The organism is Rickettsia koreansis (assembly GCF_046532895.1).
In the GTDB taxonomy this organism is placed as follows: Bacteria; Pseudomonadota; Alphaproteobacteria; order Rickettsiales; family Rickettsiaceae; genus Rickettsia; species Rickettsia rickettsii.
Genome location: NZ_WHLZ01000002.1, coordinates 1 through 57,671 on the forward strand (window position 1 = coordinate 1; position 57,671 = coordinate 57,671).

The window sequence follows — 57,671 nt, forward strand, 5'->3', positions numbered from 1 at the left end:
TTAAAAATCTTATAAACATAATATATTAAAGTTAATATTGAGATATTAATATGCTAGAAACACTTTTAAAAATCTTATAAACATAATATATTAAAGTTAATATTGAGATATTAATATGCTAGAAACATTTTTAAAAACCTTATAAACGTAATATATTAAAGTTAATATTGAGATATTAATATGCTAGAAACACTTTTAAAAATCTTATAAACATAATATATTAAAGTTAATATTGAGATATTAATATGCTAGAAACACTTTTAAAAATCTTATAAACATAATATATTAAAGTTAATATTGAGATATTAATATGCTAGAAACATTTTTAAAAACCTTATAAACGTAATATATTAAAGTTAATATTGAGATATTAATATGCTAGAAACACCTAAATTACCTATGGGATATAAACCTTCTCAAGATGAAGAATATATGTGTCCTAATCACCTAGAATATTTTAGACAAAAACTTTTAAGATGGAAAGAGGATTTATTAAAGGAATCTCAAGAGACTTTAAATAATTTAAAGGAAGAAAATTTAAAAGAATCCGATCTTAACGATTGTGCTACTCATGAAACAGAAAGAGCTTTTGAGCTTCGTAGTAGAAATAGATATTGTAAATTAATGAGTAAAATAGAAGAAGCATTATCACGTATTAAAAATGGGGAATATGGTTACTGTGAAGAAACAGGCGACCCAATAGGTATAAAAAGATTAGAAGCACGACCTATTGCTGCATTATGTATTGAAGCTCAAGAGCGTCATGAAAATTATGAGAGAAGTCATTTGGATGAGCCTGGGAATTAAGTAGTTAGGTAATTTATGTGTGTGGATCGCAGGAATCCAAAAACATTTAATGCCACCCCGTGGCTTGACCACGGGGTCTAGAAAAACAAATTATTATATTAATAATTTTAGTATTTTTAACTAGATTCCGCGATCAAGTCGCGGAATGACAATAATTCATTTTTGCAGGCATGACACTTGAACATCTAAAACCTAAAGAAGTTAGAGCATTTACTGTTTCAAATAAAGGTAATCCCATAACATTTGAATATGAGCCGGAAATAAATGAGATAAAAGCTTCTGCATAACCGGAAATTTTACATCCGCCTGCTTTATCTATTCCCTCATCCAAAGAACAATAAAAATTAATCTCTTCCTCACTTAATTTTTTGAACTTAACAATAGTCTGAACTATTTTTTTTCTAACTGTAAGCTGATCATTCTCTTTTTTGATAATACATAAACCGGTATAGACACGATGACGACGTCCGGATAACATCTTAATACAATTCTTGACTTCTTCATAAGTAGTAGCTTTCGGCAATATTCTTCTACCTACTGCCGCTACGGTATCGGCAGCTATAATTATAGCTGATTCCTCTATTTGAGATGCAATTTTTATAGCTTTTTCGTAAGCAAGTCTCATGGCTAAGGGAGCGGGTAATTCACGCAAATTAGGTGTTTCGTCTATATCTGTCGGAATAATTTGTGAAGGGATAATTTTGATTCTGTTTAGTAACTCAATTCTTGCAGGAGAGCTTGATGCTAATATAATCGGTAGGTTTTTTCTGTTCTGCTTCATACTTATAAAGACTAGTGACGATGAATCACACGACCCTTAGTTAAATCATAAGGAGTCATTTCTACTATCACTTTATCTCCTAGTAATATTCTGATACGATTTTTACGCATCCTACCGGAAGTATGAGCAATAATTACATGATCATTCTCAAGCTTTACTCTGAAAGTAGCATTAGGTAAAAGTTCAAGTACTGTACCTGTAAACTGAATGAGGTCGTCTTTTGACATTATAATTTATGTTTTTATGGTCGGGGCGGAGAGATTCGAACTCCCGACCCTCTGGTCCCAAACCAGATGCGCTACCAGGCTGCGCTACGCCCCGATAATTAATTATGTCTATACTATATACTCTATTATTCGTAGCAAATCAATTTGTTTATGTAAAAATTTATAGATTTTACCTAGAAAAAGTGGTTTTGTTAGGTTCTAAGCGTCATTGTGTCAGTCCTGTGGCTTTGTATGGCCCTTATGTTCATGCCCGTGGAAGCGGGAATCCAGTCTTTTTTGCTGTCATACTGTGACTTGACCCCGATCTTGTATAACAGACTGTGTCCTGAGGTCCCGCAATCAAGTTGCGGGATGACATTAAAGATTACTGGATTTCTGCTTTCGCAGGAATGATATAAGAGGTACAAAAATTAATAAAGTTTTGCAGTTTTCACTAAGAAGCTAAAATAGATAGGTTTTACCCTTGTATTTCTTAAGTTTTATATACGATTTACCGAATTTCTATAAAAAGTACATAAAGTTTAATTTATTTCAAGCAAGAAAAAGTAATCATAAGTTAGAAAAATTAAGCCCAAATTTAGGAGATATTATGTCAACGATAAAAAATTTAATACAAAAAGGCATGTTTGCATCAATTGCGGCATTGATGCTTGCTAGCACTAGTGCCCTTGGTACTGCTATAACCGAATCGTAACAGTAGGGGGTAGCTCAGTAGCTGATGGTAGTGCTTTTGGCGGAGGAGCATATGTACCAGGTTCATTTATAATCCTTGGCGAAGTAAATAATTTTACTGCAGATGTGCCAGCAATTCCTGCTATATATTTAGATACCTTTAATAATGCAACAATGACTGTGCCAAATAACATAACTCTTGGACCGGTTATACCTGTTGATCTTACTAAAGAAAATGTCGGGCGTGTTGTAGATGTCCCTAACGCTATAAACATCACTTTAACAGGTACGCCAGTTACAAATGCACAAGCACTTGCAACGGTTCCTCCTTTTGCTCCAGGACCAGGAGAAGCACCAGGGAATACTTACTATTTTAACAGCTTTAATTTTAACGATTTAGCTAGTACTTTGATTTTTCAGGCTACACATCACTTTTTCCTCCTACTGGTGATAATAGAATCGCCTTTATCTCAGGTCCAGGTAGTATAGTAACTTCTGTTCAAGGCCAGGCAGATCTTACATTACAGATTGACACTGACTTTCAATTTAAACAGCCAAGTTGGATTAAGGCAAAAATTTTTAATAGTGCAAATAATCAGCTACTTAATTTTGCTACTGATACTTCACCAGCCTCAGGTCTTTACGTTAATGAAGTTATGGATATACAACCTATAGAAAATAGTATCAAGTTTGGCGGCCAAAATGCTACTTATGACGTAAGTAATGAATCGCCAAATGCTGAAGAATTTGTGGCTAGCTTCAGCCTAGTTCCAGCAAATGATGTAGATGGTCAATTAAGAGTACACGTGGCTTCCGGTAGCCGAGAAATTGCACTTAATGCAGATAGCAGTAATGGAACAGGAGGGACAATTTAACACAACAGTTATTACAGGACAGACTGATTTTAAAGGGTCTGCAGGTACGGTTAACGTTAATGATACCGGTACTTTAGCAGCAGTGACAAGTAGTGCAGCAACTAACAGTAATTTAGTATTTTTAGGAGGCGGTAACGTTACCGGAGTCATAAATAATATTGGAGCAATTATTGTTAATGGTTATCTTGCAAAAAAGTATATCCGCTACTTCTTTAACACTTGGTAACAATGCTGTAGCGAATTTACAAGACTCGCTTACAACAAGCGGTAACGTGGATTTTACCAATGGCGGTGTTTTAGAGTTTTCGGGAGCAAATCCTGCAGGTTATTTACTTAACAGCCAAATCAAAAACGGGAACACAGGAACATTAAACGTTTATACTACCGGTACTACTTTAATGGCTACTGATTCAAGTATAGGTATGGTAAACACAATTAATATCGGGCAGGGAAATGCAGTTGCAGCATTTACGATAGATGTATCTAACAAGGCTTTAACGCTAGGAAGTGCTATTAATTTGAATAATACTAAATCCGTATTTGGTTTAACTACTAGCAAAAATCAACAAGTTACCTTTATGATATAGTGTCGATGGTTTTGCCGGTGGAGGCGGTAGCGTCAATTTAAGTAGTACTTCTAGTACTATACCTAATAACAATTTGTTAACTTTGCAGGGTAATTTGGGTAATGAAACTCTTGGCACAAAGGCAAATCCCCTTGCTGTTATAAATGTTAGTGGTAATGTCGGCGTTGTTGGTACTAATGCTACGTTAGGTACAAATGGACTTGATGTGAGTAATACAGCAGTGCTTAATATTGCTGCTGGTGGGGTTTTTGCCGATGCATCACTTACCTCGGCTAAGATTGCCAAAATTAATATCGGTGAGGTTAATGCTGGACCAGCCGTTTATGCCCTTGATGCATTAAACGGTGATTTTCCATTAGATGCACCAGGTGTTACATTCGTGAATCCCGCATCTGTTTTAAAGTTAATGACTACCGTAGCTAGTGGCAAGAACAGTACTATAGAGTTAACAGGTAATATAGAGCAAGTTATTCCAAATACCGGTGTAGTTGAGATAAATGCAAGAAATATTAATACCAAGTTAACAATAGATGGTATGGCTAATAAGTATGCTATCGGAACAAAAGCAAATCCGGTGAGTAAAGTACAACTTACAGGGTATGGAACACTGGTAATAACTGCTCTTAATACCCCAAATATCGACGTATCCGTTGCAAAAGTTGCTATAGGATCAAGTTTGGATCAAATGTTTTTTTCTCGACTCCTTCCGGTCCTATTAATAGCGAGCTTGGGGCTGTAAAGATTGACGGTAATATGAATTGCCAAAATAATGCTGGTACCGCAATATTTGCTAGTGATATAGAAAATAATATAACATCAGCTATTACCGGTAATATAACAAGTACCGGAGGTACTAACGGTACTATAGGTACAGTTGACGGTAACGGAAACTCAACGAATACAATTACGAACCTTGCAATGTTAAAAGCGGGTGTTGACAACAGCACCGTTACGATTAACGCCGGCGGTAATATGTCAATTGCTGAAATCCAAGGAACCGGCACGGGTAATATAGTGTTTACTCAAGTAACTAATTTAACCGGTGGTATTAACATCACATGTGGTAAAGCTGTGGATTTAATGTTTACCGGTCCAAGCAGCGTTAGTGGAGCTATAGGTAGCAGTACTTCAAAAGTGGGTGATATAACTATTAGCGGTGATGTATTAAATTGTACCGAAGGTATTAATGCAGGATATGTAATATTAATAAATGGTGGCGACATAAAATTTAAGGGAACAACGAATAGTTTAGATATTTCTGAATGATCAAGCTTTTCTCTTTTTGCTTTTAAATCCTGAGTATAGAGCATGGTAATTTTTGATGAATTTACCGCTATTACTTATTCCGGTAGTATAGGTACTAAAGGAATGGTCGATATAGTTCAAATAGACGGGGGTGATGTTACAATTCAAGGTACCGTGAAAACAGGCTCGATTTCATTTACTACTGCTCAGTCTGCAACTTTAAGCCTTAATAATACAAGTATAATAAATGAATCAATTACGACCACAGGTAATAAAATCCATACTCTTGCAATATCAAATGATTTAACAACTGGAGCTAGCGGTAGTGGTTCAGTAGGTTCAGACTCAACTCACCTTAAAACCTTTCAGTTCAACGGTGTAGACAGTAAAATCACAATCGATAGCGAAGATTTTTACTCGAGTATAACAACCAAGACTAATAATCAAGGTACGGCAATATTTAACGCTAATAATGGTTTGACCGATGATTTAGGCGGTGAGAATTTAAACCTTAAACTAGTTCAGTAGTAATAAAGGCACAGTAAAAGGGGATAGCTATGCTAAAGATATTACTATTGATGCCGGTAAATCAGCAGTATTTACCGGTTATAACAGTATAAGTTTAGACATTTCGTCAGCCACGGTCGGCGGTGTTAAAGTGCCAAGAGCAACAACAAAATTTCATTACAAAACAGAAATTGTTTCAGAGAACTTCAAAGGGAGCAGCAGCAACTCTTCAGCGGAATACACTAATGCTGCACTTGTACAAGCACCGATTAACTGCGGTAGTCATAAATTCGATGATGATGTATGGTTACAAAAAGCGGTAATAGGCACTAATGCTATTACTTTTGCACCGAAGAAAACCGCTTTTATTGAATCGGATTTAGGAGCAAATACTATAAGTTGCCGATCAAGCAACAATGATGTTTACCTGTGATAATACTAGTGTAAATGTCGGGGGCAATATCTCAGGAAGTAATATAACTTTCGATCTTGAATAATAAAGTTACTTATACAGGCTCTGCTACTCCTACCGGTGAGCTTATTATAAATGTCTTCTATGATACTATAAATGCAGGGTAAACAGGCAATGCTAATAGCAATCAAGTAGTTGGGGGTTATAAATGATCTATGGAAAGAAACTTCATTTGCACCGATGGCAGGAATCAGGCTTACTAAGATTAAAGATTCCGGTTATCAGGAATACGGTACTTCTTTCCAAAAACTAACTATTCAGAAACGTCAATATAACAAGGTTGAAGGTATACTCGGCGGTGAAATTAAGACAACCTACTATAAGGATGAATTCATAATTAGACCGCAAATTCATGCCTTTATTAATTACGATTTCAAAGGTAAAACACCGGCAATCGTTGCAGATCTTAACAGTCTTAATGAGCCTCTACCGGTACCGCCACCTAAACCTACTAAAATGCTATATGATTTAGGGGCAGGTGCAGTAATTAAGAAGGGTAGAATGGAGTACGGAGTGCATTACAGTCGGAACTTAGCTAAAAAATACCATGCCCAGTTCGGTACGCTAAGACTTAAAGTAAACTTCTAAAAACCCGCATCAATTAAGAATAAGGATTTTAAAATCCTTATTCTTAATTACACACCGAATAGCGGATTACTATATAATCAGCTGTTTGCATAAAATTAAATAATAAGTTGAATTTATATAAGGATTATTACATTAATATTTGTAATTATTTTTCAGGAACTGCGATAGTTTTTATGGTAATTGCATGTAGTTTTTTATTTAATATTTCAGACAGGGCGTTTTTTACTAATTTATGTTGATTAATTAAAGAAAGTCCATTAAATTGAACGTCTGATATTTCTAAGGCATAATGGTCTTGATCTCCTACTAAATCAGTAATTTTCATTGTACTGTTCGGAAATGATTCTTTAAGTATTTTTTCTAACTCTTCTACAGATATTGCCATTATTTTATCAATATTAATTTAAGTATTAATTAAGGTTTTTTTTCTTAAAGTAAAGCTTTATGTGAATTTTTATTATAGAATTTTAAACATTCATTGATAAAATCGACTCTTATGCATATAATAATTAATATTATTATGTCATTTATTAATTATTATGAAAAAAGAAACTGAAGAATTAAAATTATTTATCTTAGAATGTTTAAGTGAGAAAAAAGCAGAAGATATTGAGATAATTGATTTAACAGGAAAACATAAATTAGCCGATTATATTATATTTGCTAGCGGTCGTTCGACTAAAAATGTTGGAGCAATTGCTGAATATGTAGCTTTAGAATTAAAAAATAATGCTGGTATAAATAGTAATATTGAGGGGCTTGGTAAATCAGAATGGGTACTAATAGATGCAGGTACTATTTTAATTAATATTTTTTATCCTGAAGTACGGGAGCATTTTAAGTTAGAAGAAATTTGGAAAAGATGAACGATCATATTCTTATTAACGTTATAATTTTACTCGGTACTGCGGTTTTTATCGTGGCTATACTTAAGCGTCTTAGATTAAGTCCGGTACTTGGTTACTTAATTGCCGGAGCTGCAATAGGTGATCACGGTTTAAAAATCGTAACATATGACCAAACTAAGTTACTAGGTGAACTTGGTGTAGTATTTCTATTATTTGCGATAGGACTTGAGTTATCCTTCGAGCGATTAAAAGCTATGAGACGATATGTATTTGGTCTCGGTAGTTTGCAAGTTTTAACAACCGCTATAGTAATTGCCGGTGCAATGGTGCTTATAGACGGCAATAGTAGTGCGGCTATTATTACCGGCGGTGGTCTGGCCCTTTCATCTACGGCACTTGTTATGCAGGTTATTGAGGAAAATCGTAGTCAATCAACGCAAATAGGAAGAGTTTCTTTAGCTATTCTGTTACTACAAGATTTGGCCGTAGTGCCATTGCTTGTGATAGTTCCGTTACTTGTCGGTAACAATAAAGCCTCGCTTGCAGCGGCTCTTGGTATTGCACTCTTAAAAGCCGTAATGGCCTTACTTACAATATTTATTGTCGGTCGTGTTTTTCTTCGTCCTGTATTTTCATTCATTTCATCAGAAAGTAATAATGCAAGCGAGTTACCTATTTCGATGACTTTGTTAATAGTACTTTCTGCTGCTTGGGCTACCGAAACATTTGGTTTATCTTTAGCTCTAGGAGCATTTGTTGCCGGAGTATTAGTTGCGGAAACTGAATTTAGATTGCAGGCAGAGGAAAGTATTTATCCTTTCAAAAGTTTATTTTTAGGATTGTTTTTCATGACCGTGGGTATGAATATCGATGCCCTAGAAATGTATGAAAAAATATCTCATATTCTTACTTTATCTATTGCTTTAATAGGTATAAAAACCTTAATCATAACGGCTTTTTGTATTTTATTCGGTTTTAATAAAGGAGTTGCTTTTTATTCAGGCTTATTATTATCGCAAGGCGGAGAGTTTGGTTTTATATTATTCAGTTTAGGTAAAGATAGTGGAGTATTAGAAGAAAGTACTGCCGATATATTATTACTCGTAGTTACTTTTACTATGGCACTTACTCCATTACTCGCAGCTTTAGGACAAAAGATTGCCGAGAAAGTTGATAAAGGACTTGGTAAAACTCCGACTCAAATGATTGAGCTTGGGGCAAGAGATTTAACAAACCATATTATTATTGCCGGACTCGGTAATACCGGTAAAATGGTAGCAAGAGTTTTGGAAGCGGAAGGTATAAGTTACGTAATACTTGATTTAGATGATGATAGAGTAAAAGAAGAGCTATCAAACGGTTTGCCGGTTTTTAAAGGTGATGTATCGCAAGCCGATACTTTAAAGGCATTAGGTACGGAAAGAGCATTCGCTATAATACTTACTATGAATAATCAAGTAACTATCAAGAAATCGCTTAAAACAATTAGCGGTAATTATCAGGATATACCGGTTGTCGTTAAGTTAAAAAATTTAAAAAATGCTAGAGAGTTTTATGATTTAGGTGCCACAACTATTATTCCAGAAAGTTATGAGACTGGATTACAAATAGGTGGAACAGTCCTAAAAAATATAGGTATTAGCGAGCAGGAAATTAATAGAATAAAAGTACAATTTAGGCTTGGTAATTATATAATAGAAAAAAAAGAGGATGCTTTATCTGAAGCGGAAGATAATGATTAAAATTCTTATTACTTTAATTATTGTAATATTATCAACAACAATTAATGCCGATAATAAAAAATTGCCTATTCCGAGATTTGTTTCAATAAAATCTAATGAAGTAAATGCAAGGAGCGGACCAACTACTAAATCTACCGTAGAATGGGTTTTTGTTAAAAAAGGCGAACCGGTAGAAATAACTGCAGAGTACAAGCAATGGCGACAAGTACGTGACATTAACGGTGAAGGCGGTTGGATACATTCAAGCGTTTTATCAGGTAAAAGATCAGTAGTTATTACTTCTGATAAGGAAATAGAACTTACCAAATCCGCAGACCCTAAAAGCCGAGTTATAGCAAAATTAATGCCAAAAGTTCGTTGTAGTTTAAAAAAATGTAAAGAACAATTCTGCCAAATTACATGTAAGGATTACACAGGTTGGATTTTCAAGAAAGTAATTTGGGGAGTGTATGATGATAATGATAGGTATTAATAGGCTTCTTGCATAACCTCCTTCTAAAGGTAATTTGTACGTCAATCCGGTACTCGCATCCTCACGCACTTTTATGTACGCTACAGTGCTGTGTTCCGTGTTTTCTTCAAGTTCCTCTTTATTAAGATAGGTGATGCAAGAAGCCTAGTACCGATAATAAATTGTAAAAGTAATTTACTATTTGAAGTTAATTTGCTATGTATAAAAATTCACCAAAGATATTTAGACGGTACAAATGATGTCGCATTTAAAAAATTATTTAGCGCTAAAGTAAAATTAATAAATTTATTGAACTCTCTTCTTAGGTTATCGCAAGGAGATAGAATCATAGATTTAAGCTATATAACTACTGAACAGTTAACTTTATTTCTTGAAGGGCAAAGAAGTTTGTTCGATCTACAAGTTAAAGATGAAACCGGTAGATAGTATATAATCGAGATGCAGCGTAAAATGGAGAAAGATTATCTTAATAGAACGCAGCTTTACAGTTGTTATACCTACGTTAGTCAAATTAAGAAGGGTATGAAACATAAGGATTTATTGCCGGTAGTAATAATTTCTATCATAGGAGCAAAAGCTTTGCCTGATGAATTGCCGTATATTAGCTATCATCATATAAAAATATAAAAGAAAGTAATACCCATAAACAATATTTGTTTTCATTAACTTATGTATTTATTGAACTAGGGAAGTTTAAAAAAAATGATCTTAAAGATGATACCGATGAATGGTTGCATTTATTAAAATATGCTTCGCAAGAATAAGAACCGCCAAAAGAGATTAAAAATGAAATTGTGTTATCGGCATATGCAAGTTTAGAGCAATATAAATGGACAGAACAGGAGCATGATGATTATTTTAGAGCTGAAATGGCTATATAAAAAGAAATAGACAAGTTTGAAGAAAAGTTTAATGCCGGGATGGAGAAGGGCATAGAGAAAGAGAAAATTGAAACTGCAAAAGAAATGCTAATAGAGAATGAACCTATAGAAAAAATAGCACGATATACTAAGCTTACAATAGAAGAAATAAAAAAGCTAAAAGCAGAAAAATATAAAGTATAGATATTTAAATGAAAACCACCTTACCCGAACGTTCTCTTAAAATTAGAGCAAGGCTTAATTTTATAGTGCAGCAGATTTTAGATATTGCACAGGAAAAATCGCTATGATTTCTTGTACGGCTCTTTTGCTGGAGGAGATTGGGTACGTGATCTACCTTACGGCTATCATAGCGATACTGATATAATTCTGAAAAAAGGTAAATATAAAGGATACACTGCTTTAAGATTAAAAGATAATATATATATAAGATTAGAAAACACAGGAATAATAAACCCTAAGCAAATTATTCCGTATGATTCAAGAATATCGATAATTCTAGAGTCAATAGAGGAAATAAGTAGGCAGTTAGAAAAAGGACGTTATTTTTATACCGATATAAAAAAAGAAGGTATTCTTTTATATGATAGTGGTGAATTTATACTTAGCGAGGCTAAAGATTTACCTTGGAGCGAGATGAAAGACATCGCTAAAGATTATTATGAATATTGTGGTTTGGTAGAGGTAAAGGTTTTTTAAAAGGGGCAACTACTTATTTAAACGATTTGGAGTATGCTTTTTATCAGCCTTTGCCCTTCATCAAGCTACGGAAAGTCTTTACAGTACTATTTTATTAGTTTTCTCAAACTACAAACCTAAATTACATAATTTACAAGAACTAGGTAGCATGGCAGGAAATTATGACAATGAATTATGGAGTGTATTTCTTCAATTAACCGAAGAACAAAAAAAGTGTTTTGAGCTTCTTGAAAAAGCTTATGTTGATGCAAGATATGATAAAAACTATAAAATTACTAAAGAACAGCTGCTTTGTCTTATTGAAAGAATGACGGGGGCTTTTAAAGATATCTATAGTTATTGAGCAAGGCCCATCAAGGTTTTAGTTTAAAGATTGATATAAATATAGTATAATATAAAACTTTTTATAGTATATTCGATGAACTGCAAAAATTGGCTGAGTCGTTCTACAAGAGCTTCGGTTCTCGTGTATTACGTTACAGCTCATCTTGCCTTGTGAACTCTTCGCTCTTTTTGCAGTTGATCTTCGTATACTAGGCTTTTAGTTTAAAGATATATATAGAAAATTATGAGTAAGAAACTTTATATTAAGACCTACGGATGTCAGATGAATGTTTATGACTCCGTTAAGATGCAGGATTTGCTTTATCCCTTTGGCTATGAACCTACTGAAAATATTGAAGAAGCAGATGTTATTATTCTAAATACTTGTCATATCAGAGAGAAAGCAGCCGAGAAAACTTATTCTGAACTCGGTCGTATTAAGAAACTACAAGATACCAGAACAAAACAAGGTTTAAGTTCTGCAATAATAGTTGTATCCGGTTGTGTTGCACAGGCGGAAGGGGAGGAGATTTTTACAAGAACTCCTTATGTTGATATTGTTGTCGGTCCGCAATCTTATTATAACCTACCGGAATTAATCTCAAAAGTCGTTAGACACGAAAAGCACTTAATCGATCTTGATTTTGTTGAAGAAGCAAAATTTGATCAGCTACCTGAGCAATTATATTCGCAAGGAACAAGTGCCTTTATATCGGTACAGGAAGGGTGCGATAAATTTTGTACTTTCTGTGTAGTACCTTATACTAGAGGTGCTGAATTTTCAAGAAATGTAGAGCAGGTTTACAGAGAAGCACTAAAAGTAGTTAGTAGCGGTGCTAAAGAAATTATGTTACTTGGACAAAATGTCAATGCATATCATGGTAAAGGTCCTGCAGATAAAATATTTAGTCTAGCCGATTTACTCAAACATCTAGCACAAATTCCCAATTTAGAGAGATTACGTTATACCACCTCACACCCGATAGATATGAATGATGATCTAATAAAGCTGCACGGCACCGAACCTAAATTAATGCCGTTTCTACATCTACCGGTGCAGTCAGGTTCAAATAAAATATTAAAAGCCATGAACCGCAAACATGATTGGGAATATTATTTTGATATAATTAATCGCTTAAGAGAAGCAAGGCCCGATATAGTTTTATCATCTGATTTTATTGTCGGGTTTCCCGGTGAAACAGATGAAGATTTTGAGGATACGTTAGATTTGGTCCGCAGAGTAAAATACGGTCAGTGTTATTCGTTTAAATATAGCCCACGTCCCGGTACACCTGGTGCAACTAGAATCGACCAAATACCTGAACATATAAAATCAGAGAGATTAACTATATTACAACAAGAACTCATGGCTCAGCAACTAGCTTTTAATGCAAGTTGTGTTGGTAGTACTATGAAAGTTCTATTTGATCGCAATGGTAAATTCGACGACCAGATAATAGGTAAAACTCCATACATGCAGTCCGTATATATCCAAAACCCTAATAAATCTTTACTTGGTAAAATCATTGATGTAAAAATTACTAAGGCTTCACTTAATAGTTTAACTGGCGAAATATTATAAGTCATGTATAAATCTCTTCTTTTTTGTTTAAAAATTTTTGTCTTCCTTATTTTAGTAGGTTGCGGGATTACTGCTTATATAATATACCACTATTCACGTGATTTGCCTGATTACTCACAGCTTGCACGTTATTATCCACCGTCGGTAACGCGTATTTATTCCCGTGACGGCAAATTAATGGAGGAGTACGCTTTTGAACGTCGTGTATTTGTACCGATTAATAGCGTACCGAGTTCGCTAATAGAAAGTTTTATTGCAGCTGAGGATAAGAATTTCTATAACCATCCCGGCGTTGATTTGCTTGGAATAGTTAGAGCGGCATTTTTAAACATATCTAATTATTTACATCATAGGCGTATGGAAGGAGCGTCTACCATTACTCAGCAAGTGGTTAAAAATTTTCTGCTAACTAACGAAGTTTCTCTTGAACGTAAGATTAAAGAAGCGATTCTTTCTTATATGATTTCAAAAGTATTTACTAAGGATCAAATTTTAGAATTATATCTTAATCAAACATTTTTTGGTCGTGGTGTATACGGTGTTGCGGCAGCTGCACAAAATTATTTTAATAAATCCGTAGAGGAACTTACTATTGCAGAATCAGCTTTTATTGCGGCACTGCCTAAAGCCCCTTCCGAACTTAATCCTGAGAGAAACTATGCTAAAGTAAAAGCTCGTCGTGATTACGTAATAGCACGTATGTTTGAAGATGGTTATATAACAAGAGACGCTGCGAAAGAAGCTATGGATAGCCCGATAGTTTTACGTAAACGAGCTAAGGAAGACACTGTTACGGCAGATTATTATGCTGCACAGGTCAGAGAAGAAGTAATTAGGATGTTAAATAGTAAGGAAGAATTTTATACCGGAGGTCTTACTATCATTACTTCTTTAGATGCAAAGATGCAGCAATTAGCTGAAAACTCTCTAAGAAAAGGTCTAAGGGAGTTTGATAGAAGGCGTGGTTTTAGAAAGCCTATAGCTAATATTTCTCTTGATCATTGGCAAGGAGAGCTAAAAAAACTACCGACTCCTCCATCGCTTTTAGAGTATAAATTAGCTGTAGTTCTAGATGTAGCCGATAATCATGTAGAGATTGGACTTATAGACGGCAGCAAATCTAAGATGCCTATTGCTGAAATGAAATGGGCAAGAAGTAATCTTAAATCAGTTAAGACCTTGCTTAAAAAAGGTGATGTGATAGTGGTTGAGGCTATAAAAGAGGGGTATGCTCTTCGTCAGATTCCTGAAGTAAACGGTGCTATTATGGTTATGAACCCAAATACCGGACAGGTACTTGCAAGCGTCGGCGGTTATGATTTTTCCACAAGTAAATTTGATAGAGTAACTCAAGCACTGCGTCAACCCGGTTCTTTGAGTAAAACCTTTGTGTATTTAGCAGCTCTTGAAAATGGTGTTAAGCCGAATCAGATTTTTAATGATGGACCTATTGAGATTTCGCAAGGTCCAGGGATGCCTAGTTGGCGTCCTAAAAATTATGAGGGTAAGTTTTTAGGTGAAATCACTATGCGTACTGGTCTTGAAAAATCTCGTAATCTTATAACCGTAAGAGTTGCAACTGCCGTAGGACTTACAAAAATCGTTGATATAATTAAGCGTTTCGGTATTAATAATGAACCAAAAAAAGTTTACTCTATGGTACTTGGTTCAATTGAAACCACACTTAGCAGAATGACTAATGCTTATGCAATTATTGCTAACGGCGGTAAAAAAGTGGAGCCTCATTTTGTAGAATTAATTAAAGATCGTAACGGTAAAATTATTTATAGGCGAGATGATAGAGAATGTCTTGCTTGTAATGTTTCGGATAGTAATTTAGATACCGCAATATTAGAAATACCGAAAGAATATATCTATAGAGTTACGGATGAAGCTAGTGATTATCAAATTACTTCGTTTTTAACCGGAGCAATAGATAGAGGTACCGGTTATGCTGCGAAGAAGTTAGGGAAAATTATCGGCGGAAAAACCGGTACTAGTAACGATAGTAAAGATACATGGTTTATAGGTTTTACACCCAAAATAGTAGTTGGCAGTTATGTGGGTTATGATATACCGAAAGAGCTTGGAAAAAGAGCAACAGGTTCAAACGTAGTATTACCGATTTTTATTGATTTTATGAGTAATGCTTATAAGAATAAGCCATCGCTGCCTTTCAAAGTTCCAGATTCAATTAAGCTAATCGCCGTAGATAGAGCAACTGGTAAAATTACACCAAGCGGTACTGTTATAGAAGCATTTAAAGTAAATAATGTTCAGATGCTTGAGAATGAAGATATGATTGATAATCAAGATAATAATGATATTTTTGATTATGTACCGAGTAAGGAAGATCAATCTCAGGAAATTTACTAAACTGTATAATTAGTTTAAGCCAATGTCATCCCCTGTGCTCGATGTCATGCAACAAAACCACCTATTTTTATTTTAACCTATGAAAAAAATTATTTTATATCTCACTGCCCTAATATCACTTACTATACCTTTTATAACTCAAGCGGATTGTTTTTTAGTTAATGAAAATTATAAAACAAGAAGGTAATTGCAAGTCTCGTTATGCTCCATGCTCAACATTTAAAATTGCTATAAGTTTAATGGGTTATGATGATGGGTTTTTAATTGATGAAACTCATCCAAAATTACCTTTTAAAGAAGGATATGCTGACTATCTTGAAGTTTGGAAACAATCCCAAACACCTAAAGATTGGATGAAGAATAGCTGTGTTTGGTATTCTAAGATTATGACTAAAGAATTAGGTATTGAAAAATTTCGTGATTATGTAACATAATTTGATTATGGTAATCGTGATATTTCAGGAGGAGATAAAGGAAAGAATAACGGTTTAACTAATGCATGGCTTTCTAGTGCTTTAAAAATTTCACCGTAAGAACAATTAGCTTTTCTTCAGAAACTAGCAGAGAATAAATTGCCTGTAAGTGTTCAAGCCCAAGAAATGACTAAAAATATTTTGTTTATTGAAGATTTTGTAGATTGTTGGAAGCGTTACGGTAAAACCGGCAGCGGTAATAAACTTAGCCAAGATAGAACTGTAAAGTTAAAGGATCGTAAAATCGGATGGTTTATAGGTTGGCTACAAAAAAATGACAGAACAGTTTTCTTTGTACATTTCATTGAAGATAATAAAAATTATGATTCTTATGCAGGGCAACGTTCTAAAGAAGCAGCGAAAGAAAAGCTAAAAGAATTGATAAATAAAGAATTGAAATAAATCTCAATTTTTATTTTCGAGGAACAACCAACAGTGAATTTGCTATTGGTTGTTGATTAAAAAGCAATACTATAGGTTGTCTATACTAAAGTACCTTCTTCTTCATAGGAGACTCCGGTCATCCACAGCATGATCATTATCAAGTAGAGTGTTATTTTCAGTAGTAACATCTTCATTAATTTCAGCAGCAAGTTTTTCAGCTTCAATTTCATCAATATATTGTTTTAGTTTAGCTTTTGTTGCGTTTTTATTTCTAACATACCAAGTTACCCCTACACCTATTATAACAGCTATGGAGGCAACTACAGCTGTACCAATGCTTATATATTGAGCAACCAGGGAATTATCGTTATCACTCTCATCAAACATATTTTCTTGAGAGTTGTAAGTTGTATTGAAAACAGTATTAGTAAGGTTTGCTACGGTGTTATTAATTAAATTTATTCCCGTTTCAGTCCAACTTTCAGTGTTATTGGAAAAGATTGATTCAGCAATTTTGGCAGTAGAGCTTGTTATTGTGTTATTAATCGGATTAGCTGCTATTTCAGATAAGTCTTTTGTTATGAGTTCTAATAAGTTTTCTATTGTGCTAGTACCTTGAGTAGTTCTAGATATCAGGTTAGATATTAAATCCTTTATTTCTGAAGAAATTCCATTCAAATTATTTCCTTTCAGTACCTCAAATATTTTGTATCCTTTACTATAACCTATAGTAATAGGGTTATTAGTTGCTGTAGTATTAAGTATATACTCAATAGTAGGGTTTTAAATTTTAGTATAATTTTGTGGATCAAAATAATAATAATAACGAAAATTTTCTTGACATATTTTCATCAATGCTTCCTCATAAATAAAAGTATTATCACCTTGTTTTTTTTAATATCGTCTCCATTATTATTAATTGCAGTAATAATAGCCTCGTCTATAGTTAGTTAACGCTTTCTTTATTTTGAAAAACCCTCTAAATATTAGGTTTATGATATCGCTATTTAATAATTCAATTCCTTTGCTACACTCCATCGTTGTCATATTGTTTTTAGGACAATTCGATACAATTAAATTTTTTGTAGTAGGATCTATATAATAATTTTCTCCGTTATATCCTATTTGAAGCATATTATATTCTTGATCTCCAATTGTTGCTCTTGCTGTAGTAATTCTTGCCACAGTGGTTAAAAATGAAGTTAATTGATGTATCATTTTGCTATTCCTTTGGATTTTTAAAATTGAAGGGCATAATCAGCAGTACTTATTTGATAGTCAAGAAATTATTAACAAAAATTAATAATTAATATATAATCATTGCAATTAGGTGAAATTATATAAATTTCAATATCGCTTGAAGTATCTAAAGAAATGTTATAAAGTCAAAAAGTTCATAGAAATTTAAGGGTATTATGCAAGTAGTAAAAGCTTTAGAACAAATTTTAGCAGATAGCTATGCTTTTTTTAAAACACAAAATTATCATTGGAATGTAGAAGGAGCAGAGTCATTTATTATTTGAGGGGCAGTATGAAGATTTAGCTGAAAGCTTAGATGAGCTTGCTGAAAGAATAAGAAGTTTAAATGCTAAAGTTCCCGCATTATCAGATTTAATAAAACTTGCATCTATAGATGAGGCAAATCTAAACGCAACAGCAAATGAAATGCTTAAAAGTCTAACGAAAGATCAAGATATTATTAGAGATACATGATATAAGGGACTCAAAGTAGCACAAGCAAAGGGTGATGAGGGTACAGCCGATATGATTATTGGACGAATTAAGGTGCATGAAAAGAATAGATGGATGCTTAAGAGTAGTATACTCTAGTGTCATTTCCATTTTCGTCATTGCGAGCGACTGCAAGGAGCGTGGCAATCTCAGGAGATAGTGTATGATTCCTGAGATTGCTGCGTCGATGCTTGTGCATCTCCTAGCAATGACGTTAATGCTCATAACAAACAAACTAACAAAATAAAAATAAAATGGAACAATATGATGTAGCCGTTATAGGCGGTGGTCCAGGTGGGTATGTTGCAGCAATTAGGGCAGCACAATTAAAGAAAAAAGTTGTATTAATAGAAAAAGAGCATTTGGGTGGGGTATGTCTTAATTGGGGGTGTATACCGACTAAATCCCTGCTTAAATCTGCTGAGGTTTTTGAATATATAAAACATGCTAAAGATTATGGAATTGATGCTAAAGGTGCTGAAATCAACATTAAGAAAATAGTCGAACGCTCAAGAGAGATTTCAAATAAGCTTGCAGGCGGTGTTAAGCTACTACTGAAGAAAAACAAAGTGACTGTGATATACGGAGTAGCAAGTCTTGCAGGAAATAAGGTAATAAATATAAATGATAAACCTACAGTAAAAGCAGGAAATATTATTATAGCTACCGGCGCAAGATCTAGGGTTTTACAAGGCTTTAAGCCCGACGGTAAACAAATTTGGACTTCTAAAGAAGCTATGATACCGCAGCATGTGCCGAAATCTATGATTATTGTCGGCTCAGGTGCAATCGGTATAGAATTCGCTTCGTTTTATAATAGTATTGGTGTGGATGTTACCGTAATTGAGGCACATAATAGAATATTGCCTGCTGAAGATATGGAAATTAGCGGAATCGCTCATAAGAACTTTGAGAAGAAAGGTATAAAAATTATTACAAATTCTAAGTTAATTAAGCAAACAAAATCAAAAGATAAGATAGAAGTTGAGTTAGAGTTAGCAGATAAAACACAAAAATTACAAGCTGAAATTTTACTTATGGCAGTAGGTATTACAGCTAATACGGAAAATTTAGGTCTTGAGAAAACAAAAATTAAAGTAGAAAACGGCTATATAACTACTAACGGGTTAATGCAAACTGCGGTATCAGGAATTTATGCTATAGGCGATGTAGCAGGAGTGCCTTGTTTAGCTCATAAAGCAAGCCATGAAGGTATTATTGCAGTGGAAAGCATAGCGGGCTTAAAACCGCATGCTATTAATAAACATAATATTCCTGGTTGCACTTATTCTTCGCCGCAAATAGCAAGCGTCGGTTTGACTGAAGAAGCAGCAAAAACCTTAGGTTATGAGCTTAAAATAGGCAGATTTCCTTTTATAGCTAACGGTAAGGCTTTAGTAAGTGGTGATAGCGATGGCTTAATTAAAACTATATTTGATGCTAAGACGGGTGAGTTGCTTGGAGCTCATATGATAGGCTCGGAAGTTACGGAATTAATACAAGGATATGTGGTTTCAAAAAATTTAGAAGGAACGGAGTTGGATTTAATTAACACTATCTTCCCGCATCCGACTTTATCGGAAATGATGCATGAATCAGTATTCTCTGCTTATGATAGGGCAATACATATATAATACTCGATGAACTTCAAAAATTGGCTACGTCGTCTTATAAGAGCTGTGGTGCTCACGTATTAAGTATATGCTCCGCTCCTCGCCTTATAGACTCCTTGCTCTTGTTGAAGTTGATCTTCGTATATACGTTTCATTTTACTTCGGAGATATAAATTAAGAAAATGAACAAAGGTAATTTAATCGAGAATTATGCAGTAGCGTTATTTAATAACGCTATGGTTGATAATATACAAGATAAGATCTTTGAAGAAATTACTTCTATAAACCGTATAATTACCGATAATTTTGATATTAGAGAGTTCCTATTTTCTCCTATAGTAAATAAGAACGACAAAATTAATGCAGTCAATTCATTAGCAAAAAATATCAAAATTAGCACAATAGTACAAAATTTTTTATTGTTATTGGTAAAAAATTCTCGTACTGCTATTTTATCTAATATAGTAGATGCTTATAATACTTTACTATATGAAAGTAAAAATATAAAGATAGTTCAGGTTATTTCTGCAAATAAGTTACAACCTAAAGAGCAGGAGTGGATTAAATCTCGTATAGAAAAAGAATTAAATCAAAAAACAGAAATATTATTTGATATAGATAATACTATTATTGGTGGTATTGTAATTAAATATGATAGTATGTTGCAAGATTACTCAATAAAAGGTAGTTTAGAGAAAATAACGAAAGCTTTAAAGACAGTTAATATTGCTGCATAGATATTTATATAGTCATTGCAAGGAAATTACGAAGTAATTGACAAAGCAATCTCAGGATATTTTATGAGATTGCCACGAGGCCTACGGCTGCTTGCAATGACGACTCGGTATCCACACGGGCAATGCTCGTTCGCAATGACAAGAAAATTAGGAGACATAAACCACATGAAACTGAAGCCTATTGAAGTAGCTGAAATATTACAAAAGGAAATAGCTAATATTAATTGCTTAAGTGAGCTTGAGGAAGTAGGGCAGGTAATAACCGTCGGTGACGGTATAGCCCAAATTTACGGTCTTGCTAATGTAAAATCCGGTGAAGTAGTAGAATTTAAATCCGGTGTTAAGGGCCTTGTTTTAAACTTGGAAAACGATAGTGTCGGTGCTGTAATTATGGGGGATGATAACCAAGTACAGCAAGGTGATAATGTCAAAAGAACTAAAGAAGTTTTAGAAGTACCGGTAGGAAAAGCTTTGCTTGGTCGTGTTGTTGATGCTCTAGGTAATCCTATTGACGGCAAAGGCGATATTGCAAGTAAAGAGTACAGACATGTCGAGATGAAGGCTCCGGGGATAATAGAAAGAACGAGCGTGAGTGAACCCGTACAAACCGGAATAAAGGCTATAGATTTGTTAATCCCAATAGGTAGAGGACAAAGAGAGTTAATAATCGGTGATAGGCAAACCGGAAAAACGGCTATAGCCGTTGATACTATTATTAATCAAAAACAAGTTCATTCACTTACTAATGAAAGTGATAAAATTTATTGTATTTATGTAGCTATTGGGCAGAAAAGATCAAGTGTTGCACAAATAGTAAAAAAACTAGAAGATGCCGGAGCCATGGACTATACACTCATTGTTTCGGCTACTGCTTCAGAAGCTGCAGCTCTTCAATTCATTGCCCCTTATTCTGCCTGTAGTATGGGCGAATATTTTCGTGATAACGGTATGCACGCACTTATTATTTATGATGATTTAAGTAAGCATGCCGTTGCATATAGACAAATCTCATTATTACTTAGAAGACCTCCCGGGCGAGAAGCCTATCCCGGCGACGTGTTCTATCTGCATTCAAGGTTGCTTGAGCGTTCTGCTAAAATGTCAGAGGAAAAAGGCAGCGGTTCACTTACTGCTCTTCCTATAATTGAAACGCAGGCAGGTGACGTATCCGCATATATCCCAACAAATGTTATTTCGATTACCGACGGTCAAATTTTCTTAGAAAGTGAGCTATTTTATAAAGGCGTAAGACCTGCCGTTAATGTCGGTATTTCGGTAAGCCGTGTTGGTTCTGCAGCACAAATAAAGGCTATGAAGCAGGTAGCAGGTTCGGTAAAGCTAGAGCTTGCTCAATTTAGAGAGCTTGAGTCTTTCGCGCAATTTGGATCAGATTTAGACCCTGCCACTAAAGCACAAATCGATCACGGTAAAAGATTAGTTGAGATATTAAAACAAGCTCAATATAATCCTTTTCCGGTAGAAGAACAAATAGTAAGTATTTATGTCGGAACTAAGAAATATTTAAATGATGTCCCGCTTCAGAAAGTAAAAGAATTTGAAGATAAAATGCTTACGGAGATAAGGTTAAATAAAAAAGATATTTTGGAATCAATAAAAAACGAGCAACGTATAACCGAAGAAACCGAGCAGAAACTAAAAGCATTTTTAGAAAACTTCGTTAAGGAATTTGTTAAATAAGATGATGTTGTTTTTGTGTGGATACTAAATCGTCATTGCGAGTGACTGACAGGAGCATGGCAATCTCAGGATATTTGACGAGATTGCAACAAAGCTTCGTTCCTCGCAATGACATAAAAATACTAAATAAATATGTCAAATTTAAAGCAGTTAAGAACTAGAATTAAAAGCGTTAAATCTACACAAAAGATTACTAAAGCAATGCAACTAGTATCAGCTTCTAAAATGGCAAAAATAAAGAGTCAAATAACCAATTCAAATTTTTATATTGAGGCTATTAGTAACATGATGTCTGCTATATTATCAATTGATATGTATGAGTTATCTATAGAAGAGCAGAAATTTTTTAATACCGTGCCGAATAAAGCAAATTTATTAATAGTTATGACATCACAGCGTGGTTTATGCGGAACGTTTAATTACAGTATAATTAAGCAAGTTAAGAATGATATTAAAGAGTTAGAAAATAAAGGCGAACAAATAAAACTTATCATTATTGGAAAAAAAGGTTACGAAGCACTAAAAAGGCAATATGTAAATTATATTGATAGTTATTTTGAATTACCCAAAATTCATGATGAAAATCTGATGCTACAAGTAAAACAAAAAATTATGTCGGCAGTAGAAAATCTAGAAGTTAGTAATTGTGTTATATATTTTAATAAATTTAAGAACGCAATGACTCAAATTATGACTAGACAACAGATTTTACCGGTAGCAAAATATCAGGATGATTCTATGATAGATAATCCTATAGTTAATTTAGTCGGATTCGGATACAAGGAACGAGGAGCGAAGCCTATAAATAATAGGAGAGCGACGAGTGACATGGTAGGCGAGTCCAAATCAATTGACTATAATTATGAATATGAGGGAGAGAATCTCATTTCTAATCTAATTAATTTATATGTGAATTCCCAAATAAATTATGCTTTACTACAAAGTAGAGCAAGTGAGGAGGGAGCTAGAATGACCGCTATGGAAAATGCAACAAATAATGCTAATGATTTAATAAGCAAGTTAGTTTTAAAGCTAAATAGATCAAGACAGGCTATTATTACTACGGAATTAATAGAGATTATAGCCGGTTCAGAAGCGGTTTAGATATACTCGTTTAATTTGAAAATTGGCGTCGTTGTTTCATATTTTTTGATCCTCACGTACTAGTATGTACGCTGTCAAAAAATATGAAACGCCTTGCTCTTTTCCACATTAAACTGCGTCTATCTGTTCTTCATTTTATTCGTAGTATATTTTTTAACAAAAGAAAAAATCATGACAAAAAATATTGGAAAAATTACTCAGATTATTTCAGCGGTAGTGGATGTAAAATTTACGAATAACGGTGCGTTACCGGAAATTTTAAATGCTCTAGAGTGCTATAACGATAAACAAAGGATAGTACTGGAAGTAGCACAACATATAGGTGATGATACGGTGCGTTGTATTGCTATGGATTCTACGGAAGGGTTAGTGCGGGGCGTAGAAGTAATAGATACAGGCAGTCCTATTCGTATTCCTGTAGGTACTGAGACGCTTGGGCGTATTATGAATGTTGTAGGTGAGCCGATTGACGGTAAAGGAGACATTAAAAGCTCAAATATTTCTTCTATATATAAGCCTGCTCCTGATTTTACCAATCAGTCAACCGAGCGTAATATATTAGTAACCGGTATTAAAGTTATTGATTTACTTGCTCCTTATACTAAAGGCGGTAAAATAGGACTATTCGGTGGTGCAGGAGTCGGTAAAACCGTGCTTATAATGGAGCTTATTAATAACGTAGCTAAAGCACATGGCGGTTATACGGTATTTGCAGGAGTCGGTGAGAGAACTAGAGAAGGTAATGATCTTTACCATGAAATGATTGACTCGGGTGTTATTAACCTTACAGAGCCTGAAAAGTCAAAAGTAGCTTTAGTTTATGGACAAATGAACGAGCCGCCGGGAGCAAGGGCAAGAGTTGCGTTAAGCGGTCTGACCATTGCGGAGAGTTTTAGAGATATGAATAAAGGGCAGGATGTTTTGTTTTTTGTAGATAATATTTTCCGTTTTACTCAAGCAGGTTCTGAAGTATCGGCGTTACTCGGTAGGATTCCGTCAGCGGTAGGGTATCAGCCTACTCTTGCAACCGATATGGGCGAACTACAAGAGCGTATCACCTCTACTAAACACGGCTCAATAACTTCCGTGCAGGCTATATATGTACCGGCAGATGATTTAACTGATCCTGCTCCTGCTACTTCTTTTGCACATTTAGATGCTACAACAGTACTTAGCCGTCAGATAGCCGAGTTTGGGATTTATCCGGCAGTTGATCCGTTAGATAGTAATTCGCAGGTACTTGATCCGATGATTGTCGGTGAAGAACATTATAGTGTAGCAAGACAAGTGCAGCAGGTTTTACAAGCTTATAAATCGTTGCAGGATATTATCGCTATTTTAGGTATGGATGAGCTATCCGAAGAAGATAAACTAACCGTGGCACGTGCTAGAAAAATACAGCGTTTCTTATCGCAGCCTTTCCATGTCGCTGAAGTATTTACCGGAGCTGCAGGCAAATTTGTTAATCTAGCCGATACTATCGCAGGTTTTAAAGGACTTGTAGAGGGTCAATACGATGATTTACCGGAAGCTGCTTTTTATATGGTTGGAACTATAGACGAGGCTATAGAGAAGGCGCAGACGTTGAAGTGACGTTGATGTCATTCCCGCGTAGGCGGGAATGACATAGTAAGTTTACTATATTATTCTATGAACGCAACAATTCTAGTCAAAATAATTACTCCTTTAAGTATTGCATTTGAAAAGCAAGCTAAAATGGTAACAATGCCGGGTGAGGAGGGTATGTTTGGAGTGCTGCCGAGTCACGTTCCGATGATTGTTAGTTTAAAAGCCGGTTTAATGCAGGTTTATATAGATGATATGCATAAATCCGAAAACACTTATCTTATTTCTGGCGGTGTGACCGAAGTAACGGCAAATTATATTAATATAGCTACGGAAACGGCTATTAACGTTACGAATTTAAGTGAAGCGGAAATAGCAACTAAGCTTCTCGATCTTCAAAAAACTTTATCAGATCAACATTAAGTTGTTTGAAAAATCTACGTTTTGGGATAAGGTTATTTTAATGTCATGTCAAGGCTTTTTTCCGTCATTGCGAGGAGCGAGAAGCGACGTGGCAATCTTGTCAAACTTCCTGAGATTGCCACGCAGTGCTAAGGCTGCTCGCAATGACGATGTTCATTCCACATAATCAAGTGAGACACAAATGTCAAAAGTACATAATTCAGAATATATACAAGAGTTATCAGTCGATAATACTTCATACAAAATTTACGATATAAATAAAGCGGTAAGCGATATCGATCTTCCCTTAAAAAAGCTTCCATATAGTTTAAGAGTATTATTTGAGAATGTATTACGTTCTAATGGTTCAAAGCAAAGCTTACTTGTATTTAAAGAATGGCTAAAAACTAAAAAATCTGATGCGGAAATAGATTTTATGCCGGCAAGAGTTTTGATGCAGGACTTTACCGGTGTGCCTGCTATTGTAGATTTGGCGGCTATGCGTGATGCGATGAAGAAAATAGGAGGCGATCCGTTAAAAATTAACCCGCTTATTCCTGTTGATTTGGTAATAGACCATTCCGTAAGCGTTGATTCTTATGCAGCTAAGGATTCATTCAATCAAAATGTTCAAATGGAAATGAAACGTAATATAGAGCGTTATGCATTTCTTAAATGGGGGCAGCAAGCATTTAATAATTTTAAAGTAGTGCCGCCGGGTACGGGTATTTGTCATCAGGTAAATTTAGAATATTTAGCAAAAGTCGTGTGGCATAAAGACGGCACTCTTTATCCTGATAGTTTAGTTGGAACGGATAGCCATACAACTATGGTAAACGGTTTATCAGTGCTTGGTTGGGGAGTCGGCGGAATAGAGGCAGAAGCTGCCATGCTAGGTCAACCTCTTACTATGATCCTGCCGGAGGTAATTGGGGTAAAACTAACAGGAAAATTAAAAGGTATAGCTACCGCAACCGATTTAGTTTTAACCGTTACCGAGATGTTGCGGAAAAAGAAAGTAGTAGGTAAATTTGTCGAGTTTTTCGGTGAGGGTCTTAAAAACCTAACGATTGCCGATCGTGCTACTATTTCTAATATGTCGCCTGAATATGGTGCTACTTGCGGCTTTTTCCCGATTGATCAAGAAACTATAAAATATCTAGAGCTAACAGGTAGAGAAAGAACGCAAATCAGATTAGTAGAGCAATACGCAATCGAGCAGAATCTTTGGTATGATTTTGAACATGCGGCAGAATATACCGAGGTTTTAGAGCTAGATTTATCTATGGTACATAGTTCACTTGCCGGTCCAAAACGTCCGCAAGATCGAGTAAACTTAAACGATGTAGCAAGTAATTTTAAATATGAATTACCGAATTTTGCTTTAGAAAATAAAGACATTGATAAAAAATATGCCGTAGCAAATCAGAATTACGAGATCGGTAACGGCGATGTGGTAATTGCAGCAATTACTAGCTGTACTAATACTTCTAATCCTTCGGTTATGATTGGTGCAGCACTTCTTGCTAAAAAAGCCCTAGAACACGGGTTAAAGGTAAAACCTTGGGTTAAAACTTCTCTTGCTCCTGGTTCAAAAGTCGTAACGGAATATTTGAAGCTTAGTGGTCTTGATAAATATTTAGATGAATTAGGGTTTAATCTAGTAGGTTACGGTTGCACTACTTGCATCGGTAATTCCGGACCTCTAAATCCAGAAATAGAGGAAACTATTAACAAAAACGGGCTAGTTGTTGCTTCTGTTTTATCTGGTAATAGGAATTTTGAAGGGCGAATTAATCCGCTTACTAAAGCAAGCTATCTCGGCTCGCCTATTTTAGTCGTAGCATATGCACTTAGCGGCACTCTTAATATAGATCTAACAAATATGCCTATAGGAGAAAATATTTATTTAAAAGATATTTGGCCAAGCAAAGAAGAGATAGATGAAGTTATTGCAAATTCAATTAATTCCTCTATGTTTATAGAAAAATATTCTGATATATTTAGCGGAACGAAAGAGTGGAAAGATTTACAGGTTACTAATAGTTCTACTTATAACTGGAATAAGAATAGTACCTATATTAATAATCCGCCTTATTTTAAGGATATAGGCAGCAAGAATAATATACAAGATATAAAATCTGCAAAAATTCTAGCAATTCTCGGTGATTCTATTACTACCGATCATATTTCGCCGGCAGGTAATATTAGTAAAACCAGCCCTGCTGCTAAATATTTAACGGACCATCATATAGAGCCTCTAGATTTTAACTCTTACGGATCACGTAGAGGAAATCATGAAGTAATGATGCGTGGCACATTTGCTAACATTCGTATAAAAAATGAGATGTGTAAAGGTGTAGAAGGCGGGTTTACCATAAACCAGTTAAGCGGCACGCAGCAAACTATCTACGATGCAGCTATGGACTACAAAGCTCATGATGTATCGGTAGTGATTTTTGCAGGTAAAGAATATGGCAGCGGCTCATCTAGAGACTGGGCAGCAAAAGGACCTGGGTTGCTTGGTGTAAAGGCAGTGATTGCCGAGAGCTTTGAACGAATACATCGCTCAAATTTAGTAGGTATGGGTATTTTACCGTTAACTTTTACCGGCAATAATACAAGATTAGATTTAAAGTTAGACGGTTCAGAAACTATTGACATTACAGGCTTAAGCGAGAATATAAGCTCTTATAATCCTGTTAAATGCGTGATAAAAAAACAAACCGGTGCAATAAGAACAATCGATTTAATATTGCAAATATTTACGGATAATGAAATAAATTATATAAAGCACGGCAGTATTATGCATTTTATGGTAGAGAGTTTGAAGGGGTAGTTTGCTGGTATCGTCATTGCGAGGAATTTGCGTAGCAATTGTACGTATGTAATCTTGGGATTTTGTTATTATTTCATGAGATTGCCACGCAGCCTACGGCTGTTCGCAATGACAACTCAGATAGCCATGCAACAACGCCACACGGGAATGACATAAAGAGGTAAAAATATGGACAAGCATCTTAAAGAATATACCGAGAGCGGTAAGAAAAATTTAATTGTGGTATATATATTATATTTATGCGGGATCGTAGCTCCGATATTGCCGTTAATAGGGGTATTTTTTGCATATCTTAACAAAGATAAAGGCGATCACTTTGCAATTAGTCATTACGTGTTTTTATTTCGTACTTTTTGCCTTGGGGTTCTTGGGTGGATTGTATGTTTTATATTTACGTTTATCATGATTGGAGTAGTACTATACTTTATACTCGCTGTTTGGTATATACTTCGTGTTGCCATCGGTTTTAAATATATGATAGAAGACAAAGCATCCCCAGACCCTATGACTTATTGGATAAAATAAAAATGATAAAGCTGAACGTAGACGGCTCTGAAATAGAAGTATCAGAAGGTAGCACCGTTTATCAAGCCTGTACACAAGCAGGAAAAGAAATCCCTCATTTTTGTTATCATGAGCGTCTAAAAATCGCTGGTAATTGCCGTATGTGCTTGGTTGAAATGGAAAAATCACCAAAGCCTATAGCTTCTTGTGCTATGCCGGTAAGTAACGGTATGGTTATTCATACCGATACGCCTATGGTAAAAAAAGCACGTGAAGGGGTGATGGAGTTTTTACTGATTAACCATCCTTTAGATTGTCCTATTTGTGATCAGGGCGGAGAGTGTAATTTACAGGATCAGGCTTTCAGATACGGCAAAGGTACTAATAGATTTCACGAAAATAAGAGATCTATTAAAGATAAATATATAGGACCGCTGATTAAAACAGCTATGACTAGATGTATACAATGCACAAGATGTATTAGATTTGCGAGCGATATAGCGGGAATAGAGGAAATGGGAGCTATTCACCGTGGAGAACACATGGAAGTAACTTCATATTTAGAGCAAACTTTAGATTCCGAAATTTCCGGTAATATGATCGATATTTGTCCCGTCGGTGCTTTGAACTCTAAGCCTTATGCTTTTAAAGCTCGTAAATGGGAGCTAAAACATACCGCTAGCATTGGCGTGCATGACGCCGAAGGCTCTAATATTCGTATTGATAGTAGAGGCGATGAGGTAATGAGGATATTACCTCGTGTTAATGAAGAAATAAATGAAGAGTGGCTTTCGGATAAAAATCGTTTTAGTTATGACGGTTTAAAATATCAGCGCTTGGATCGTCCTTATATCAGAAAAAACGGTAAGTTAGTAGAAGCTAGCTGGAGTGAAGCTTTAAAGACAGTAGCGGATAAAATAAAATCCGTAAAACCAGAAAAGATTGCTGCTATTGCTGGTTCTCTTTCTTCTGTCGAAGCAATGTTTATGTTAAAAACATTATTGCAAAAGCTTGGCTCTAATAATTACAGCGTTAATCAGTTTGACTATAAACTAGATACCATGCAGCGAGGCAATTATTTATTTAATACTACAATTGCAGAGATAGAAAAGGCTGATTTATGTTTGCTAATCGGAGCAAATCCAAGGCAAATAACTCCAGTATTAAATAGTAGAATAGGTATGCGAGTACGTGCCGACTCACTAAAAGTAGCAAGAATAGGTGGGGGGCATAACCAAACCTATAAAATTCAGGATTTAGGAAGTGATATTAAGATTATTGAGGAGCTAGCCATTGGTACTCATGAGTTTACGAAAGCCTTAAAAGCAGCAAAATATCTGATGATTATAGTAGGTGACGGTGTATATGCAAGAGATGACGGATATGCTATATTGTCGCTTATTCATAAGATAGTGACTGAATATAATATTATGCGTGATGATTGGAAAGGTTTTAATATATTGCATAATCACGCTTCTATAGTTGGCGGTCTTGATATTGGTTTTAATACTCCTATTAAGCTCGAAGAGTTGGAACTCGCTTATTTACTTGGAGCGGACGCCATCCCATTTGATAAGCTGAAATCGACTTTTATAATATATCAAGGACATCACGGGGACGCAGGTGCCAGCAGTGCTGATGTAATTTTACCTGCGGCTGCTTATACCGAGCAGAGCGGAGTTTACGTAAATTTAGAAGGTAGACCGCAAATCGCAGAAAAAGCAGTATCGCCTGTAGGGGTAGCTAAAGAAGATATAGAAATTATTAAAGAGCTTGCCGGTTATTTAAAAATAGATATCGGAATGGATAATTTGCAAGAAGTAAGAGTAAGGCTTGCTAAAGAATATAAGGTATTTGCTAGTATTGATAGAATTATAGAAAATAAATTTAGTAAGTTTAGCTCTAAAGATAAGTTATCAAAAGAGCCTATCACTGCAGAACCTATTAATTATTATATGACTGATGTGATTAGTAAAAATTCGGTCACTATGGCTAAGTGCGTTGAGGCTAAGGAAGCAAGAGACGAGGAGGCGGCATGATGAAAAATATGCTATTCTCACCCCGTATGTTATTCCCGCAAAAGCGGGAATCCAGCTCTTTTTTTGTAAATTATTTTCTGGATTCCCACTTTTGCGGGAATGATATAATAAGAGTACAATCATGCTAGAACTCTTTTTTGAATATATTTTTCCGTTAATTATCATCGCTCTAAAGGTAGTTGCAATTACTATCCCTTTAATATTGTGCGTTGCGTATTTAACATATGCAGAGCGTCGTGTTATTGGATTAATGCAACTTCGACAAGGACCTAACGTTGTCGGTCCGTTTGGATTACTTCAGCCTATTGCCGATGCGGTTAAGCTCTTATTCAAAGAGCCGATCATTCCAACCAATTCCGATAAAATATTATTTATTTTAGCACCGATGATAACTTTTATATTAAGTTTAATCGGCTGGGCAGTTATACCCTTTGCAAAGGGCGTAGTTCTGGCAGATATTAATGTAGGTGTTTTATATATTCTTGCTATTTCTTCTTTAAGTGTTTACGGCATTATTATTGCTGGCTGGGCTAGTAACTCAAAATATGCTTTTTTAGGAGCTATACGTTCCTCTGCCCAAATGATTTCTTATGAAGTGTCAATGGGGCTGGTTATTATTACCGTGCTACTTACTACCGGTACTCTCAATTTAAGTGAGATCATTGAAGCACAAAGAACAATGCCGTGGTGGATTGATTTAATGCTACTACCTATGGGTGTCGTGTTTTTTATCTCGGTGCTTGCCGAAACAAATAGATTACCTTTTGATTTACCTGAAGCAGAATCGGAGTTAGTTGCTGGCTATAATGTTGAATATTCCTCTATGGGATTTGCTTTATTTTTTCTAGGTGAATATGCTAATATGATATTAGTTAGTGCAATGACTACGATTTTCTTTTTAGGAGGTTACTTGCCGCCCTTTAATATATCGTGGTTAGATTGTATTCCGGGGTTCTTTTGGTTTGTATTTAAGGTCGGATTCTTATTGTTTTGTTTTTTATGGATTAGAGCGACCTTACCAAGATATCGCTATGATCAATTAATGCAACTTGGCTGGAAAGTATTTTTACCTCTAACTTTATTTTGGGTAGTGTTAGTATCAAACGTGCTTGTTTATACAGATAATTTACCGAGTATTTAGGTGTTATTGTCATTGTTGCTTGATCGGTTTACCCGTCATTGCGCGGAAATTACGTAGTAATTGACGAAGCAATCTAAGGATATTTGACGAGATTGCTACGCAGTCTACGGCTGCTCGCAATGACGACTCGGTATCCATGCGGGTGATGCCCTGCAGAAATACATCGATCTTTAATATATAATTTTTATGATAAACTATTTAAAATCGTTTTTTCTATATGAGATAGTAAGGGGGATGGCTTTGACTTTAAAGTATTTCTTTAAGCCCAAAGTTACCATAAATTATCCTTATGAAAAAAGCCCTGTTAGTCCAAGATTTAAGGGTGAACATGCCCTACGTCGCTATGAAAACGGTGAAGAACGCTGCATTGCGTGCAAACTCTGTGAGGCGATTTGTCCGGCACAAGCGATAGTAATTGAAGCGGACGAACGAGAAGACGGCAGCAGGCGTACTACTCGTTATGATATAGATATGACAAAATGCATTTATTGCGGATTATGTCAGGAAGCTTGCCCTGTAGATGCAATAGTTGAAGGTCCTAATTTTGAGTTTGCAAGTCTAACTCATACCGCACTTATTTACGATAAGGAAAGATTACTGCAAAATGGCGATAGATGGGAACAGGCACTCGCTAGTAAACTACACAAAGATTACGAGTATAGGTAATATACTCGTTTAATTACTCTTCATTTATTCGGAATATATACGTATATTATGCTATTGTGATTCTGTTAATAGGTTCATTTCAAAAAAGTTAAATTAAAAAATATATCATGAAAATTCGAACCTTGCATTCGAGATTTCATAAACCTTTGTAATTTAATTATTGCTTTTTTTTTGACTTTTACTCTCTTAATTGTAAATAATTATAAAAACTAAAAAATTATGTTTATAAAACAGTATTCCTACCGGAATAAGAGGAACTCATAAAATATATAGTACTAATGAGCAATATTTAAAGCTAAAATCATATTATAAGGATTTATATGAACAATTAAAAGGGTTGCCTCTAAAAGAGCTAAAAGACAAGAGAATTAGTTATAAGAATAATATATAGAAGTTACTAAAACACATGCTGTAAGTACAATAATTAATTGTTCAATTTGGATTATAGTTAGCCTTATATTTTTTATTGTACATTGGGAGATTTATAAAAATACGCAAAACAATAATAATTAATCAAGCTGTAATATCTGTGCAGATTTTATAGAGCTTTCTAGATGAGAGGATAGAAGAACAATACCGCCGCTATTTGCTTTCATGACAATTAGATTATTGAGTAAATCCCTATTTTCTTTGCTTAAGTTAGTTTCAACTTCATCAAGTAGCCATAAGTCAGATTGGCAAGCAATAAGCCTTGCTATGGCTACGATTTTCTGCATTCCGCTAGACAAACTATAGCATTTTTTATCTAATAAGTCGTGTAATTTGAAGTAATGAATAGCAGCATATAGGGTTTCAGCGGAATTATAAATTTCTGACCAAAATTTTAGATTCTCAAAAACAGTCATTTCTGATTTTAGACCTAAATTATGACCGATATAAGTGCAGTAAAGTTTAGCGATATTGTTAATATTACAGTTTCTATAGTAGATATTACCGCTACTCGGTTGCATAATTCCTGCTATCATTCGTAGCAACGAGCTTTTCCCACAACCGTTAGCTCCTTTTATATATGTGATAGAAGAAGGAAGAAAAGTAATATTTAGATCAAATAAGTTTTTAAATTGTAATTGATGAAGTGATAGCATGTCCTTGTCATACCATGGTTTGACCACGGTATCCATAAAAGCAATTCAAAATACTAATAATTTTACTAGATATCGTGGTCAAGCCATGGTATGACATCTGTTGCATTTAATTTTCATGATGCTCTTCTGGTGTGGTCCCAGTTAATTCTGTATTATCTTGTTGATTATTATGACCAATTCCAAGTTTCTCACGAGCATCTCTTCAAGCTTCTTTATGATCTGATGCATCAGGATTTACCACATGACTTATATCTATGCCTGTTACCTTATTAGCTTCTTGACCTAGTTTTTTAGTTTCTTTTGCTATTGTTCATATAAATCTCACTTTTAAGTTCTATAATTAGAGTAGCATTTATATTTTTTGTAAGCAATTAAAATTTTACCAACAAATTTTCCACCGATAAGCTAAATACATTTAAAATAGAACTCGGCATTAGACCAAAGTAAATAATTAATAATATTAAAGGAGCTATTGAGATTATTTCGTATTTATATAAATCTCTGAAATGCATAATTTCTTTATTGGTAATTTCACCGAGCATTACTTCTTTGTATAATTTCAGCATGTAAACCGCCCCGAAGATTATGCCGAGAGCTGCTATAAAGGTTGCTACTACATTCACCTTATAAATCCCAAGCAGGCTTAAAAATTCTCCAATAAATCCACTAGTTCCGGGTAACCCGACAGAGCCGAGCATTGCAATCATAAAAAATGCGGCAAGCACCGGCATTTTACTTGCCACACCACCATATTTAGCTATTTCTTTTGTATGTAATCTTTCGTACAAAGTACCGACTATTAAGAATAGACATGAAGAAATCACGCCGTGGCTAAGCATCTGAAATATTGCTCCGCTAACTCCGGCTTTAGTAAAGCTAAAAATACCTATCGTAACATATCCCATATGTGCAATAGATGAATATGCTATCATCTTCTTCATATCTTTTTGAGCAAGCGCAACGAGTGATGCATATATTATAGCAATAACGCTAAGGTAAATTACGTAAATTGCAAATTCTTGTGATACACTCGGACATAGAGGTAGTAATACTCTTAAAAAACCGTAACCGCCGAGTTTTAGCAAAATACCGGCAAGAATAACCGAGCCGCTGGTTGGAGCTTGTACGTGTGCATCGGGTAGCCAAGTATGAAAAGGAATAATAGGGATTTTAACGGCAAAAGCAATAAAGATAGCCCACCATAAAATTTGCTGAGCAAATAATGGAATATTATCGGTAAGCTGAAAGATATAGGTTAAATCAAAGCTATGCATTTTGCTATAAATATAAATTAATGAAAGCAGGAAAAATACAGAACCAAAGAACGTATATAAGAAGAATTTAAGAGCCGCATATATTCTATTCTTGCCACCCCATACGCCGATCATAATATACATCGGCACTAATATTGCTTCAAAAAACAGATAAAACAATAGTAAATTTACCGAGGTAAATGCCCCTATACAAAAAGATTCAATTAATAAAAAACATACCAAATATTCTTTAATATATTTTTTAACGGTAAATAAGCTTCCAATTATACAAATAAGAGTAAGAAAAGAAGTTAGAACCACAAAAAATATTGATATACCGTCAACGCCTACATGGAATTCAAGCCCGATCTTATCAAGCCAAGCGTAGCGTTCAACAAATTGATAAGCGGGTTTTGAGGAGTCAAACTCTATTAAAATATAGATAGTTGAGATGAATGTTAAAACAGAACTCAGCACTGCAACATACATTACATATATCGGTTTATCTGCTTTTTTACTTTGACTAATAAACAGCAAAATATATAGCACGCTTATTAGCGGCAGAAAAATACTAATAGATATAATAGGTAATTCTAACATTCTTTAAGATTTTATGAGTTTTTTTCCGTCATGGCGAAGCAAATTACGAAGTAATTGACGAAGCAATCTCAGGAATTTGTTATTATTTCATGAGATTGCCACGCTCTTTACATTCGCTCGCAATGACGGTTTTAGTTTTTAACGCAAATAACATCAGTACATTATGTTTTTCCAAACAAAATAACTAATTGTTACAACAATAAATGATACTATATACAAAGCATAATTAAAAACATATCCTGTTTGTATTTTGCCGGTAAGAACGCTAAAGTAATTAACGACTCGTGAAAAACCGTTCGGTCCAAAACGATCAATTATTTGCTGATCGCCAAGATAAAATAAAGAAGCTAAACAGTTAATAGGTTTCACAATTAAGCAATTATATATTTCATCGAAGTAATATTTATTTCGTAATATGTTGGAAATTAATACAAGGGGTGTCATCCCGCGGCTTGACCGCAGGATCCAGGCGTTTTTAATATTTTTACTGGATTTCCGCTTTTGCGGGAATGACATAACAGGACTTGACTTATATAAGTAAATCCCAGTAACAATACCCACTATACCGACTGCCATAGGTAGTAGCTTAATATATAAAGGCGGGTGGCTAATTAGTAATTTATAAATATGTAAATTAAATAGGCTTGCATGGAAATAACCGTTTGGTTTGTCCATAGCAAGTAAATAATAGCCGATCATACCGCTAAAAAAGCTCCCGGCGACAAGTAATATAAGTGGATTATTCATTACTTTAGCCGGTTCGTGAGCATGCTCAAAAACATCTTTTTCTAGCTTAGTTTTGCCATGAAATACCAACATAATAATCTTCATTGAATAAATAGCGGTAAGTATTGCTGCTGCTATTCCAAAAATAAACATAAACGAGCCGCTACTATAAGCCGCTTCTAAAATCGAGTCTTTAGAGTAAAATCCTGCCAAAGGATAAATCCCTATTAGTGCAAGTGAGCCGATTAAGAAGTTGCCATAAGTTACCGGCATTTTATTTCTTAAATCACCCATTTTAAAAATATCCTGCTCGTGAACGGCATGTATTACGCTGCCGGCTGATAAGAATAATAAGGCCTTAAAAAAGGCATGAGTTACTAAGTGAAATATTCCGCTATTATAGGCAGATACTCCGCACGCCATGAACATATAACCAAGCTGACTGCAAGTTGAGTAAGCAATAATCTTCTTTATATCGCTGTGCATAATAGCAATGCTTGCAGCAAAGAGACAAGTAACACCGCCGATAATCGTAATAAATTGTAGAATTAAAGGGCTATATTCAAATAAATACGAGCAGCGTGCTACTAAGAATACTCCTGCCGTTACCATGGTTGCTGCATGAATAAGTGCAGATACCGGAGTCGGTCCTTCCATCGCATCAGGAAGCCATACATGTAAACCGATCTGTGCAGATTTACCCATACAACCGATGAATAATAATAAACAAATAATGTCTAGAATGGAAAAATGTAAAAATATTTTTATATTAGATAATAATTCTGCAGATGACAATACATCTTTGTAATTTGCCGAGCCACAATAAACAATAATCGTCATTACGCCTAAGATAAAAGCAAAATCGCTGGCTCTATTTATTATAAAAGCTTTAATCGCTGCTTTATTGGCTGATTCTTTTGAATACCAAAAACCTATTAGTAAATATGAGCAAGCGCCGACGCCCTCCCAACCGAAAAATAACTGTAAGAAATTATCGCTAGATACTAGCATTAACATAAAAAAAGTGAATAAAGAAAGAAAAGACAAGAAGCGTATAATCCCCTTATCTTCGGCCATATATCCAAGCGAGTAGATATGCACGATGCTTGACACCCATGTTACGGCTATAAACATTATGCTAGTTAGCTGATCGATATAAATCGACCAATTTACTTTAAAATTTTCAATCTCAATCCATGGTAATAATTTAATATGGATTATATTCCCGTCTAAGCCTGCATCGCAAAATATTATTAATGAGAATAAGGCAGATAAAGATAAAAAGCCGGTTGCAATTACTTGCGCTAATTTTTTGTCTATTACCCTTACGAATAACCCGTTTATTATGCTAGATGCAAGCGGTAACATGATGATCATTATAGAAATATTCTGATACATCATTATCCCCACATCTGATTAATGTCGGTAATTTCAATGGAGCCTTTATTACGGAAATATATTAGTAATATTGCAAGCCCGATTGAGGTTTCGGCAGCTGCTACGGTTAAGATTATAATACTAAAAATTTGTCCCGATAATTCTTGCATATATACGGAAAATGCAACAAAATTTATGTTAACTGCAAGCAGCATTAACTCAATAGACATTAATATATTGATAATATTTTTGCGATGCATAAATAATCCAAACATTCCGATAGTAAAAACTAAGCTGCTTAAGATTAAATAATGATTAAGCGAAATATATTCATTCATATTTAATATTCTCAATACCTTTATTTAGAATAGGCTTTGTCATTAATATGGTATTTTCTTTATTGTGACGTGGTTGTTTTGATATATCTTGACGTTTTACTCCCTCACGCTTCTTTAGTGTTAACGTAATACATGCAATCATAGCGACAAATAATATAAGGCCTGCCATTTGAAACGGTAGCATAAAGTCTGTGTAGAGTACGCCTCCTATTGCTTTAGTATTTGAGATATTATTTGTTATGGCAAACGATACATTGGAGTTGAAATTAATATTTTTAGTACCAAGTAAAATAATTATTACTAAATCGGCAAACATAATCAAAGCTATAAAAATACTTAAAGCTAGATTTGCTTTTAGCTGCGTTATTGTCTTATTAAAATGCATATCTAGCATCATTATCACAAATAAGAATAATACTGCTACAGCTCCAACATAAATCACTATCAGCACCATAGCTAAAAATTCTGCTCCAAGCAAAATCATAAGTCCTGCACCGTTGATAAATGCAAAAATTAACCATAATACCGAATATACGGAATTTTTGCTTAAGACAACGCATAAGCTACTGATAGTTATTAATGTTGCAAATAAATAAAAAAATATAGGCATGGTGTTTATATAGGTTGTGTCTTATCTCTATTTTATCCTCGTAAAACTCGTTTTACAACATTAGGTTCTTTCTCAATAATCTTAAGAAGTAATTTTGCAGCTCCGGTAGGTAATCTTCTGCCTTGTTCCCAGTTTCTTAAAGTTGCAACACTCACTCCAAATGTTGTAGCAAATTGTTGTTGTGTTAATTTTAACTTATCTCTTGCTTCATGTACGTCTATATTAGATAATTTTATATCATGTTTATTTGCTTTTAATTTTCCTTTAGTGTATAAAACAGCCTCTTGCATTCCAATTAATATACTTTTGTTGGTTTGATTAGTATTTTTATTATTCATTTTTATAAAACCGGTTATTAAAAATACCAGCATATTTTCATTGTAGTAAAAATAAATTATTCTTATACTGCCACTTTTACCTTTATTAACTACTTAAAGTAAATCGTAACTTTCTTATACCTACAGTGCCTTTTATTATATCACCTTGGTCAGGATTAGCAGCAATGTAATGTATTATTTCAAAGCATTCTTTTTCATTTAAATTATTCTTAGCGAATTTTTGAAACTCTGGAAGCTCAACAACTGAAATCAGTTTTTTACTCATAATAATTATACGCCATTGGCGTAGGAGAATCAATAAATAATTTTTGTTTAGTATCATGGATACCATGGTAAGACCACGGTATGACAGAGTGCAAATTGGCTACACCAACAAAGCATTAGAAGAAAATTTCTTGATCATCGGAATAAATAAGCTTTCTAGTTCTTTGCGTATTTCTTCCTTGTTTTCTACTTTTTGACCTTCTTTACTTAAAGTTAGCTCGCCTTTTTCTACATGACCAAGTACAGCCTCAATGATTGCTTTTTTATCATGTTTACCATCCATATATCTAAGTGTAAACTTCTCAAAGAAATTAACGCCGATCGGTTCATGTTTTAAATTTGTAACCCACATAGAAGGTGTATTGGTTGCTTGATGTATCACCATTTTTGTTGTTTTAGGCTTATCAAGCTCAGGTTTATTTCGATGCTTCTGATTTGTAATACTAATATAACCTTGTAGTACTAGCTTCATTGCATTATTTAAAAGCTCAGCTTTGATTTCGTTTAATTTAGTATTATGTAGCTTTTTATTAGCTTCAGTGGTTATTTTCTCAAAGCTTAACGGATTATTTAGATTTTCGCTGAAAGTGTATAAAATAGCTTTCATATAAGGCGAACTAGTTGTTAAGTTAGAGTCTTGATTGCCGTTTAAGAAGAATTTTAAATTTTCGGAAGCATTATTAAGATCTACTTCTTTGAGTGGTTTTTCAGGCACTATATTAAAGATTATATTAAATTTCGTTATATCATCATTGTTAATATTTCTATTAATTTTCACATCACTATGACATAGTAAAGTGGTTCTAAAACGACGATTCGTAATGAAATCCATATATTGTTCGGTTCTAACTATGTCGTTTACCGCTTTTAACTGCTCTACTACTTTCGGCGGCATATTACCGAGATACATAGTCGAAAGATTACAATCGGCTAAATATTGTAAATTGTGCTTTCTTGCTTCATTCATAAATTCATAGAAGTAGAATTGAGCATTTTCTTCTTCTAGATGATCATGACGTAAATAATGATCGGTTTGTTTAGCAAGTAGCCCTGCTTCGGTTTTTAATGCTTCTGCATAAGGAGTTTTAGAGTTTTCTAAGCTATCCTTAACAAATTCTAGTAACAATCTAGATTGAGCTATTCTATCCCGTACATTTGCAAATGAGCTAGAATGATACATCATCATATCTCTAATAGTACGGACCATATTCCAGCCAGGGAGGGTATTATAGCTAATATATGCTATTCCGTTTGGACTAAGATTTTTATTACAAACTTCAAAAATTTTATCTCTAACGGTTTTTGGTACCCAAGAAATTACGCCATGGCAAATTATATAATCAAACTTACCGAAAGAATCGTTAATGTCGGTTATCGAACAATGATGGAATTCTATATTTTTTAATCCTAGTGCTTTAACATTTTTATTTGCTTCGTCAATTTGTACCTTAGACAAATCAACCCCAACAAAATAAGCTTTTGGATAAAGCACTGCATGTGGTATTAAATTACCGCCTGCTGCACAACCAAGCTCTAATATTTTTGCATTCTCGACTTCAGGAGCATTTACACCGAAAAGAGTTGCAAGTGTACTTAAGTGATAAGGATTTGTAAGAGCATATGGGTAGCTTTCATACGGTACTTCATCATAAGTGTTATGATCTGAAACCGCACCGTTAACAACGGATTGTGCGGAATGTGTTTTTTTTGCCATCTTATCATGACCGTTAGGGGTAGAAGAAGAGTTAGTAGCTTTTGGAGACATATTTTTTCCTTATATAGTTGAATTATTCGTGTCATCCCGCGGGATGACATTGTAGCTTTCATATAAATCACAGAATTATTAAAATGGCAATCTATAAGTAAATCCTATGCCAAATTCTCCAACGGCTATAGTTTTTTTGATAGGATTTGCTGGCACGAATTGCCCCGTTTTCATATCAAGTGTATCATAATTAATTCTTACTCTATATGCCGTTTGTAATTTTGCAGTTGCATCAATACTTAAATTTGAAGTTACATCTTGTGAAATTCCAAGACCTGCTTGCCAAGCAACACAATTTTTATGAGTTTTTCTTACTTTAAAATAATCGCTATTTATAATACTCCACCTAGAAGAGGTAGGCTTAACTTTTACTTGTGCTATTCCACCTCCAAGTATTACAAAAGGTGTGCAAGTTTTTATTTTTTCTAAATCATAAATAAGATTTAGCATATATATATTTGATAATACGGTAATATTACCTGGGGTTTTAGGAATAGTGAGACCATTACTTAAATTTTGCTGAGGTAATACGTAATGCAGACGATATTTAGGTTGATAAGTTGCTGAACATTCAATAGCTATCTGTGGATATATTATATAGCCTATTTTCCCACTATACATACTTGATTTTTTTAAAATTATTTCGGTATTTGAGTGTTTATGTTGGAATTTACTAACGACCGGTTCAACTATTCCACCTTCTGCTCCTATATAGAACCCTGTTTCTTTTGCGCAAGCAATGTTATTAAAAATGATGATAGTAATAAAAAATGATTTTAGTAATTTAGTCATTATAATTGCAAAATAAAAAAATATTATATACCCCTTTTATTAATGGTCAATCATATTTTTCCTAATTATGGAAGCAATTATACCAAATAGTAATAAAGTAATAGTTACAGTTAACGCAACATATGCCGGAATCGCTATATAATGATGAATAAATATTTTAAAGCTGATAAATATTAAAATTAAAGCCAAAGAATATTTTATATAACTGAAACGTTCTACAATTTCTGCTAAACAAAAGAATAACGCTCTAAGCCCTAAAATAGCAAAAATATTTGAAGTATAAATTATATAAACATCATTAGTAATTGCGAATATTGCCGGTATACTATCTATAGCAAAGACTAAATCTATTGCTTCTATCAGTACTAGAGATATAAAAAGGGGGGTGCAATATAGTTTGTTATTACGTTTAACAACAAATTTATCCCCTTCAAGGTTAGGGGTAATATTTAGATTTTTTATTATTGACTTGTAAATATAAGAATTCTGTATATCAAAAGTTTTATGTGATACATAGAAAGTTTTTATACCTGTAGCAATAAGTATTACGGCAAAAATATATAATAACCAGGCAAATTTATTTATAAGAATAATACCGCCGTAAATCATTACGGCTCTGAATATTATTACGCCTATTATACCGCAAAATAAAACACGATGTTGATATTGCCCGGGAATTTTAAAAAATTGGAACATAATAGAGATAACAAAAATATTATCAAGTGACATAGCTTTCTCAATGAGAAAGCAAGTATAATATTCACGAGCATGATCTGCCCCCGTATTATAGTAAACATAGATACCGAATAAACCAGCTATTACAAGATAGAAAAGACTAAAAAGCACGCTTTCTTTAAAACTCATTATGGTATTTTTTTTGTGTATTATTCCCAAATCGAGAATCAGTAAAGCAGCGATTACCGTATAAAAAATAATCCAACTCATTTATTTATCTCTTCATTTTATATTGCATGTGAAAATATAGTCCTCCATCAAACATAACTCTTAGCTGGAATCTTATAGTATTTTCTCCTTGTTTTAAATAACGCTTTATATCAATCGGTAAATTTTTAGCTTGTAATGCTTGACCTTGGTCATTTCCATTGTTACAGTACCTTTTCTCATCTAGAGAATCAACGTTAGTAGGGAGGCTAAGTAACTTTGTGCCGTTGACATATATTAATGTGCAATCATCATACCATAAATCTTTTACTTCAAAATACTCAATATCGTCCATTATTGCATCTAAAGTTACTTTGAATTCTACAGTATGCAATATTGTATTGTCCGGTTTATTTGCTGCAGCTATACTTGCTCCATCCTTTGGAAATGCCATAATGCTCCCATGTGGTACCGGTTTTTTGTTGAAGATATAGTCACCTATTTTAGTTACCGGATTATAAGGGGTCTCAAGTAATTGGTCTGATGGAAAGTCATTATAACCAACTTTTATAGGTAATCCTTTAAATTCTCTACAGCCGACATTGTGGCCCAAAGGTTCAAACTCGACAACCTTTCTATCAAAATATGATAAACAATGGCGTTCTAAAGGTTTATTAGGATCAATAGGTATCCAATTCGTCGGGCATTTTCCTTTTGCAAGTTCTCCTATATCGCTTTCAGGCCATTCTGCATTACCGTGATTGTTACCGGAAGGAGCTTTCTCTGTGCTAGGAATTTTAGCACAAGTAGGTACTAATATAGGAGCACAAAGATTTAGCTCTTGCCAAGTTTTATCTCTTACATCCTCAGTCTCAGCTTTATACGTCGGCTCAGGAGGAGTATTGTTATCTCCTTTTGTATATGTCACTGTATAATATTTTGAAGGATCTACCGGTACTAATATTGGTCCTATGTTAGGTTTCGGCTCGATTCTATCTGTATAATCCCTACTTAAAACACATATTGGAGTATTAGCCTTATCGTTATTGGTATAGCATTTACTCGGAATCTTATTTATATTGCAAGTATAAATTGTAATACCTCTTCCTGGACCTGACACTGTTTCTTCTAGAGTACAGCGCGTTAGATCTGTATCTTTTTTACATAAGCCAAGATTTGGATATTTAACGTTATATTTATTTTTAAAATCTTTACAATTTATAGTATCGTTGTTGTTGAGTTTAGCAAGTACACAATTTGTTGAGTCATTATTGTAACCGGGCATAGGTGATCCATCAGGTAAAGTAGGACGCAGCATAGGGTTACAATGTTGGAAATTTTTCGGCATCAAGCAGGCATGCGTTCCACCTTGGATATATTTACCGTTTATATATTCTAAATATTTTAAATATACCGCACTTGAGTCAGGATTTCCATTACTATCATAAGGTGCTTTATCGTCTTTATATTTACCGTGAATAGTCAACTGATTTAGAGCATTCTCTCCTGAAAATGGCATAGCAATATATTTATCTGCCTTTGGATCTTTAGGTATAAACGCAACGGAAGAACTATACTTATAACCGGCAAGCATTACTATGCTTTCGGTGTCAGTGGGGTTGGGAGGTGGAGGTCCGGCGTATGCTAACGGCGTTACAAGAGTGCTTGTTTCATCTATGATATTGTCGCCTTCTCTTACTTGTACTGACGCAATGAATTGCGGTTTATAATAAGCATCGTTGGGATTGCTATTATTAGTACAGGTAATTCCGGCATATTGCTTTGCACATTCATAAGCAGCTAAGCTGTAAGAATGATTTACTCTCGGTACGCAATCTATTAAATTACCGGACTCAAATAAGCAAATATTATTAGGATTTTGCTTATCATCTTCGGTATTACTAATAGAGACATAAAGCTTTCTATCTTTACCGTTATTGTCTTTTAAGATGACATCTGTCTTTATAGGCATTAAGCTAGTTGTATCTTGCTTTTGTACCTCAGGAAATTTTACGCTTACATCCTTAAATTCGCCGATATTAACTCCCCACACTTTTTGACAGGTAGTTGAATTAGAACTTGGACAGTCCGGTATATCGCTTATGTAGTAATCGCTGGGTGTTTCTACATTTCCAATTTTCTGCGAATATACTATTCTAAATCCCTCATTACAACCGTTAGCCGTAACACTACATGGTGTAGAAATTTCTGTATTAATACATGGAGTGTCGCCTGAAGTATTCTTACACGATTTAATTAAATCTTTAAAAGCCGTATTAGTATGAGTAATTTTTGCTGAAGAAAAATCTATATTACGTGGTTCTACACAAGTTTTGAGGTCAGAGCGAGAACTCGTGCAAAGCGGAACAAGATTGCTAAAGCTAACACGTATGGTATTATTAACAATATTGTTTTTAACATTAATATTAGATGGCACTACACAAGCTGGACTAGTAGAAGATTGGTCAAACTGGCCGCTTGCATCTTTTATGCTACATACATTATGAGCACTCGCATTAATGCTAATATAATCTAAATTTGGACAATATGGTGGTGGAAAAGGCCCTAAAGGTAATTGTACACAACCAAAAGAATAGCTATCTACAGAACCGTTTAATGATCCAAGTGCTTCAATAATTTTTATTATTAAAGTAGGAAAAAAATTAAAAATCTTTCCTATTGCATTAAGTATTGATTGAAGTACTTTTATAAATTCTGAATTTTGATCTATCATACCAAGAAGCTGCCCTAATAAACTTGGTAAACTTACTCCTTTTATCGTTTCAACTAAAAATTTTAATACTTTTGCAATAGGGCTAAGTTCGTTAGTGTGATGAAGAGGTTGACGATTAGGATTCCAGTCCACCGGATCAAGATGTACACCGGAATCTGACACAAGGTTAACAAGTCCAGGATCGCTATAAGCACAAAGTTTAGGAGGTTTTAAAGTAACTATTTTTCCGTCTACGCCGATTATCTTATTATCAGTTTCTGTATAACCGACTTTATTGAGATGTACTCCATCGGTATAACCTGGATCTGCAGGGGAAGGTGGAGCATTTATCCCGGGAGGTGGAGGCATATCTGGTACGGCAACTCTAGCACAGACTCTAGTTAGAGGTATACCGTAACCTGTAGGCCATAATACACATTCTCCATCCCAATTTAAAGTAGAGTTTTGGTGCCAACAAGCTATGGCATTACAGCTTTGAACTCTAATACGAATTTTTGGAGTAAAGTAACTACTATCAGGGGCTTCTTCTGCACATCTATTGAGTAAAAAACCGATAAATGTACCTGGGTAATCAAATTTTAATAAACAAGTATCATTATCACGGCCGTCGCTTTTATTCCAAGGAGGACATAATGTGCCTGGTTTAAAAGGTCCTCTTGGCTTTGCATTGATGCCTCCATCCTTATTCCAAATTTCCGTTCTCTCACTTTGACCGCAATTACATGGATCGCTAAGACAAGTGACTATATCATCCCAAATAGATGCATATACATTAAATGAGAAAAATGAAAATAAGAAAAATAATAAATATTTTTTTAACACTTTGAGTATTCTTTATGCGCGTTGTTTTTATAGTTCATAATAAATTATTGTCATCCCACGAGCTTGTAGCGGGATCCAGTCCTTTTTAATTTTTTTGGATCCCATAATAAATCACGGGATGACAGAGTGAAATATTAGTCCGTATTTAACTCATTATATAGGTAATTAACCCAATTATCCGGAGGACCTTGGTGTTGTTCAAGTATTTTTTTATAAATATCCATTTCCTCCTGTCTGCTTGATAAAATACGGACAACTCCTATTAAAGCGGCAATACTTAATTCAGAAGCTATCGCTTCATTATCCTTACTAATTAAGAACATTCTTGCAGAAAGTATTAGCTGTGATAATTTTTTTATTTCCGGCTCGCTTAAACCTAAAATTTTATCTAAATCTTCTATTTTAACGTCAGACGGTAGAATAATTTTAGTATTAATTAAATCAAGCCAAGGTTTTATAGTATATTTTGGATATGACTTAAGATAAATAAAATTGAAATTACTGACGAAAATACCGTTATTTTGAGACAAATTATTATAGATTAAATTTATATTATCATAATAAATCTCAGGTCTGTAAAGTGTATCAAAATTATCGGCAGCAAATATTTTAGGTTTTGTGCCAACTAGACTTAAATGATAAGTAAGAGCATAAATTGCTGCTGCACTAATACTTTGGTGTTTCTTTAAATTATTATTAAATTGTTCTAAAAATTTTCTCTCCGTCGGGTAAAATTGTTTAGAAAACGGCTCATCAGAAAGTTTATATAAATTAAACCCTATAACTTGCCCTTCTTCAATGTTAAGAGACGATCCGTCAAATAATCCGGAATATAATTGTTCTTCGGTAAAAACTTTAAGTTTATCAAGTATTTGTATTCCTCCTTCCTCCTTAAAATCTTCTAATTTTAAAATATCGGAAAAAATACGTTTTTCTTTTTCAATTGATAAAATTTTATTTTTTAATTTCTCTAGAAAGGATATCTCTATTTCGCTAAGAGGTGAAATGTAATGACCACTGATTAATTTTAAAAATTCTAAAATGAATGCTTGTGATTTTGCTGTATCATCTACTAAAAATGGATTGATAATTTGTTTGTCCGGTTCTAACCATTTGCCTTCTATTGCTTCGATAAAAATTTTAGAATCATTATTATTAGAGATATAAATTATTGTTGGATCGTATTTAGTCGATTCTGATATTAAAAAGTTCAATAATACAGTTTTGCCGGTTTTCCCCGTACCAAAGATGCAAGTATTACCTTTATTCGTTTTATCATGAAAATTCATGAAATATGGAGTACCTTTCTCGGTTCGCAGTAAAGTTATAGCCTTACCCCAAGGATTATATTGATTACCGAGTGTAGTATTATGAAGAGCGGTAAGAGAAGCAATATGCTCTACGGATAATGGTGACATTTTACGTATAAAGGCAAAGTTAGCAGGTAATTGCGACCAAAATATTTGCTCAATATTAATATCTTCTTTTACATGAATAATACCAAGTTTAAAAAGTTCAGTTGATGCTTTAGCTACGGCTGCATCTAGTTTATTTTCATCTTCTTCTATAACGGCAATTGAAATTTGCTGATTACAAAATTGAAAATCTAAATTAGCTGCATCAAGCTTATTAATCCCTTTGTGATTAAGTAAAGTTGAGTCGTTAGTAATTTTTAGAATATAATCTTGACCACGCAATTTGGATATTACTTGTTTTTTGCTAACAAAGTAAAATATTTCAGTTATTATTAATTCAATCGGTAACTGTAAAAATTTATCCAGTGTATTAGAAGGAGTTTCATGATATTCTTTTATAGATAGTAAAGAAGCGAATTTATTATTTTTCTCATGATCCGTAACTACCACTTTATCGCTTCTAATTGTATAAATACTTCTACCTAGTGCATCGGATAAATCTATTATAGGTACCAAACAATCATTATTATTAAGGTTAGCTATTCGATTATATAAAAATAAAGGATTAGAAAAAACATTATCATTTTCAAATATTATACCGAGTTTTTCAGCACTGAATTCGTTTAAATCATTTAAAATATTATTAGTGATATTGTCTAATTTTTGAAACGCTGTATCTAAGTAGTTATTTTCAAAATCAGTAATTAATTTATTAGATAAAGAATTTATTAAAGAGTTAAAATTTGTGATGTTAACTTTAGCAGAATCATGTACTATAGATATATATAAAGTATTAACGAATTTATCATTCCAATGGTTTTTTCTTTGCCATAGGGTATGAATATTTGCCGGTAATAATTTTTTGTAAGGAGTTAAATCGTCTAAGTTTTGTTTTTCTCGTATTGTATGTAGCCAAAAAGCAAAATCATAATCGGTTATATTCTTTTTTATAGAAACTCTAACCATTTCACGTAAATTTTGTATGTTATCACTTATTTTTTCTGAGGTAATGCCGTGTATTTTGATAATTTGTAGTAATTTACCGTCTTTGGTAAGTAAAGTATTTTCATTATAATGACATGCTATAGGTATAAAATTAGGAGCATTATAATTATATATATCTTTGTCAAATTTTCGTAAACCACTAAACACAAATAACCTGAATTTAAATTATCGTTTTGTATACTCGTTCAACTTGGAAAAGAGCAAGGAGTCTGTAAGCCGAGGGGCGGAGCGTATACTTAATAAGTGAGCATCCGAGGACTTACAAAGACGACGTAGCCAATTTTTCAAGTTGAACGAGTATAACAACTCTTCATTTCACAGGAGTATATACTAATGAACTTTGCCTGCGTGGATGCTAGAGTCGTCATTGCGAGCAGCCGTAGACCTCTACTCGATGTCATTCCCGCGAAAGCGGGAATGACATAAGAGCCATGCAACAAAGCCAATTTAACAACAACTAGAAACTTTACCTTATTATTTATCTTTAATAAACAATTATTCACTATAGGCAGTGATTTTTTGTAATCCTCCCATGTAATTTATCAAGACATCCGGTATAGTTATTGATCCATCTTCATTCTGATAATTTTCAAGTATTGCAACCATAGTTCTTCCGATAGGTAATCCTGAAGCATTTAAAGTATGAACTAAGGTAGTTTCGTTACTGCCGAATTCTTTATATCTTGCTTTCATTCTACGTGCTTGGAAATCTCCACAATTAGAACAGCTAGCAATTTCGCGATATTGCTTTTGTCCCGGAAGCCATACTTCTATATCATAGGTTTTTTTTGCCGCAAATCCCATATCTCCGGTGCAAAGTAACATAACACGATAAGGAAGATTCAGTTTTTGTAAAATAGTCTCTGATGCATTAGTTATATATTCATGCTCATTTTTTGATTCTTCAGGGGTAGTAATAGATACTAGCTCAACTTTACCGAACTGATGTAATCTAATCATACCTCTTGTATCTCTACCGCTACTACCTGCTTCTGATCTAAAGCACGGGGTGTAAGCAACATAACGCATCGGTAATTTTTCTCTTGGTATAATAGTATCGGCAACTATATTTACTAAAGATACTTCTGCGGTTGGAATTAGTCTGTAACCATTGGTTGTTACAAAAGACTCTTCGGCAAATTTAGGTAGTTGTCCTGCATTATACATAGCATTATCTCGCACTAATACCGGAGGTGATATCTCAAAGAAATCCCACTCTTTAGTATGAACATCAACCATAAAATTAATTAAAGCACGTTCTAGCTTTGCTAAATCACCTTTTAACGTTACAAATCTAGTTCCAGAAATTTTAGCAGTTTGTTCAAAATCCATTAAATTTAATTTTATACCTAGTTCAAAATGCTGTTTATTCAAAGCATTTGGATTTGTCTCTCCGTAAGTACGAACTAATTTATTCATACTTTCATCCATTCCGTAAGGTACTTCTTCGTCCGGAATATTAGGAAACATGTTTAATAGTTCATTTAATTCGTTATTATTATTTAGATCCTGTTCAAGTGCTTCCAACTTCTCATTTATATGTTTGACATCTCTTTGTAACCCTTCAAACTCTTCGCCGCTTTTAGAGGTCATATTACCTAAAATCTTTGATTTGACCTTACGTGCATGCTGAAATTCTTGAATTAAACTCGTAATTTTTCTTTTCTCTCCGTCGAGCATAGCAATTTTACTAGACATAGGTTCAATAAATCTTTGGCTAAGCTTTTCATCGAACAATTCTTTATTTTCTCTAATCCATTTGATATTTAACATTTAGTGTCCTCAGTTTTTCTATAAAATTACATATCATTATTGAAGTTTCATATAATAAAAGTAGCGGTATTGCAAGAGCAAACTGGCTTAAAATGTCAGGAGGCGTTAATATTCCTGCAATAATAAAGTTAATTACCACGGCAATGCATCTTTTTTGCTTAAGTGTTTGTACCTTAACTATTTTTAGTATATTTAATATCATTATCACAACTGGCAGTTGAAAGGCAACTCCAAAAGCAATAATTAAATGAATAACTAAATTTAGATACTCGCTAATTCTTGCTTCCAAAACTATCGGTACTATCATATCACGTTTTTCAAAACTAAGAAAAAAATTCCAAGCTTTCGGCATTACAAAGTAAAAAACAAAAATACTACCGCACCAAAATAAAATAGGCGACATAAAAAGAATAAAAGCGATAATTTTTTTTTCATGGTGGTGTAACCCGGGACTGATAAATAAATAACACTCCAAAGCAATTATAGGTATAATAATAGTAAAAGCAGTAAAAGCTGCAAGTTTAATATAGGTAAAAAATGCTTCTGTAAGCCCTGTATAAATTATATTTCGTACCGTATCACCGCTTAGCTTAGCAAGCGGTTTTAATAAAACACTATAAATATTGTCGCTAAAATAATAGCAAATAGCAAATATAATTATAAAAGCAATAAATATTCTAAGAAGCCTTATTTTTAATTCTAATAAATGTTCTTGAAAACTATATAGTTTCATAAAAATTCTGACTCTTCATTTCGCAGAAATATATATATATATCAATATTATAAAATTATAAACTTTTTTTAATAATTGTCATATCTTTTTAGAAATATTCACAAAGCCTAGTTTCTTTCTATATATTTTATAAAATATCGGGATAAATAACATGCTAAACAGAGTATTACCTAAAAAGAATACAGGCCAAGTAAGATATTTTGCACAAATACCGCCAAGGCTAGCTAGAATAATACGGCTAAGCGAGCTAAAAGATGCAATAATAGAATATTGTGTGGCAACAAATTCACTATTGCAAAGGCTAGCAAAATAGATAGAGATAATAGTTCCTGCAAAGCCTGCACAAAAATTTTGTACTGTAACAGTTATTATAAATGTCTTTATATCATAGCCGATAGTAGCAAGAATCATAAACATAAGAGGTGACAATAATTGAGTAACTCCACCAATTAAGACACTATGAAATATACCCATTTTTGCAGCTAAAACGCCGCTTAAAGCTCCTCCGACGATCATGATTAGTAACCCGTAAGCTTTGTAAATAACAGCAATTTCATGAGTAGTAAAACTTAAATCGAGCAATAAAGGCGAACTCATCGCCATAGGTATAGAATCCGCAGCCTTATATAAAAAGATAAACAATATAATTAGCAGTAAATATTGCTGTTCATTTTTTAAGGAGATAATACTTTTTTTAATAACTTCAAAATATTGTTGTAATCCTATTAAATTAGTAGTTGTATGGTATATTTCTTTTGATGGTGGTTCTTTGATACATAAAATTACTATAGGTCCAATTAGAGTAATGAATAGAGCAAATTTATATACTGTATTCCAGCCGAAAATAATTGATGAATATAAAGTACCGACGCTGCCAAGTAACATACCTAAACGAAACCCTATGCTACTAAAGGTAAAAGCCATTGAAAGTTCTTCTTTAGATGTAGGTCTCTCAATTCTATATGCATCAAGTACAATATCTTGTGTAGAACTGCAGAATGAAATAATAAATAAGATAATTGCAGTAATATATAAGTTATTACAAGGGCTTATGTTTAAGAACCCCGTCATCGCTAGGATTAAAAATATTTGTGATACCAATGCCCAGCCACGCCTGTGACCGAATTTAGAACATAAAAAAGGTATAGAGTATTTATCTATAAAAGGTGACCATATGACCTTTAAGCAATACGGAAAGGCAGCTAGTGATATCGAACCTATTATATCAGTGGTGTATTTTGCTTCGGATAATTGATATGGAACTGTAAAAAAAATTAAATTGAACGTAAGACCGGAAATTAAGCCTAAAAGTAAAATACCGATTAAATATGTATGGTTATTTATGTCATTCTTGCATGAATTGATCTTCAACGTCATTGTGAGAAAAAACTGTAAGTTTCGACGAAGCAATCCAGTAAAAAATTCTGATTTACAGAATATTCTATTATTATTTCTGAATTGCCACCACGCTCCTTGCAGTTGTGGCTTTGTTGCATGTCTTATTTCCACCTCTGTCATCCCGCAAGTTTGTAGCAGGACCCAGTTAAAAATACTAATATCGTTAGCATTTTTAGTTGTTTTTTGGATACCGTGGTCAAGCCACGGTATGACACCGAATACGTTTTTTGAGCAATGCAACAACGCTTTCAGTCGCTCGTAATGACGATTAGGTACACACGCAATAATGCCTCGCAGGAATGACATAAAGGAATGATTAAAAATTTTGTACACGAAATCTAATAGCTTTAAATAGTTACTTAATATTTCATTTTTAGGGAGTAAGGAGCGACTTTGGAAAATATTTTACCGACTACCGGTATTTTAGTTACAATAGTGCTGATTAAGAAAAAGGAAGGAATAACATTTCCTTTAACCATAATTAATTGCTGCTTGGTATCAATATTACCTGTCATAGTAAAATCAAAGAACGGTCCATGTGCTTCCGTATCAAAAATTGTAATTATATTTCCTCTATAATTAAATTTACCTCTCATATCTTCAAATAAAATATTTTTATTATTAGTTATTGAACTAAGAAAACCCGGCAACGAAACAAAGGAAACAAGCCGTGTTAAAAAAGGAGTATCGACTACCGTAAAATGTTTTATAGAAAATTTGCCGTCTAATATTGGCACTATTTCACCTTTTTTTACTTCATATCTTTTTGTATTTAAGTTGATGTTAATTTGACCGTTTTGCATAGTGTTATACATTCCGAGTCCCTTAAGCAATGCTCCGGCATTATCGGATTCAATGAACCATTGTTCAAAAGTTTCCTTAGCGGTAAGCGACATCTTAACTTTTTTATTATCAATATTAGCATTTAGAAAGCCGGAGAAACACCGCACTTTATCACATTTAATTGCTAAATCAAGATTACCTAGAATTATATTATTCTTTAAAAGTATTTTTGATATATTAGTTTTTAAATTAATATTACGTGTAGAATCTCCCGCTTTTTCTAAAAACTGCATCATATTAGCATTTGATAAATCTAATCTGCTTCCATAAAGTGCCGTATTAAGATTATGGTTATCTATGATTATTTTTCCTTTTAAATCCGTATGATTATGTTTAACAGAGGCTAGATTAATATTATAAATATTTTTCTTAATTAAGGCATTACCGTTAATTTTTAGATTGTCCTGCCCTGAAAGGTTAAATTCAATATTTCTATCGAAATTTTTATCATTTAATTTAGTATATAAATATAAATTGGCTTTTTTATATAATTTTTTATGAATAGATACTTTATCTATATAAAATTCTAAATTATTAAGATTAGAATTAACGGTAATAAAACTCTCATTATTATGCTGTTTTTTATACTCAAAATTTAAAACGGTGCTACCTGAAATTAATTTAAATACTCCAAATCTTTGATTATTTGCCGCAATATTGCTTTTTATTTTAAGTAAACACTCATTATTTTTATCCGATATATCATGATCATAAGTAAAGCTGCTTGCATAATTATTAATGTTAACTTTACCGCTAATATTTAGTTTATTATCTTTAAAACTACCTTTGGCTTCACCGTTTTGTAATAGGATATTATTGTCTAATGTGTTAAAAGAGATATTTGTTAATGTCGACAAAACATTATAGCTATTAGGGATATTGGGGCTAATAGGAATTATTAGCTCTATTATTGAATTTGCCGTTCCTTTGATTGTTTTAAGATCAATATTTTGAGCTTTAATATTTTGATATGCATCATTTGGAACAAAGGCAATTAAGTCATTAAGTTCACCTTTAGCAGTAGCATTAAAAACAAATTGTGATTTATCCAGTCCTTCCCATTTGAAAGTCATAATACCGTCTGAAATGACACTTTTACCGCTATATGCTTCATTAATTAGAAATTTTATTTCCGGTCCCGAAATGATTATATTAGTATCAACTTTAGTCAAAGGCGGTAAATCTGTATGATATTTATATTCAAAATTCGAGATATGTAAATTTGCTTTTAAATTATCTTCTACTAAAATATTTTTTTTTAAAAATTTTTTATCTAATTTAATATTTAATTCTCCGTTTTGGATGTAACCTTGTTTTATATGTTCTCGTAAATATGAGATTATAGGATTATCCGGAATAATTTTTTCGACTGTTTGATAAATTATTAAAGGCATATTTGCGGCAGCTGCACTTGCATCGATATTTTTATCGGTTATTATACCGCTTAGTGATAAAAAAGCTTTGTCCCCAAAGGTGAGTTTGCAATTAACGGTCTTTGGATTATTTTTAGAATAGGTGGTTTTATATGAGCATAAAGCATTTCCTAGAGGTAAGTCTGTTCCTTGCTCATCAGTTAAGATATCACTTTTTATTGAAGTTAATCGTATGTCGGTTAGGGAATCTTTTTTAATTATATTTAACGAATAATCACCGGTCGTTGAAGTATTTATAATCTCTTCATCGTTATTTGAAATTACGGAAATTTTATCGATATTAAAATTAGCCTCTATTAACGAATTAGAGAAGAAATTTTTGAAATTAAAGAAAAGATTAAAATCGTTAATTTCTCCTCTAGCATTATCTATAAGACTTAAGGAAATTTTATCTATGGATAATCGGTTTTCTTTAAATTCTAAATTATGTAGTACAGCCTTTATATCATTTTTACTTAAATAAAATTCAATTATTTTTTTCAAAGGTTCATTTAAGTGTCCTTTATTTGCACTATAAACAGTTAGAGTTATAGCCAAAGATAATGAAATCAGAATTATAAAAATACTAATAAAGGTTTTTTTAATAAAATTCATTTGAGCTTGTAAATCTATTGAAATATGATAAAAGCTTTATATACTCGGATAGAACTGCAAAAATTGGCTATGTCATCCTACAAGTACTCCGGTACTCACGTATTAAGTATACGCTCTGTTCCTCGTCTTGTGGACTCCTTGCACTTTTTGAAATTGAGCTTCGTTTATACTACTCTTCATTTATTTGAGGTATACACTTGGAATATAACGTATAATTTAAAAATTTAATATAAAAATCACAAAAAATTATGAATATTACATTTATCGGTAGCGGATATGTGGGATTAGTCTCAGGTATTATTCTGGGCTATTTAGGTCATAATGTTACTTGTCTTGATAATGATGAGGTTAAAATATCCAAATTAAATAAGCAAATATTACCGATTTATGAAGCTAAACTTGATGAGTATCTTAAGCAAGCTTTAGAATCTGATAGGTTAAAATTTACAAATATTTATAATAATGAACTTCAAAATGCTGATGCAATATTTATTACGGTCGGTACACCTTCAAAATGCTTGGGAGAAGCGGATTTAAAATATGTTTATGATGCTATTGATAAAGTTTTCGAGCATATAAATAAAGATTGTTTAATAGTCATAAAATCTACCGTTCCGCCCGGTAGTTGCAGTAATATTATAGCTTATTTAAAATCAAGAGGCTTTTCATTTAATGTTGCTTCTAATCCTGAGTTTTTAAGAGAGGGTAGTGCGGTAGAAGATTTTTTATATCCTGATCGTATAGTTATCGGTGTAAATAATAAAGAATCAGAGGAAATATTGCGAAAAATTTATGCACCTTTACAAGGTGCAAAGTTTGTGGTTACCGATTTAGTGACGAGCGAACTTATTAAATATGCTTCAAATAGTTTCTTAGCTACCAAAATTGCTTTTATTAATGAGATGGCTGATTTATGTGAAAAAATCGGCGGTAATATTAAAGATTTATCTAAAGGTGTAGGACTTGACCAAAGAATCGGTCAAAATTTTTTAAATGTAGGACCTGGTTTTGGTGGTTCGTGCTTTCCAAAAGATATTCTAGCATTAAATAATCTTGTAGAAAATCATTATATAGATTGTAGGATTCTTAAGGCAGTAATTAAAAGTAATAAGCAGCGTCCAAGTAATATGGTAGATAAAATAGCTACTTTGTTAGACGGAGATTTAAAAGGTAAAAATATAGCAATTTTAGGTTTAACATATAAAGCAGGAACAGATGATGTAAGAGCAAGCCCTGCCATCGCAATTGTAAAGATCTTATTAAATAAAGATGTATATGTTAAAGCATTTGATCCTATCGGTCTTGAAAATGCTAAAAAGAATTTGGAACATAAAAATTTGCTATATTTAGATTCAGCAGTGGACGCCTGTAAATCAGTAGATATTATAGTTATTGCAACTGAATGGTCAGAATTTAAAGAACTTAATTGGCAAGAAATTTATGATTTAGTAAAATCGCCGATAATCATTGATCTTAGAAATATACTAGATAATGAAGCAATGAAAAAAATCGGTTTTAGATATTATGCAGTCGGAAGTAAAATTTAGTCTTGTCGTTAAGGCTTCCGATGTTATTTCCGCGTAGGCGTGAATCCAGTACTTTAAAACTTTTTAAAAGCTCGATTTATCTCGCTTTACCCTGGATTCACGCCTACGCGGAAATAACATAAAAAGTCTACGGGAATGACATAAGGAGTCATACAGTAAGACAATAAACTTTAACATTAATTTAAAATGCGACCTGAATTTATTCATTTAAGAACTCAAAGCTCTTATTCTTTTCTAGAAAGTGCATTAACGATTGAGAAGGTAGTAGAACTTGCTTCATCGAATAAAATGTCTGCTATTTGTTTGGCAGATAAGGGAAATTTATTCGGCTCATTAGAGTTTGCATTATGTGCAGTAAAAAAAGGACTGCAGCCGATACACGGAGTTATTCTAAATATAAAATACGATATAGATATTTTTGCTCAAATTTTGCTTATAGCTAAAGATGAAACTGGTTATAAAAATTTACTCAAACTATCAAGTCTTACTTTTATTAAAAATGATCGTAAGATATGCGATCACATTGATTTTGAAGATTTAATCGAATATCAAGAAGGATTAATAGGATTATGCTGTTATACCGACGGTATTGTCGGAAAATGCTTGCTAGCTCGCAACGAGGAGCAAGCGATGCTGTTTGCACGTAAATTACAGGAAATTTTAGGAGATCGTTTTTACTTTGAGATTATGAGACATGAGATACCGGAAGAACAGTTTATTGAGGATAGTTATATTAGAATTGCTGCCGAGCTTGCTATTCCG

At 33.6% G+C, this 57,671-nt stretch carries 53 protein-coding genes, 1 tRNA gene and 5 pseudogenes (1 of these 59 running past the window's edge); 36 read left to right on the forward strand and 23 right to left on the reverse strand.

What is annotated here, in order from left to right:
• Positions 1–375 precede the first annotated feature (375 nt).
• Positions 376–807, forward strand: a complete 432-nt coding sequence (gene dksA, locus GCO76_RS05565) for an RNA polymerase-binding protein DksA (RefSeq protein WP_014121122.1) — start codon at positions 376–378, stop codon at positions 805–807.
• A 133-nt stretch (positions 808–940) separates the two neighbouring features.
• Here the strand turns inward: dksA and GCO76_RS05570 are convergent, their stop codons facing one another.
• From GCO76_RS05570 to GCO76_RS05580, 3 genes are all read right to left on the reverse strand, one after another.
• Positions 941–1,588, reverse strand: coding sequence for a Maf family protein (locus GCO76_RS05570; RefSeq protein ID WP_410956487.1), 648 nt, complete (start codon positions 1,586–1,588; stop codon positions 941–943).
• Between the two features lie 11 nt (positions 1,589–1,599).
• Positions 1,600–1,815, reverse strand: coding sequence for a translation initiation factor IF-1 (gene infA / locus GCO76_RS05575; protein ID WP_410956488.1), 216 nt, complete (start codon positions 1,813–1,815; stop codon positions 1,600–1,602).
• Positions 1,816–1,832: 17 nt separating this feature from the next.
• Positions 1,833–1,909 (reverse strand) — tRNA-Pro (locus GCO76_RS05580).
• 552 nt (positions 1,910–2,461) lie between these two features.
• Here GCO76_RS05580 and GCO76_RS05585 point away from each other — a divergent pair.
• From GCO76_RS05585 to GCO76_RS05625, 9 genes and pseudogenes are all read left to right on the forward strand, one after another.
• A pseudogene (locus GCO76_RS05585) lies at positions 2,462–2,708 on the forward strand (cell surface protein).
• Positions 2,709–3,143: 435 nt separating this feature from the next.
• Complete coding sequence (locus GCO76_RS05590) at positions 3,144–3,362, forward strand: dihydrolipoamide dehydrogenase (protein ID WP_410956489.1); 219 nt, start codon at positions 3,144–3,146, stop codon at positions 3,360–3,362.
• Positions 3,325–3,588, forward strand: coding sequence for a hypothetical protein (locus GCO76_RS05595; RefSeq protein ID WP_410956490.1), 264 nt, complete (start codon positions 3,325–3,327; stop codon positions 3,586–3,588). The genes GCO76_RS05590 and GCO76_RS05595 overlap by 38 nt, the downstream gene beginning before the upstream one ends.
• Positions 3,548–3,949: a hypothetical protein gene (locus GCO76_RS05600; RefSeq protein ID WP_410956491.1), complete on the forward strand. Its 402-nt coding sequence runs from the start codon at positions 3,548–3,550 to the stop codon at positions 3,947–3,949. The genes GCO76_RS05595 and GCO76_RS05600 overlap by 41 nt, the downstream gene beginning before the upstream one ends.
• A gap of 73 nt (positions 3,950–4,022) precedes the next feature.
• Positions 4,023–4,688, forward strand: a complete 666-nt coding sequence (locus GCO76_RS05605; RefSeq protein WP_410956492.1) for a hypothetical protein — start codon at positions 4,023–4,025, stop codon at positions 4,686–4,688.
• 14 nt (positions 4,689–4,702) lie between these two features.
• Positions 4,703–5,215: a hypothetical protein gene (locus tag GCO76_RS05610; protein ID WP_410956493.1), complete on the forward strand. Its 513-nt coding sequence runs from the start codon at positions 4,703–4,705 to the stop codon at positions 5,213–5,215.
• Positions 5,216–5,257: 42 nt separating this feature from the next.
• Positions 5,258–5,722 (forward strand): hypothetical protein, encoded by a 465-nt coding sequence (locus GCO76_RS05615; RefSeq protein ID WP_410956494.1) that lies wholly within the window; start codon positions 5,258–5,260, stop codon positions 5,720–5,722.
• Positions 5,723–5,852: 130 nt separating this feature from the next.
• The gene (locus tag GCO76_RS05620; RefSeq protein WP_410956495.1) at positions 5,853–6,134 is read left to right on the forward strand and encodes a hypothetical protein; all 282 of its coding nucleotides are present in this window, start codon (positions 5,853–5,855) and stop codon (positions 6,132–6,134) included.
• Between the two features lie 174 nt (positions 6,135–6,308).
• On the forward strand, positions 6,309–6,761 hold the full coding sequence (locus GCO76_RS05625) for an autotransporter outer membrane beta-barrel domain-containing protein (protein WP_410956496.1): 453 nt from the start codon (positions 6,309–6,311) through the stop codon (positions 6,759–6,761).
• Between the two features lie 145 nt (positions 6,762–6,906).
• Here GCO76_RS05625 and GCO76_RS05630 read toward each other — a convergent pair whose 3' ends face one another.
• Positions 6,907–7,146 (reverse strand): BolA/IbaG family iron-sulfur metabolism protein, encoded by a 240-nt coding sequence (locus GCO76_RS05630; RefSeq protein ID WP_012151363.1) that lies wholly within the window; start codon positions 7,144–7,146, stop codon positions 6,907–6,909.
• 154 nt (positions 7,147–7,300) lie between these two features.
• Here GCO76_RS05630 and rsfS point away from each other — a divergent pair, with 154 nt between their 5' ends.
• The 11 genes and pseudogenes from rsfS to GCO76_RS05685 all read left to right on the forward strand — a co-directional run bounded on the left by rsfS (position 7,301) and on the right by GCO76_RS05685 (position 16,560).
• Complete coding sequence (gene rsfS, locus GCO76_RS05635; RefSeq protein WP_410956497.1) at positions 7,301–7,627, forward strand: ribosome silencing factor; 327 nt, start codon at positions 7,301–7,303, stop codon at positions 7,625–7,627.
• Entirely contained in the window at positions 7,624–9,351 is a 1,728-nt protein-coding gene (locus tag GCO76_RS05640) for a cation:proton antiporter domain-containing protein (RefSeq protein ID WP_410956498.1), read from the forward strand. Before rsfS ends, GCO76_RS05640 begins: the two co-directional genes overlap by 4 nt.
• Positions 9,344–9,823, forward strand: coding sequence for an SH3 domain-containing protein (locus tag GCO76_RS05645; protein ID WP_410956499.1), 480 nt, complete (start codon positions 9,344–9,346; stop codon positions 9,821–9,823). Before GCO76_RS05640 ends, GCO76_RS05645 begins: the two co-directional genes overlap by 8 nt.
• Before the next feature lie 90 nt (positions 9,824–9,913).
• A pseudogene (locus tag GCO76_RS05650) lies at positions 9,914–10,450 on the forward strand (Rpn family recombination-promoting nuclease/putative transposase).
• A gap of 293 nt (positions 10,451–10,743) precedes the next feature.
• The gene (locus tag GCO76_RS05655; protein WP_014014833.1) at positions 10,744–10,887 is read left to right on the forward strand and encodes a hypothetical protein; all 144 of its coding nucleotides are present in this window, start codon (positions 10,744–10,746) and stop codon (positions 10,885–10,887) included.
• 84 nt (positions 10,888–10,971) lie between these two features.
• A complete protein-coding gene (locus GCO76_RS05660) occupies positions 10,972–11,403 on the forward strand; it encodes a hypothetical protein (RefSeq protein ID WP_410956500.1) in 432 nt (143 codons plus the stop codon).
• Between the two features lie 88 nt (positions 11,404–11,491).
• Positions 11,492–11,746 (forward strand): HEPN domain-containing protein, encoded by a 255-nt coding sequence (locus tag GCO76_RS05665; protein ID WP_410956618.1) that lies wholly within the window; start codon positions 11,492–11,494, stop codon positions 11,744–11,746.
• A 225-nt stretch (positions 11,747–11,971) separates the two neighbouring features.
• On the forward strand, positions 11,972–13,309 hold the full coding sequence (miaB, locus tag GCO76_RS05670) for a tRNA (N6-isopentenyl adenosine(37)-C2)-methylthiotransferase MiaB (RefSeq protein WP_410956501.1): 1,338 nt from the start codon (positions 11,972–11,974) through the stop codon (positions 13,307–13,309).
• Between the two features lie 3 nt (positions 13,310–13,312).
• Positions 13,313–15,685, forward strand: a complete 2,373-nt coding sequence (locus tag GCO76_RS05675; RefSeq protein ID WP_410956502.1) for a penicillin-binding protein 1A — start codon at positions 13,313–13,315, stop codon at positions 15,683–15,685.
• Positions 15,686–15,846: 161 nt separating this feature from the next.
• Positions 15,847–16,119 (forward strand): penicillin-binding transpeptidase domain-containing protein, encoded by a 273-nt coding sequence (locus GCO76_RS05680; RefSeq protein WP_410956503.1) that lies wholly within the window; start codon positions 15,847–15,849, stop codon positions 16,117–16,119.
• A gap of 165 nt (positions 16,120–16,284) precedes the next feature.
• Positions 16,285–16,560: a penicillin-binding transpeptidase domain-containing protein gene (locus GCO76_RS05685; protein WP_209445207.1), complete on the forward strand. Its 276-nt coding sequence runs from the start codon at positions 16,285–16,287 to the stop codon at positions 16,558–16,560.
• Between the two features lie 102 nt (positions 16,561–16,662).
• Here GCO76_RS05685 and GCO76_RS05690 read toward each other — a convergent pair whose 3' ends face one another.
• Both GCO76_RS05690 and GCO76_RS05695 read right to left on the reverse strand, forming a co-directional pair.
• Positions 16,663–17,220 (reverse strand): hypothetical protein, encoded by a 558-nt coding sequence (locus tag GCO76_RS05690; protein WP_410956504.1) that lies wholly within the window; start codon positions 17,218–17,220, stop codon positions 16,663–16,665.
• A gap of 237 nt (positions 17,221–17,457) precedes the next feature.
• Positions 17,458–17,760, reverse strand: coding sequence for a hypothetical protein (locus GCO76_RS05695; RefSeq protein ID WP_410956505.1), 303 nt, complete (start codon positions 17,758–17,760; stop codon positions 17,458–17,460).
• 197 nt (positions 17,761–17,957) lie between these two features.
• Between GCO76_RS05695 and GCO76_RS05700 the strand changes: the two are divergent.
• The 12 genes and pseudogenes from GCO76_RS05700 (at position 17,958) to nuoI (ending at position 32,582) form a co-directional block, all read left to right on the forward strand.
• Positions 17,958–18,372 (forward strand): annotated as a pseudogene (locus GCO76_RS05700) (Dps family protein).
• A gap of 155 nt (positions 18,373–18,527) precedes the next feature.
• Positions 18,528–19,907, forward strand: a complete 1,380-nt coding sequence (gene lpdA, locus GCO76_RS05705) for a dihydrolipoyl dehydrogenase (RefSeq protein ID WP_410956506.1) — start codon at positions 18,528–18,530, stop codon at positions 19,905–19,907.
• Between the two features lie 161 nt (positions 19,908–20,068).
• A complete protein-coding gene (atpH, locus tag GCO76_RS05710; RefSeq protein ID WP_103897483.1) occupies positions 20,069–20,623 on the forward strand; it encodes an ATP synthase F1 subunit delta in 555 nt (184 codons plus the stop codon).
• Positions 20,624–20,788: 165 nt separating this feature from the next.
• Positions 20,789–22,321 carry a F0F1 ATP synthase subunit alpha gene (atpA, locus tag GCO76_RS05715; RefSeq protein ID WP_410956507.1) on the forward strand — a complete coding sequence of 511 codons (1,533 nt, stop codon included), beginning with the start codon at positions 20,789–20,791 and terminating at the stop codon, positions 22,319–22,321.
• A 132-nt stretch (positions 22,322–22,453) separates the two neighbouring features.
• Entirely contained in the window at positions 22,454–23,425 is a 972-nt protein-coding gene (gene atpG, locus GCO76_RS05720) for an ATP synthase F1 subunit gamma (protein ID WP_410956508.1), read from the forward strand.
• A gap of 171 nt (positions 23,426–23,596) precedes the next feature.
• Positions 23,597–25,018 (forward strand): F0F1 ATP synthase subunit beta, encoded by a 1,422-nt coding sequence (gene atpD, locus GCO76_RS05725; RefSeq protein ID WP_410956509.1) that lies wholly within the window; start codon positions 23,597–23,599, stop codon positions 25,016–25,018.
• A 57-nt stretch (positions 25,019–25,075) separates the two neighbouring features.
• The gene (locus GCO76_RS05730) at positions 25,076–25,414 is read left to right on the forward strand and encodes a F0F1 ATP synthase subunit epsilon (RefSeq protein WP_103897487.1); all 339 of its coding nucleotides are present in this window, start codon (positions 25,076–25,078) and stop codon (positions 25,412–25,414) included.
• A gap of 181 nt (positions 25,415–25,595) precedes the next feature.
• Positions 25,596–28,232 (forward strand): aconitate hydratase AcnA, encoded by a 2,637-nt coding sequence (acnA, locus tag GCO76_RS05735; protein WP_410956510.1) that lies wholly within the window; start codon positions 25,596–25,598, stop codon positions 28,230–28,232.
• 168 nt (positions 28,233–28,400) lie between these two features.
• Positions 28,401–28,757, forward strand: coding sequence for a DUF4870 family protein (locus GCO76_RS05740; RefSeq protein WP_103897489.1), 357 nt, complete (start codon positions 28,401–28,403; stop codon positions 28,755–28,757).
• A gap of 2 nt (positions 28,758–28,759) precedes the next feature.
• Entirely contained in the window at positions 28,760–30,775 is a 2,016-nt protein-coding gene (nuoG, locus tag GCO76_RS05745) for an NADH-quinone oxidoreductase subunit NuoG (RefSeq protein ID WP_410956511.1), read from the forward strand.
• A 121-nt stretch (positions 30,776–30,896) separates the two neighbouring features.
• Positions 30,897–31,916 (forward strand): NADH-quinone oxidoreductase subunit NuoH, encoded by a 1,020-nt coding sequence (gene nuoH, locus GCO76_RS05750; RefSeq protein ID WP_410956512.1) that lies wholly within the window; start codon positions 30,897–30,899, stop codon positions 31,914–31,916.
• Between the two features lie 186 nt (positions 31,917–32,102).
• The gene (gene nuoI / locus GCO76_RS05755) at positions 32,103–32,582 is read left to right on the forward strand and encodes an NADH-quinone oxidoreductase subunit NuoI (protein ID WP_017442668.1); all 480 of its coding nucleotides are present in this window, start codon (positions 32,103–32,105) and stop codon (positions 32,580–32,582) included.
• A 509-nt stretch (positions 32,583–33,091) separates the two neighbouring features.
• Here the strand turns inward: nuoI and ccmA are convergent.
• The 12 genes from ccmA to GCO76_RS05815 all read right to left on the reverse strand — a co-directional run bounded on the left by ccmA (position 33,092) and on the right by GCO76_RS05815 (position 48,735).
• A complete protein-coding gene (ccmA, locus tag GCO76_RS05760) occupies positions 33,092–33,667 on the reverse strand; it encodes a heme ABC exporter ATP-binding protein CcmA (protein ID WP_103897490.1) in 576 nt (191 codons plus the stop codon).
• Between the two features lie 371 nt (positions 33,668–34,038).
• Positions 34,039–35,520, reverse strand: coding sequence for an NADH-quinone oxidoreductase subunit M (locus tag GCO76_RS05765; RefSeq protein ID WP_410956513.1), 1,482 nt, complete (start codon positions 35,518–35,520; stop codon positions 34,039–34,041).
• Between the two features lie 153 nt (positions 35,521–35,673).
• Complete coding sequence (gene nuoL / locus GCO76_RS05770; RefSeq protein ID WP_410956514.1) at positions 35,674–37,647, reverse strand: NADH-quinone oxidoreductase subunit L; 1,974 nt, start codon at positions 37,645–37,647, stop codon at positions 35,674–35,676.
• Entirely contained in the window at positions 37,647–37,961 is a 315-nt protein-coding gene (gene nuoK, locus GCO76_RS05775) for an NADH-quinone oxidoreductase subunit NuoK (protein WP_012151334.1), read from the reverse strand. The genes nuoL and nuoK overlap by 1 nt, the downstream gene beginning before the upstream one ends.
• The gene (locus GCO76_RS05780) at positions 37,954–38,571 is read right to left on the reverse strand and encodes an NADH-quinone oxidoreductase subunit J (RefSeq protein WP_410956515.1); all 618 of its coding nucleotides are present in this window, start codon (positions 38,569–38,571) and stop codon (positions 37,954–37,956) included. Before GCO76_RS05780 ends, nuoK begins: the two co-directional genes overlap by 8 nt.
• 32 nt (positions 38,572–38,603) lie before the next feature.
• Positions 38,604–38,909, reverse strand: a complete 306-nt coding sequence (locus tag GCO76_RS05785; protein ID WP_041404426.1) for a helix-turn-helix domain-containing protein — start codon at positions 38,907–38,909, stop codon at positions 38,604–38,606.
• A gap of 85 nt (positions 38,910–38,994) precedes the next feature.
• Entirely contained in the window at positions 38,995–39,231 is a 237-nt protein-coding gene (locus tag GCO76_RS05790) for a hypothetical protein (RefSeq protein ID WP_410956516.1), read from the reverse strand.
• Between the two features lie 42 nt (positions 39,232–39,273).
• Positions 39,274–40,938, reverse strand: a complete 1,665-nt coding sequence (locus GCO76_RS05795) for a methyltransferase regulatory domain-containing protein (protein ID WP_410956517.1) — start codon at positions 40,936–40,938, stop codon at positions 39,274–39,276.
• 78 nt (positions 40,939–41,016) lie between these two features.
• Positions 41,017–41,730 carry an outer membrane protein gene (locus tag GCO76_RS05800; protein ID WP_410956518.1) on the reverse strand — a complete coding sequence of 238 codons (714 nt, stop codon included), beginning with the start codon at positions 41,728–41,730 and terminating at the stop codon, positions 41,017–41,019.
• Positions 41,731–41,769: 39 nt separating this feature from the next.
• Positions 41,770–42,675 (reverse strand): TerC/Alx family metal homeostasis membrane protein, encoded by a 906-nt coding sequence (locus tag GCO76_RS05805; protein ID WP_410956519.1) that lies wholly within the window; start codon positions 42,673–42,675, stop codon positions 41,770–41,772.
• Between the two features lie 4 nt (positions 42,676–42,679).
• Entirely contained in the window at positions 42,680–46,168 is a 3,489-nt protein-coding gene (locus GCO76_RS05810; RefSeq protein ID WP_410956520.1) for a hypothetical protein, read from the reverse strand.
• Positions 46,169–46,302: 134 nt separating this feature from the next.
• Positions 46,303–48,735: a VirB4 family type IV secretion/conjugal transfer ATPase gene (locus GCO76_RS05815; RefSeq protein WP_410956521.1), complete on the reverse strand. Its 2,433-nt coding sequence runs from the start codon at positions 48,733–48,735 to the stop codon at positions 46,303–46,305.
• A 43-nt stretch (positions 48,736–48,778) separates the two neighbouring features.
• On the opposite strand from GCO76_RS05815, the pseudogene GCO76_RS05820 reads away from it, so the two are divergent.
• A pseudogene (locus GCO76_RS05820) lies at positions 48,779–48,881 on the forward strand (palindromic element RPE5 domain-containing protein).
• Here GCO76_RS05820 and GCO76_RS07940 read toward each other — a convergent pair.
• The 5 genes and pseudogenes from GCO76_RS07940 to GCO76_RS05840 all read right to left on the reverse strand — a co-directional run.
• A pseudogene (locus GCO76_RS07940) lies at positions 48,882–49,034 on the reverse strand (palindromic element RPE5 domain-containing protein); the annotation flags it as partial.
• Between the two features lie 49 nt (positions 49,035–49,083).
• Positions 49,084–50,361 carry a serine--tRNA ligase gene (serS, locus tag GCO76_RS05825; protein ID WP_410956522.1) on the reverse strand — a complete coding sequence of 426 codons (1,278 nt, stop codon included), beginning with the start codon at positions 50,359–50,361 and terminating at the stop codon, positions 49,084–49,086.
• The gene (tatC, locus tag GCO76_RS05830; RefSeq protein ID WP_410956523.1) at positions 50,339–51,094 is read right to left on the reverse strand and encodes a twin-arginine translocase subunit TatC; all 756 of its coding nucleotides are present in this window, start codon (positions 51,092–51,094) and stop codon (positions 50,339–50,341) included. Before tatC ends, serS begins: the two co-directional genes overlap by 23 nt.
• 78 nt (positions 51,095–51,172) lie before the next feature.
• The gene (locus GCO76_RS05835) at positions 51,173–52,825 is read right to left on the reverse strand and encodes an MFS transporter (RefSeq protein ID WP_410956524.1); all 1,653 of its coding nucleotides are present in this window, start codon (positions 52,823–52,825) and stop codon (positions 51,173–51,175) included.
• A 26-nt stretch (positions 52,826–52,851) separates the two neighbouring features.
• Positions 52,852–55,362: a YhdP family protein gene (locus GCO76_RS05840; protein WP_410956525.1), complete on the reverse strand. Its 2,511-nt coding sequence runs from the start codon at positions 55,360–55,362 to the stop codon at positions 52,852–52,854.
• 248 nt (positions 55,363–55,610) lie between these two features.
• Between GCO76_RS05840 and GCO76_RS05845 the strand changes: the two genes are divergently transcribed.
• Positions 55,611–56,909, forward strand: coding sequence for a UDP-glucose dehydrogenase family protein (locus GCO76_RS05845; RefSeq protein WP_410956526.1), 1,299 nt, complete (start codon positions 55,611–55,613; stop codon positions 56,907–56,909).
• A gap of 186 nt (positions 56,910–57,095) precedes the next feature.
• A protein-coding gene (dnaE, locus tag GCO76_RS05850; protein ID WP_410956527.1) for a DNA polymerase III subunit alpha crosses the window boundary here: on the forward strand, positions 57,096–57,671 show its beginning. 2,970 nt of this gene lie beyond the right edge of the window; 576 of the gene's 3,546 nt are visible here — the first part of the coding sequence; its start codon is at positions 57,096–57,098; the stop codon falls past the right edge of the window.

Bases quoted from the DNA above. Each gene is read 5' to 3' on its own strand.
- dksA (WP_014121122.1), top strand. From the start codon at position 376: ATGCTAGAAACACCTAAATTACCTATGGGATATAAACCTTCTCAAGAT.
- GCO76_RS05570 (WP_410956487.1), bottom strand. From the start codon at position 1,588: ATGAAGCAGAACAGAAAAAACCTACCGATTATATTAGCATCAAGCTCT.
- infA (WP_410956488.1), bottom strand. From the start codon at position 1,815: ATGTCAAAAGACGACCTCATTCAGTTTACAGGTACAGTACTTGAACTT.
- GCO76_RS05590 (WP_410956489.1), top strand. From the start codon at position 3,144: ATGGATATACAACCTATAGAAAATAGTATCAAGTTTGGCGGCCAAAAT.
- GCO76_RS05595 (WP_410956490.1), top strand. From the start codon at position 3,325: ATGCAGATAGCAGTAATGGAACAGGAGGGACAATTTAACACAACAGTT.
- GCO76_RS05610 (WP_410956493.1), top strand. From the start codon at position 4,703: ATGAATTGCCAAAATAATGCTGGTACCGCAATATTTGCTAGTGATATA.
- GCO76_RS05615 (WP_410956494.1), top strand. From the start codon at position 5,258: ATGGTAATTTTTGATGAATTTACCGCTATTACTTATTCCGGTAGTATA.
- GCO76_RS05630 (WP_012151363.1), bottom strand. From the start codon at position 7,146: ATGGCAATATCTGTAGAAGAGTTAGAAAAAATACTTAAAGAATCATTT.
- rsfS (WP_410956497.1), top strand. From the start codon at position 7,301: ATGAAAAAAGAAACTGAAGAATTAAAATTATTTATCTTAGAATGTTTA.
- GCO76_RS05640 (WP_410956498.1), top strand. From the start codon at position 7,624: ATGAACGATCATATTCTTATTAACGTTATAATTTTACTCGGTACTGCG.
- GCO76_RS05645 (WP_410956499.1), top strand. From the start codon at position 9,344: ATGATTAAAATTCTTATTACTTTAATTATTGTAATATTATCAACAACA.
- GCO76_RS05655 (WP_014014833.1), top strand. From the start codon at position 10,744: ATGGAGAAGGGCATAGAGAAAGAGAAAATTGAAACTGCAAAAGAAATG.
- miaB (WP_410956501.1), top strand. From the start codon at position 11,972: ATGAGTAAGAAACTTTATATTAAGACCTACGGATGTCAGATGAATGTT.
- GCO76_RS05675 (WP_410956502.1), top strand. From the start codon at position 13,313: ATGTATAAATCTCTTCTTTTTTGTTTAAAAATTTTTGTCTTCCTTATT.
- GCO76_RS05680 (WP_410956503.1), top strand. From the start codon at position 15,847: ATGAAAATTATAAAACAAGAAGGTAATTGCAAGTCTCGTTATGCTCCA.
- GCO76_RS05685 (WP_209445207.1), top strand. From the start codon at position 16,285: ATGACTAAAAATATTTTGTTTATTGAAGATTTTGTAGATTGTTGGAAG.
- GCO76_RS05695 (WP_410956505.1), bottom strand. From the start codon at position 17,760: ATGATACATCAATTAACTTCATTTTTAACCACTGTGGCAAGAATTACT.
- lpdA (WP_410956506.1), top strand. From the start codon at position 18,528: ATGGAACAATATGATGTAGCCGTTATAGGCGGTGGTCCAGGTGGGTAT.
- atpH (WP_103897483.1), top strand. From the start codon at position 20,069: ATGAACAAAGGTAATTTAATCGAGAATTATGCAGTAGCGTTATTTAAT.
- atpA (WP_410956507.1), top strand. From the start codon at position 20,789: ATGAAACTGAAGCCTATTGAAGTAGCTGAAATATTACAAAAGGAAATA.
- atpG (WP_410956508.1), top strand. From the start codon at position 22,454: ATGTCAAATTTAAAGCAGTTAAGAACTAGAATTAAAAGCGTTAAATCT.
- atpD (WP_410956509.1), top strand. From the start codon at position 23,597: ATGACAAAAAATATTGGAAAAATTACTCAGATTATTTCAGCGGTAGTG.
- GCO76_RS05730 (WP_103897487.1), top strand. From the start codon at position 25,076: ATGAACGCAACAATTCTAGTCAAAATAATTACTCCTTTAAGTATTGCA.
- acnA (WP_410956510.1), top strand. From the start codon at position 25,596: ATGTCAAAAGTACATAATTCAGAATATATACAAGAGTTATCAGTCGAT.
- GCO76_RS05740 (WP_103897489.1), top strand. From the start codon at position 28,401: ATGGACAAGCATCTTAAAGAATATACCGAGAGCGGTAAGAAAAATTTA.
- nuoG (WP_410956511.1), top strand. From the start codon at position 28,760: ATGATAAAGCTGAACGTAGACGGCTCTGAAATAGAAGTATCAGAAGGT.
- nuoH (WP_410956512.1), top strand. From the start codon at position 30,897: ATGCTAGAACTCTTTTTTGAATATATTTTTCCGTTAATTATCATCGCT.
- nuoI (WP_017442668.1), top strand. From the start codon at position 32,103: ATGATAAACTATTTAAAATCGTTTTTTCTATATGAGATAGTAAGGGGG.
- ccmA (WP_103897490.1), bottom strand. From the start codon at position 33,667: ATGCTATCACTTCATCAATTACAATTTAAAAACTTATTTGATCTAAAT.
- GCO76_RS05765 (WP_410956513.1), bottom strand. From the start codon at position 35,520: ATGTTAGAATTACCTATTATATCTATTAGTATTTTTCTGCCGCTAATA.
- nuoL (WP_410956514.1), bottom strand. From the start codon at position 37,647: ATGATGTATCAGAATATTTCTATAATGATCATCATGTTACCGCTTGCA.
- nuoK (WP_012151334.1), bottom strand. From the start codon at position 37,961: ATGAATGAATATATTTCGCTTAATCATTATTTAATCTTAAGCAGCTTA.
- GCO76_RS05780 (WP_410956515.1), bottom strand. From the start codon at position 38,571: ATGCCTATATTTTTTTATTTATTTGCAACATTAATAACTATCAGTAGC.
- GCO76_RS05785 (WP_041404426.1), bottom strand. From the start codon at position 38,909: ATGAATAATAAAAATACTAATCAAACCAACAAAAGTATATTAATTGGA.
- GCO76_RS05790 (WP_410956516.1), bottom strand. From the start codon at position 39,231: ATGATACTAAACAAAAATTATTTATTGATTCTCCTACGCCAATGGCGT.
- GCO76_RS05795 (WP_410956517.1), bottom strand. From the start codon at position 40,938: ATGTCTCCAAAAGCTACTAACTCTTCTTCTACCCCTAACGGTCATGAT.
- GCO76_RS05800 (WP_410956518.1), bottom strand. From the start codon at position 41,730: ATGACTAAATTACTAAAATCATTTTTTATTACTATCATCATTTTTAAT.
- GCO76_RS05805 (WP_410956519.1), bottom strand. From the start codon at position 42,675: ATGAGTTGGATTATTTTTTATACGGTAATCGCTGCTTTACTGATTCTC.
- serS (WP_410956522.1), bottom strand. From the start codon at position 50,361: ATGTTAAATATCAAATGGATTAGAGAAAATAAAGAATTGTTCGATGAA.
- tatC (WP_410956523.1), bottom strand. From the start codon at position 51,094: ATGAAACTATATAGTTTTCAAGAACATTTATTAGAATTAAAAATAAGG.
- GCO76_RS05840 (WP_410956525.1), bottom strand. From the start codon at position 55,362: ATGAATTTTATTAAAAAAACCTTTATTAGTATTTTTATAATTCTGATT.
- GCO76_RS05845 (WP_410956526.1), top strand. From the start codon at position 55,611: ATGAATATTACATTTATCGGTAGCGGATATGTGGGATTAGTCTCAGGT.